The organism is Paraclostridium dentum, from assembly GCF_012922555.1.
In the GTDB taxonomy this organism is placed as follows: Bacteria; Bacillota; Clostridia; order Peptostreptococcales; family Peptostreptococcaceae; genus Paraclostridium; species Paraclostridium dentum.
Genome location: NZ_WIPK01000008.1, coordinates 57,672 through 115,342, shown reverse-complemented (window position 1 = coordinate 115,342; position 57,671 = coordinate 57,672). Strand labels below are relative to the sequence as shown.

47 protein-coding genes and 2 other annotated features (2 of these 49 cut by a window edge) are annotated in these 57,671 nt (G+C 29.8%); of the genes, 3 read left to right on the top strand and 44 right to left on the bottom strand.

Annotated elements, in window-relative coordinates; all coding sequences use genetic code 11:
• The 19 genes from lipS1 to GFJ41_RS12630 form a co-directional block, all read right to left on the bottom strand.
• Nucleotides 1-254, bottom strand: partial view of a LipS1 family lipoyl synthase gene (gene lipS1 / locus GFJ41_RS12720; protein ID WP_021428456.1) — the start only. The gene continues 613 nt to the left of window position 1, outside the view; only the first 254 of its 867 coding nucleotides appear in the window; it begins with the start codon at nucleotides 252-254; its stop codon lies off the left edge, out of view.
• A 4-nt stretch (nucleotides 255-258) separates the two neighbouring features.
• Nucleotides 259-2,187, bottom strand: a complete 1,929-nt coding sequence (gene acsV / locus GFJ41_RS12715) for a corrinoid activation/regeneration protein AcsV (protein WP_170075487.1) — start codon at nucleotides 2,185-2,187, stop codon at nucleotides 259-261.
• 171 nt (nucleotides 2,188-2,358) lie between these two features.
• Nucleotides 2,359-2,736, bottom strand: coding sequence for a glycine cleavage system protein GcvH (gcvH, locus tag GFJ41_RS12710; protein ID WP_035116896.1), 378 nt, complete (start codon nucleotides 2,734-2,736; stop codon nucleotides 2,359-2,361).
• A 31-nt stretch (nucleotides 2,737-2,767) separates the two neighbouring features.
• The gene (gene acsB / locus GFJ41_RS12705) at nucleotides 2,768-4,903 is read right to left on the bottom strand and encodes an acetyl-CoA decarbonylase/synthase complex subunit alpha/beta (RefSeq protein ID WP_035116903.1); all 2,136 of its coding nucleotides are present in this window, start codon (nucleotides 4,901-4,903) and stop codon (nucleotides 2,768-2,770) included.
• Between the two features lie 47 nt (nucleotides 4,904-4,950).
• Nucleotides 4,951-5,763, bottom strand: coding sequence for a carbon monoxide dehydrogenase/acetyl-CoA synthase methytransferase subunit (acsE, locus tag GFJ41_RS12700; RefSeq protein ID WP_021428390.1), 813 nt, complete (start codon nucleotides 5,761-5,763; stop codon nucleotides 4,951-4,953).
• A 37-nt stretch (nucleotides 5,764-5,800) separates the two neighbouring features.
• Nucleotides 5,801-7,171, bottom strand: coding sequence for an acetyl-CoA decarbonylase/synthase complex subunit gamma (acsC, locus tag GFJ41_RS12695; RefSeq protein ID WP_021428449.1), 1,371 nt, complete (start codon nucleotides 7,169-7,171; stop codon nucleotides 5,801-5,803).
• Between the two features lie 28 nt (nucleotides 7,172-7,199).
• Nucleotides 7,200-8,144: an acetyl-CoA decarbonylase/synthase complex subunit delta gene (acsD, locus tag GFJ41_RS12690; protein WP_035116905.1), complete on the bottom strand. Its 945-nt coding sequence runs from the start codon at nucleotides 8,142-8,144 to the stop codon at nucleotides 7,200-7,202.
• 18 nt (nucleotides 8,145-8,162) lie between these two features.
• Nucleotides 8,163-8,933 carry an ATP-binding protein gene (locus GFJ41_RS12685; RefSeq protein ID WP_021431739.1) on the bottom strand — a complete coding sequence of 257 codons (771 nt, stop codon included), beginning with the start codon at nucleotides 8,931-8,933 and terminating at the stop codon, nucleotides 8,163-8,165.
• 45 nt (nucleotides 8,934-8,978) lie between these two features.
• Entirely contained in the window at nucleotides 8,979-10,373 is a 1,395-nt protein-coding gene (gene lpdA / locus GFJ41_RS12680) for a dihydrolipoyl dehydrogenase (protein WP_035116906.1), read from the bottom strand.
• Between the two features lie 21 nt (nucleotides 10,374-10,394).
• Entirely contained in the window at nucleotides 10,395-11,276 is an 882-nt protein-coding gene (locus tag GFJ41_RS12675; RefSeq protein WP_021431737.1) for a methylenetetrahydrofolate reductase, read from the bottom strand.
• A gap of 33 nt (nucleotides 11,277-11,309) precedes the next feature.
• Complete coding sequence (locus GFJ41_RS12670) at nucleotides 11,310-11,981, bottom strand: methylenetetrahydrofolate reductase C-terminal domain-containing protein (RefSeq protein WP_021428516.1); 672 nt, start codon at nucleotides 11,979-11,981, stop codon at nucleotides 11,310-11,312.
• Nucleotides 11,982-12,007: 26 nt separating this feature from the next.
• The gene (locus GFJ41_RS12665) at nucleotides 12,008-12,880 is read right to left on the bottom strand and encodes a bifunctional 5,10-methylenetetrahydrofolate dehydrogenase/5,10-methenyltetrahydrofolate cyclohydrolase (RefSeq protein ID WP_025162301.1); all 873 of its coding nucleotides are present in this window, start codon (nucleotides 12,878-12,880) and stop codon (nucleotides 12,008-12,010) included.
• A 59-nt stretch (nucleotides 12,881-12,939) separates the two neighbouring features.
• Nucleotides 12,940-13,572 carry a cyclodeaminase/cyclohydrolase family protein gene (locus tag GFJ41_RS12660; protein WP_021428493.1) on the bottom strand — a complete coding sequence of 211 codons (633 nt, stop codon included), beginning with the start codon at nucleotides 13,570-13,572 and terminating at the stop codon, nucleotides 12,940-12,942.
• Between the two features lie 241 nt (nucleotides 13,573-13,813).
• The gene (locus tag GFJ41_RS12655) at nucleotides 13,814-15,493 is read right to left on the bottom strand and encodes a formate--tetrahydrofolate ligase (protein WP_035116908.1); all 1,680 of its coding nucleotides are present in this window, start codon (nucleotides 15,491-15,493) and stop codon (nucleotides 13,814-13,816) included.
• Nucleotides 15,494-15,542: 49 nt separating this feature from the next.
• Nucleotides 15,543-16,316 carry an ATP-binding protein gene (locus GFJ41_RS12650; RefSeq protein ID WP_035116909.1) on the bottom strand — a complete coding sequence of 258 codons (774 nt, stop codon included), beginning with the start codon at nucleotides 16,314-16,316 and terminating at the stop codon, nucleotides 15,543-15,545.
• Between the two features lie 37 nt (nucleotides 16,317-16,353).
• On the bottom strand, nucleotides 16,354-18,276 hold the full coding sequence (cooS, locus tag GFJ41_RS12645; RefSeq protein ID WP_035116910.1) for an anaerobic carbon-monoxide dehydrogenase catalytic subunit: 1,923 nt from the start codon (nucleotides 18,274-18,276) through the stop codon (nucleotides 16,354-16,356).
• Nucleotides 18,277-18,435: 159 nt separating this feature from the next.
• Nucleotides 18,436-19,347 (bottom strand): bifunctional enoyl-CoA hydratase/phosphate acetyltransferase, encoded by a 912-nt coding sequence (locus GFJ41_RS12640; RefSeq protein WP_170075486.1) that lies wholly within the window; start codon nucleotides 19,345-19,347, stop codon nucleotides 18,436-18,438.
• Nucleotides 19,348-19,502: 155 nt separating this feature from the next.
• Complete coding sequence (locus GFJ41_RS12635; RefSeq protein ID WP_053832184.1) at nucleotides 19,503-20,648, bottom strand: tetratricopeptide repeat protein; 1,146 nt, start codon at nucleotides 20,646-20,648, stop codon at nucleotides 19,503-19,505.
• 9 nt (nucleotides 20,649-20,657) lie between these two features.
• Complete coding sequence (locus tag GFJ41_RS12630) at nucleotides 20,658-22,418, bottom strand: B12-binding domain-containing radical SAM protein (RefSeq protein ID WP_170075485.1); 1,761 nt, start codon at nucleotides 22,416-22,418, stop codon at nucleotides 20,658-20,660.
• A 177-nt stretch (nucleotides 22,419-22,595) separates the two neighbouring features.
• Between GFJ41_RS12630 and GFJ41_RS12625 the strand changes: the two genes are divergently transcribed.
• Nucleotides 22,596-22,796, top strand: a complete 201-nt coding sequence (locus GFJ41_RS12625; protein ID WP_021428472.1) for a hypothetical protein — start codon at nucleotides 22,596-22,598, stop codon at nucleotides 22,794-22,796.
• Here GFJ41_RS12625 and GFJ41_RS12620 read toward each other — a convergent pair.
• From GFJ41_RS12620 to GFJ41_RS12605, 4 genes are all read right to left on the bottom strand, one after another.
• On the bottom strand, nucleotides 22,793-23,716 hold the full coding sequence (locus tag GFJ41_RS12620; RefSeq protein WP_035116915.1) for a hypothetical protein: 924 nt from the start codon (nucleotides 23,714-23,716) through the stop codon (nucleotides 22,793-22,795). The two genes, GFJ41_RS12625 and GFJ41_RS12620, sit on opposite strands and share 4 nt — an antisense overlap.
• A gap of 275 nt (nucleotides 23,717-23,991) precedes the next feature.
• Nucleotides 23,992-25,692 carry an arginine--tRNA ligase gene (gene argS, locus GFJ41_RS12615; RefSeq protein WP_035116916.1) on the bottom strand — a complete coding sequence of 567 codons (1,701 nt, stop codon included), beginning with the start codon at nucleotides 25,690-25,692 and terminating at the stop codon, nucleotides 23,992-23,994.
• Nucleotides 25,693-25,762: 70 nt separating this feature from the next.
• Nucleotides 25,763-26,212: a 2-thiouracil desulfurase family protein gene (locus tag GFJ41_RS12610; protein ID WP_035116917.1), complete on the bottom strand. Its 450-nt coding sequence runs from the start codon at nucleotides 26,210-26,212 to the stop codon at nucleotides 25,763-25,765.
• An 11-nt stretch (nucleotides 26,213-26,223) separates the two neighbouring features.
• Nucleotides 26,224-28,602: an endonuclease MutS2 gene (locus tag GFJ41_RS12605; protein ID WP_170075484.1), complete on the bottom strand. Its 2,379-nt coding sequence runs from the start codon at nucleotides 28,600-28,602 to the stop codon at nucleotides 26,224-26,226.
• A gap of 142 nt (nucleotides 28,603-28,744) precedes the next feature.
• Here GFJ41_RS12605 and GFJ41_RS12600 point away from each other — a divergent pair, with 142 nt between their 5' ends.
• Entirely contained in the window at nucleotides 28,745-30,193 is a 1,449-nt protein-coding gene (locus GFJ41_RS12600; RefSeq protein ID WP_053832188.1) for an aminoacyl-histidine dipeptidase, read from the top strand.
• 36 nt (nucleotides 30,194-30,229) lie between these two features.
• Here GFJ41_RS12600 and mprF read toward each other — a convergent pair whose 3' ends face one another.
• From mprF to infC, 11 genes are all read right to left on the bottom strand, one after another.
• Complete coding sequence (gene mprF / locus GFJ41_RS12595; protein ID WP_170075483.1) at nucleotides 30,230-32,764, bottom strand: bifunctional lysylphosphatidylglycerol flippase/synthetase MprF; 2,535 nt, start codon at nucleotides 32,762-32,764, stop codon at nucleotides 30,230-30,232.
• Nucleotides 32,765-33,085: 321 nt separating this feature from the next.
• On the bottom strand, nucleotides 33,086-35,485 hold the full coding sequence (locus GFJ41_RS12590; protein ID WP_170075482.1) for a U32 family peptidase: 2,400 nt from the start codon (nucleotides 35,483-35,485) through the stop codon (nucleotides 33,086-33,088).
• A gap of 73 nt (nucleotides 35,486-35,558) precedes the next feature.
• A complete protein-coding gene (locus tag GFJ41_RS12585) occupies nucleotides 35,559-36,137 on the bottom strand; it encodes a cell division protein ZapA (protein WP_021428492.1) in 579 nt (192 codons plus the stop codon).
• Between the two features lie 28 nt (nucleotides 36,138-36,165).
• Nucleotides 36,166-38,556 (bottom strand): phenylalanine--tRNA ligase subunit beta, encoded by a 2,391-nt coding sequence (pheT, locus tag GFJ41_RS12580; protein WP_170075481.1) that lies wholly within the window; start codon nucleotides 38,554-38,556, stop codon nucleotides 36,166-36,168.
• A 15-nt stretch (nucleotides 38,557-38,571) separates the two neighbouring features.
• On the bottom strand, nucleotides 38,572-39,591 hold the full coding sequence (pheS, locus tag GFJ41_RS12575) for a phenylalanine--tRNA ligase subunit alpha (RefSeq protein WP_021428375.1): 1,020 nt from the start codon (nucleotides 39,589-39,591) through the stop codon (nucleotides 38,572-38,574).
• Nucleotides 39,592-39,646: 55 nt separating this feature from the next.
• Nucleotides 39,647-39,878, bottom strand: a binding site (T-box leader).
• 60 nt (nucleotides 39,879-39,938) lie between these two features.
• Nucleotides 39,939-40,736, bottom strand: coding sequence for a TrmH family RNA methyltransferase (locus GFJ41_RS12570; protein ID WP_035116931.1), 798 nt, complete (start codon nucleotides 40,734-40,736; stop codon nucleotides 39,939-39,941).
• A gap of 3 nt (nucleotides 40,737-40,739) precedes the next feature.
• Nucleotides 40,740-41,411, bottom strand: coding sequence for a potassium channel family protein (locus GFJ41_RS12565; RefSeq protein WP_021428431.1), 672 nt, complete (start codon nucleotides 41,409-41,411; stop codon nucleotides 40,740-40,742).
• Nucleotides 41,412-41,431: 20 nt separating this feature from the next.
• Entirely contained in the window at nucleotides 41,432-42,808 is a 1,377-nt protein-coding gene (locus tag GFJ41_RS12560) for a TrkH family potassium uptake protein (RefSeq protein ID WP_021428477.1), read from the bottom strand.
• A 312-nt stretch (nucleotides 42,809-43,120) separates the two neighbouring features.
• Nucleotides 43,121-43,477 (bottom strand): 50S ribosomal protein L20, encoded by a 357-nt coding sequence (gene rplT / locus GFJ41_RS12555; RefSeq protein ID WP_021428465.1) that lies wholly within the window; start codon nucleotides 43,475-43,477, stop codon nucleotides 43,121-43,123.
• A 58-nt stretch (nucleotides 43,478-43,535) separates the two neighbouring features.
• A complete protein-coding gene (gene rpmI, locus GFJ41_RS12550) occupies nucleotides 43,536-43,733 on the bottom strand; it encodes a 50S ribosomal protein L35 (RefSeq protein ID WP_021428430.1) in 198 nt (65 codons plus the stop codon).
• Between the two features lie 27 nt (nucleotides 43,734-43,760).
• Nucleotides 43,761-44,252 (bottom strand): translation initiation factor IF-3, encoded by a 492-nt coding sequence (gene infC, locus GFJ41_RS12545; protein ID WP_332840782.1) that lies wholly within the window; start codon nucleotides 44,250-44,252, stop codon nucleotides 43,761-43,763.
• A 372-nt stretch (nucleotides 44,253-44,624) separates the two neighbouring features.
• Between infC and GFJ41_RS12540 the strand changes: the two genes are divergently transcribed.
• Nucleotides 44,625-46,025 carry an ATP-dependent metallopeptidase FtsH/Yme1/Tma family protein gene (locus GFJ41_RS12540; protein ID WP_021428474.1) on the top strand — a complete coding sequence of 467 codons (1,401 nt, stop codon included), beginning with the start codon at nucleotides 44,625-44,627 and terminating at the stop codon, nucleotides 46,023-46,025.
• A gap of 38 nt (nucleotides 46,026-46,063) precedes the next feature.
• On the opposite strand, the gene thrS is transcribed toward GFJ41_RS12540, so the two are convergent.
• The 10 genes from thrS to GFJ41_RS12490 all read right to left on the bottom strand — a co-directional run.
• Nucleotides 46,064-47,983, bottom strand: a complete 1,920-nt coding sequence (thrS, locus tag GFJ41_RS12535; protein ID WP_170075480.1) for a threonine--tRNA ligase — start codon at nucleotides 47,981-47,983, stop codon at nucleotides 46,064-46,066.
• A gap of 55 nt (nucleotides 47,984-48,038) precedes the next feature.
• Nucleotides 48,039-48,269: a binding site (T-box leader), on the bottom strand.
• Nucleotides 48,270-48,359: 90 nt separating this feature from the next.
• Entirely contained in the window at nucleotides 48,360-48,962 is a 603-nt protein-coding gene (locus tag GFJ41_RS12530) for a DUF445 domain-containing protein (RefSeq protein WP_035116936.1), read from the bottom strand.
• A gap of 81 nt (nucleotides 48,963-49,043) precedes the next feature.
• On the bottom strand, nucleotides 49,044-49,844 hold the full coding sequence (locus GFJ41_RS12525; protein ID WP_035116938.1) for a putative sporulation protein YtxC: 801 nt from the start codon (nucleotides 49,842-49,844) through the stop codon (nucleotides 49,044-49,046).
• A gap of 5 nt (nucleotides 49,845-49,849) precedes the next feature.
• A complete protein-coding gene (locus tag GFJ41_RS12520; RefSeq protein ID WP_035116941.1) occupies nucleotides 49,850-50,614 on the bottom strand; it encodes a DUF6873 family GME fold protein in 765 nt (254 codons plus the stop codon).
• Nucleotides 50,615-50,757: 143 nt separating this feature from the next.
• Nucleotides 50,758-51,693, bottom strand: coding sequence for an ABC transporter permease (locus GFJ41_RS12515; protein WP_035116942.1), 936 nt, complete (start codon nucleotides 51,691-51,693; stop codon nucleotides 50,758-50,760).
• Complete coding sequence (locus GFJ41_RS12510; protein ID WP_021428498.1) at nucleotides 51,693-52,787, bottom strand: ABC transporter permease; 1,095 nt, start codon at nucleotides 52,785-52,787, stop codon at nucleotides 51,693-51,695. The genes GFJ41_RS12515 and GFJ41_RS12510 overlap by 1 nt, the downstream gene beginning before the upstream one ends.
• A complete protein-coding gene (locus tag GFJ41_RS12505; RefSeq protein ID WP_035116943.1) occupies nucleotides 52,780-54,348 on the bottom strand; it encodes an ABC transporter ATP-binding protein in 1,569 nt (522 codons plus the stop codon). Before GFJ41_RS12505 ends, GFJ41_RS12510 begins: the two co-directional genes overlap by 8 nt.
• A 454-nt stretch (nucleotides 54,349-54,802) precedes the next feature.
• Nucleotides 54,803-55,831, bottom strand: coding sequence for a BMP family lipoprotein (locus GFJ41_RS12500; protein ID WP_035116944.1), 1,029 nt, complete (start codon nucleotides 55,829-55,831; stop codon nucleotides 54,803-54,805).
• Between the two features lie 215 nt (nucleotides 55,832-56,046).
• A complete protein-coding gene (gene trmL, locus GFJ41_RS12495) occupies nucleotides 56,047-56,517 on the bottom strand; it encodes a tRNA (uridine(34)/cytosine(34)/5-carboxymethylaminomethyluridine(34)-2'-O)-methyltransferase TrmL (RefSeq protein WP_021431704.1) in 471 nt (156 codons plus the stop codon).
• A 105-nt stretch (nucleotides 56,518-56,622) separates the two neighbouring features.
• Nucleotides 56,623-57,671: the 3' portion of a VanW family protein gene (locus GFJ41_RS12490; RefSeq protein ID WP_170075479.1), read on the bottom strand. The gene runs 241 nt beyond the window's last position; 1,049 of the gene's 1,290 nt are visible here — the last part of the coding sequence; its start codon lies beyond the right edge, outside the window; the stop codon is at nucleotides 56,623-56,625.

The following is a 57,671-nucleotide window of genomic DNA, read 5'->3' as shown; positions in this document are numbered from 1 at the left end:
ACATCTCCATCTTGGCTGCATCCACCACTTAATAATATACTAGTTATATTTCTCTTTTTTATATCTTTTTCATATTCAGCTATAGGTGTCATGTTTTTTAAATAATGACCATTGCAATGAGCACATCCTAGACTACAGTTTGTATCTGTTATACTCACTGCTAAGGTTTGGGTTGGATATGCAAACTCAATATCATTTCCAAAGTTTTTAACTTTTGTATCATATGCTAAATTAATTTTTCGATTTAAATTCATAGATTTATTCTCCTAATATATTTTTAACTGAAGGAAATTGTTCTATATTTGTATGAGGTAAAAAACAAGCAGATATAAATTCATCCATATATGTAGGATATACGCTTAATTCTACATATGTTAATTGATCTCCTATTTCTTCTAACTTATCTTTCGCATCATTACTTATTAATGTTAAGTAAGAACCTATAAGAGAGCTATTACCTATATAGTCAAATTTATCTCTATCTATATCTGGTAATAAACCTATCATAATAGAATTTTCTATATCTAAGCTATTTCCAATACCTCCTGCAATTAAAACTTTATCTATTACACTAAAATCCATGCCCAAGCTTTCTATAAGTATAGATGCCCCTGAATATATAGCCCCTTTTGCTCTTATAAAATTATCTATATCTACTTCATTTACCGATATATCATTTTCTATATTGTACTCTTCCTTAAATGCAAGCACATACTCTCCTATATCATGTTCATTAAATCTTATACGTTTATTTTTTAATTCTTTATTAATCTTACCTCTTCTATCAACAATTCCGCTTATCATCATTTTACATATAATATCTATTATTCCTGAACCACAAACTCCAACTGGATTGCAATCTCCAATAATTTTTAATTTAGGATTTAAAGTATTTTTATCTATATCTACTTTCTCTATAGCTCCATTTGAAGCTCTCATACCACAACTTATTCCTCCACCTTCAAATGCGGGCCCTGCTGAGCATGCACAAGTCATCATATAGTCTTTGTTTCCAAACACAATCTCTCCATTAGTTCCTAAGTCTATAAACAATACATTTTCTTCACTAGCCCATATTCCAGCAGATAATACACCTGCTGTTATATCTCCACCAACATAACTAGCTACAGATGGTGCTAGATATACAGTAGCATCTTTATTTATATTTAATCCTATATCATGAGCACTTAAATTTGGAGATTTTACAAATGGAGGTATATAAGGTTCTTGTCTTAAAAAATCCGCATGTACTCCTAAAAATAAGCTACTCATTGTCGTATTCCCTGCAACTACAAAATAACTTATATACTCTTTATCAATTTCATTTTTATTACATACCTTTTCTATTAGTGGGTTTATAGTTTCTTCTACTATTGCATGTTGTAGAAGTTTAATTCCATCCTTTTTAGTTGAATATATTATCCTATTTATTACATCTGCTCCATATTTAATTTGCGCATTTCCTGATGACTCTTTTCCTATAATCTCATTATTTTTTAAATTAACTAAGCAAACTACAACTGATGTAGTTCCTATATCAACAGCTATTCCATAAAATTCATCTTCTGTATTTCCAGTATTAATATCAATCAAATAAACAATGTTATTTTTAAGTTCATAAGTTATAGTTACCTTAAAATTATTATCTCTAATTACTAAAGGTATCGTTCTAAGTAAATTCAAACTAAACTCTATATTTTCATATCCAAAATTATTTCTAATATGTCTTTGAATTCTATCTATATCGCTTATATTATCATCTAAATTTGGCTCATCTAACTCTATATATTTTTTAAATATTTTTTTATTGAAATCTAATGAATTGTCCTTTAATATGTTGATTGATTTATCAAATATTTTTTTATCTTTATTATTATCACTGCCTTCAATTTTCATTTCATTCATAGATGTTGAAAGTTTTGAAGGAACTTCTATTTCTATATCTTCAATAACCTTACTTGCACACGAAAGAATATATCCTTGCTTTTTTTCTTCTTCATTTATATGTATATTCATTTTAGAATCTACTTTACCATTTTTTAGTTTTACTTTACACTTTCCACATACCATACTTCCATTGCAAGGAGCATCGATAAATATATCATTTTCTCTAAGAACCTCTAGTAAATTATCCTCTTTGTTACATTCAATCTCTTTTTTATGAGACAATATTTTTACTTTAACCATGCTAATCCCCCTTATTTAAAGTCACTAAGTTACAAAGTTATCCCCTAAATATATATTCTATGTAAACAATCATATTACCTTGATTTTTGTTTTATTTTTATCAAATTTTAAAATCAAAAAAGCTGTTCCAAGATCAATTGATTTTACAATTTCACTTGAAACAGCTTTTTGTTATTCCTCTATGCTAGCTTCATATCCATCAGAGTTTATTAAACTATCTAACTCTTCTGGATCTGACATTTTTATTTTTATTATCCATGCCTCATAAGCATCTTCATTTATAGCTTCTGGCTCATCTTCTAAATCTTCATTTATTTGTACAACTTCTCCAGATATAGGAGCTATTAAATCAGAAGCAACTTTTGATGATTCTACAACTCCAAAGTCACTACCTTTAGTTAATTCATCTTCTACTTCAGGCATCTCAACAAATAATATTTCACCTAATTGATCTTGAGCGTAATCTGTTATTCCTATATAAGCATATTCTCCATCTACTTTTACCCATGTGTGCTCTTTACAGTATTTTAAACTTGGTATAACTTTCATTGTTTCACTCCTCAAATTTTATAAGATAATATTACATCACACATTCCATGCTTAAAGCTGGATGACCTTTTTCTTCTAGGTATGCTAATACACCTTCAGAATCTGTAGATATAGTTTCATCACAAATCATATCTGTGAAGTTTTCTATTCCATGTAATTCCATCATTGCAGCATTTAACTTATCTGCAACATAGTCTTTTAATTCTTTAGGCATCCATACTATTCTAGATGGTCCGCCTTCTGCATAAGCAAATTTCTTAGACGATATAAATTGTCTTCCGTGACCCATAAATCCTGGAGTTTGAACTCCTCCACCTGTCATTGAAGCAAGTTCTCCAAATGTCATACCAACAGGAGTCATTCCTGCAAATTCTCTATTTACTATAACAAATCCGTTAGCTTCCGGCATTATACCACATATACATTCAAAACATCCACATGAAGTCATTGGATCTTCTAATATAGAGTATAATGTAACACTTTCAACCGCACCTTGAGATATAGCACTTACTTCATCATTTACTGATTGCCATACACCTTTTAAGTCATCTAAGCATTCACCTTTTATTATAGGTTGGCATGGTCCTGTTTTATCAAGCTCTTTTGTTGCTTTTGCATCTAGCCAACTAACAGCTCCACAAAGACCTAGCCTTTCAGGTGTTACAACACAAACATGTGCAGGTGCAAATGACTGACATAAATTACAAGTATAGAATTCATCAACACTTTCATCTACTAAAGAAGCTAATCTTTCATCTCTAGCAGTATATCTAGGAGTTGCATACTCTGATTTTAATTTAGCTACTTCTTCTGCATCTGTTATTAAAGTAACTTGACACTTATCAACTACTGATTCAAACTCATCTAGCATCTTAGCATATATAACTTCTCCTATATGGTTTAGTCTGAATCCTTTTTCAACAGCATCTTTAGAGATTCTTACCCAAGTTATATCTCTTTGCCCAACATGCATTACACCTTCTATATAGTTTAAGAAGTAGTGTAATCTTCTTTCTAAAACTGGTTCAAAGTCTTCTTGCATATTCTTACCAGCTATATCAACTATAACTGCAAGAGGCAATCTTACAACTCCATTTACAGCTTCAACTTGATCTATATCACTACCTATAATTTCTATCTTGTGATCCTCAACTTCAGATAGCTCTTTCTTTCTAACTAACTCCCAAGCTTCTGTTCTGTTTCCACCAAACTCAGCAAGCATATCATTTTTTCTTATTCTTTCACCTTCAAATGCTGCTGCAAAAGAAACTGGTATTGGTATTTCAGTTATTTTTATTTTTATTCCTCTAGCTTCTAGAGATGTTGCTACAAACTTATCGTAATCTTTTTGAGTTAATAAGTTCATTGGAACTTCTAACACATCTTGATCTGTTATAACTGGGAATCCTAAAGCTATTGCTCCTGCTCCACAAGACACAACTAAATCAGTCAATGGTCCAAATGCATTTACAAATGCTGGAACTCTCTTAGCTGTATATTCTAGTAATCCAGTTAAATCGCCAGGAGCTAATCCTCCAAATATTAGTGCTGCTCTTATAGCAACTGACACAACATGTATTACGCTTGTTACATCATATCCTAGAGGTATAACTCTAAGCTCTAGACCCATTTTCACTCCAGCCTCAATAGCCTGATCTATAACTTTACCAACTAAGAATGTCAATAATCCTTTAGATTGATAGTCTTTTATTATCTTAGCTGCAGTTTCTGCATCTGGACATTCTCCAAGTACAACCGCAACCCCTGGTATATCTCCTGTAACTAATGGTACTCCAAGAGATCTTATTATAGGGTCTGTTATATGCCCTGCACATGGCTCACTATATGGAGCATCACTCATTGAGTATTTTATAGCTTCTATTACTTCTGCTGCTAAAGCTGTTGCTAATCCTGAATTAAATACATGTTCTAATAAATGAGTTTTATTTATTAAACTTTCAATAATTTCTAGTGCAGCTTCTAAATCCCCTAAATTATTAATTTTCTTTCCTGTTGCAGCATATATGCAAGGAAGCGAATATGCCGTATCTGGGAATTCAACTTTATGGTCTTTACCATGTTTTTCTATAGCTTCATTAAGCAATCCTTTTGCAGCTTCTAATGCCTGCTCGGATCCATTAAAAACAGTACTGTACAAATTTTTCACTCTATTTCCCCCTTTTATATCTATACTATATATAAAATAAATACTTACTATACGTTATATGCAAATCCACCTTCATTTAATTCTAAATATGAGTCTGCATAAAGACTAGAATTTCTTATTATGTCACAAGATTTTATAGTTCTCATTAATTCTTCATCACATGGGTTTACTATAGCAGAGCTAAATCCATTTGCCATAGCCATAGCTGCGAATGCACTATCTAATATAGGTCTTACATGTTTAGGACATCCATTTGAAACATTTGATAACCCTCCAGTTGTTAAAAGTCCCATTTCAGTCATCATTTTTATAGCTTCTAAAACTTCCATTTGTTTGTCTTGCATTCCTTTTATAACTAAGCATAGTGGGTCAAATAACATATCTTCTGGTTCTAATCCTGCCATTAATCCTCTTTCTAATAATTCTTGGCAGTATGCCATACGCTCATCATTATCTCTAGGTATACCTTCTTTAGCACATAAAGCTATAACTTTAGCTTGGTATTCTCCTGCTAAATCTATTAACTCTATTCTTCCACCCGCATCAGCTGAATTTATTATAGGTTTACCATTCTCTCTGTTATAAACTTTAAGTCCGGCTTCTATAGCGTTTCTATTTGCAGTATCTAAAGCTAATGGTACATTGTTAAATTCTGATTGAAGTAGTTGAACACCCCAAGTCATTATATCTGCTCCATCTCTTTCAGCTGGCCCTATGTTGAAGTCTATGTAATGAGCTCCAGCGTCTAATTGTTCTTTAGCTCTTTTTAGTATCGGAGCTGGGTCTCTCTCTTCTAAAGCTTTTCTTATTGATGGCGATATACAGTGTATTCTTTCTCCTATTATCATAAATTTTTCCATGTGATTTGTTCCCCCTATTAAATATAGTTTATTGAATTTAAGCCATAGCAGTTTCTTTATTGGCTTTATATTCTCTTAAGAATTTTGGTAATTCCATTGATTCCTCTGTTCCAATTACTACATTCCATCCTGGTAAGTTATCTTCTATGTCTCCTTTTAATACTGCTACTTTACCCGGTATTATTAAATCTCTATTCTTAGTTTTTTCAGCTACTCCTATTTCTTTTATAAAGTTAGCTATAGAACTTCCTCCAAACTTACCTGCCGCCCATGCAGTTAAAACTGAATATCCTCCTGCATCTGGTATTGCTAACCATACAGGTACTTTAGATCTTTCTATCTCTCCTGCGATTATGAAGTAAGTTAGTGCAAAGTCAACTGTAACTAAAACTGGTGAATTTTCATCTGGATTATTTATAGGATATAATTTAGTTTCTACTCTCATTGGTCTTTGTGGATCTGTGTATATATTTTGTCTAAGTGCAAATAAAGGTAAAGCTTTTGCATAATTTATATCATCTAATACTATTATAGATCCATATTTAACCGTGAATATTGAAGATATAGCAACTTCCATATTAGGATCATTTTTAGCTAATTTATTTGCAAATACTAATGATGGGTATCCAAATGTTCTATCTTGTTCTTTTAAAGATATTCTTCTTATTTGAACTACATTTGTAAATGTGTCTTTCATTGTTTCTCCAGTTGCATCTAATAACAGTTCTTTATACCCTAAAGCTTGTATAGCTTCTGTTGTAGAATATAATTCTTCTAAATTAGATGCATTGACACCTAATACTAACTTATCATTTTTAACTAATTCAACCATCTCTTTGTAGTTATCTTTATTTGCTCCATAAACTACTGGATTTTCGCCTTTTAATAATTCTACAGCTTCCTTAGCTACTTGAGCATCTTCACATATTATCATGTATGCTAAAGTTAAATTACTTTGTTTAACTTTGTTTATTAAATTTAAATATGATTCTTTATTTGAAGTATATCTTAAAGCCGCTATCTCTACTTTCATTTCTTCGCCTATTCTTATGTAGTTTACAGCTTTTATATTTTCTAATTTAGAATTTATTTCATCTTCTGTCATGCAGTCACAAAATTCTACTGCAAATCTATTTTTATTTAAGAAAGTTTTTTCATGTCTAAATAATACAGTTTCTCCACCTAAATCATATTGAGCTTCTCCTGCTCCAATTTTTAAACTTTTCATAAGTGGAGCAGTAGCTTCTGATAATTTATCTAAAGCTTCCTGAGCCATATGAGGGCATTTTCCTATTTCACACGCCCCTGATGCAACCTTCATGCAAAACGCCATACAAGTTGGAAAACCACAATCCTTACAATTTTTCTTTGGTGTTAATTTAAATATATCTAAAGCTTTTAAAGCCATATTATTCTCCCCCTAACCTTTTAACTTATTATGCTAATTCGCTAATTAAAGTTTTTATAGTTTCTACAGATTTTGGATGACGAAGCACTACTGCATTTGATCCTCCAGCTAAAGCACTTGATGCTGTTGAAATTTCCATAGATATTCCTCTTGCTTCTGGGCAACCCCATGCTGGTTCATCTTCTATACTTGCAACAGACTCTTTTACATTCCAACTTTCAAAGCAAACCGGTGTTATTATTGGCATTTGCAATGTTTTATCATTTTGACCAAGTGCCGCAAGTCTAATTCTATCCATTGTAGATGCAACATATTCATATCCATATCCAGCTGCTGAACATCCAACGTTCATAACTATATTTTCTTGCTTAACTCCTAATTGAGTTAGTAAAACATTTAATTGTTTAGCTAAGTTTATATCAACTGAAGATTCAGCTCCTACTTTATGACCATAAGCCATTCCAGCTGCAGCCCCTACTCCTTTATAATTTTCTTCTGTAGCTGACATAAATAAGCAGTTATATCCATCTACAGCTTGAGCTACTTTTTCAAATACCTTTGCATCTTTTTCATGATTTCCACATCCTGCTATTACTATTGGCAATGATACATTTTCTAAAACTTTCTTAGCAACTTCTGCACATTCTTCAGGAGTTTTATCTAATCCATTAGGATCTGCACCCTCTAATCTTAAGCATATAAAATCAGGTTCTATTTTTTCTTCTATATACTTAGCCCATTTAACACTATCATTAGCTACATCTTCATATAAGTTTTTAATTTCACTAGTCCAGTTTTCTGGATATACATCTAGCATTTCTACACCAATTTTTTGTGTATTTGCTTGATCTCCATCAAAGTTATAAAAAGGAAGTATATTTTCTCCTCCTATTTTTATAGCTCTTTCCCCTGAACCTATTTCAACCTCTGATATTTTCCCAGAGTATTTTTGAACAGACATCTTAAATGCCATATTTTTTTCCCCCTTAGTCTAATTTAATTCTAATTTAGATATAATATCTTTAATAGCGATTTTTGACTTAGCATCTTCAGGTAAATTTATTAAAGGTATACCTGAAGAATCATATTCATATATCATATCATCTAAAGGTACAACACCTAAAAGATCTAATTTATGTTTCTCTATTTCCTCTTTTACACCATCATTTAAAATTCCATTTGGAACCTTATTTACTACTAACTGCATATCTCCTACATTTAAGTTTAACTCTCTAGCTAAATCTCTTATTCTTGCAACTGCTTGAATACTACGTCTTGAACAGTCACTAACTAAAAGTAATTTATCTATATGTTTAGTAGTTTTTCTACTTAAATGTTCCATCCCAGCTTCATTATCTATAACTAGGTAATCATAACTATCTGAAAGTTTATCTGTTTGCTCTCTTAAAATTCCATTTACATAACAGTAGCAACCTTCGCCTTCAGACCTTCCCATAACTATCAAATCATATCCTGGTCCTTCTGCTACAGAAGTGTTCAGTCTATATTGTAAGTATTGAGCTTTAGTCATGCCTCCTGGAAATGCATTACCTTGTTTTTCTCTTTGGTTTATTTCTTCTCTTATTTGACCTAATGTTACATCTATATCTAATCCTAGTACTTCATTTATATTAGCATTTGCATCTGCATCAACTACTAATATTGGCCCCTTATTTTCTTTTACTAAGCAGTTTATTAGAAGACCTGTAAGACTCGTCTTTCCAGTTCCACCTTTACCTGCTACTGCAATATTAAATCCCATAAGATTTCCCCCTTTGTTTGTCTAAATAGAACTTATTTATTCTACTTATGCTTTTGCTAATTTAGGAGCTGCATGCACACATTCACCATGAACATCATGAAGTGCTTCCATTATTCCTTCTGATAATGTAGGATGTGCATGTATAACATCCCCTACTTCTTCAACTGTTAATCCTAAGTGAACTGCTAAAGATAGTTCTGTTAATAAATCAGTTGCATGAGGTCCTACTATAGACGCTCCTATTATTTTGTCATTTTTATCTGCTAATATTTTAATGAAACCTTGGAAATGTCCTATTGCCTGAGCTTTTCCTAGTGCTCTAAAATCGAATTGTCCTGTATTATACTCTATACCATTTTCTTGAAGCTCTTTTTCAGTTTTCCCTACTCCTGCAACTTCTGGTTCAGTATATACACATCTTGGAACTGCTGCATAATTTACAGTCTTTGAATTGCCACAAACAGCATTTTGTGCTGCTACTAATCCTTCCTTTGATGCTACATGCGCTAAAAATGGTGTGTTTATTATATCACCAATTGCATATATACCTTTAACATTAGTTTCTAAATTTTCATTCACTATAACCTTGCCTCTCTCTAGTTCTATTCCTATATCTTCTATTCCCGAATTATCAAGATAAGGTTTTCTTCCTATAGATAGTAAGGCTTTTTCAGCTTTAACTTCTTTACCATTAGACAGAGTTGCTACGACCTCATTGTCAACTATTTCACATTTTTCGATCTTAACCCCTGTCATCACCTTAATTTTATCTTTTTTAAATTGTCTTTGCAACTGTTTAGCAACATCTTTATCTTCAAGTGGAAGTAATTGATCAAACATTTCTACAATAGTTACTTCCGTCCCTAAAGCTCTAAAAAATTGACCAAATTCACACCCTATAACTCCTCCGCCAACGATTAACAATGACTTAGGAACATCCTTTAGATTTAACGCTTCATCACTAGTTATAATCTTATCTCCATCATAAGGAAACATCGGTAGTATAACTGGCTGAGATCCATTTGCAAGTATTATTTTATCAGCCTCTACTAATTCTTTACTTCCATCTTCTTTATTAACTTCTATTTTATTTGTATCTACTAATTTTCCAAATCCATTAACTAGTTTAATTCCTCTTTTTTCAAATAAAAATTCTATTCCGCTAATTAATTGACTTACTACTTTATTTTTTCTATTCATTATGTCATCAAAATTGGACTCTACTTCTCCATTTATATGTATTCCAAAATCTTTAGCTTCTTTTATAGATGATATCAATGATGATGATGCTAATAATGCTTTTGTCGGTATACATCCTACGTTTAAGCAAGTTCCTCCAACTTTTCTTTTTTCTATAACTGTAACTTCAGCCCCAAGCATAGCAGCTTTTATAGCAGCTACATAACCACCTGGTCCTCCTCCGATTACTGCTACTTTCATTTCTCAATCCCCCTATGAAATTTATAATTTTGCTGCGTCTAAAATTGCTGGAACATTTTCTTCTGCTCCAATTGCCATTATATGCACTCCATCACATAAATCTTCATCTCTTAATTGTTGAATTAATTCTCCTGCTATTTTTATTCCTTCACTTGCCCAGTTTTCTTTTCCTACCGATCTTAATCTGTCTATAAGCTCATCTGGAACATATATACCTGGAACATTTTCATTCATAAACTTAGCCATTCCTGGAGATTTTAATGGAATTATACCTGCCAAAATCTTAGTATTCATTTCCTTTGTATGCTCTTTAAATTCTCTCATTGTATCTATATCATATACAGCTTGAGTTTGAAAAAACTTAGCTCCTGCATTTATTTTCTTCTTCATTTTTAATAATTGTATTTCAATAGGTGTGTATCGAGGTGTCACGGATGCTCCCAAATAAAATTCTGGTGATCCTTTTAATTGATTGCCTACCATATCTGTTCCTTGCGAAAGTTTCTGTGCCGTTTGTAAAATTCCAACACAATCTAAGTCAAATACAGGTTTAGCTTGAGGATGATCTCCTACTATGGTGTGGTCGCCTGTTAATGCTAGCATGTTTTCTATTCCAAACACACCAGCTGATAATAATTCTCCTTGAATTGCAATTCTATTTCTATCTCTTCCAGTTACTTGTAGAACTGGTTCTAATCCTTCATCTTTCAACAATTTACATGTAGTAAGTGAAGTTGTTCTCATTACTGCAGATTGAAAATCTGTTACATTAACAGCATGTACTCTTCCTTTAACAGCTTTTGCACACTCTACTAAGTGTGATAAGTCTATTCCCTTTGGAGGAGCCATCTCAGCAGTTATTGCAAACTTACCGCTTTCTAAAGCTTCTCTTAATAAGCTCATTGTTTATCCCCCTTCAACCTTTTAAAAAACTATTTAAGCATTTGCCATAGCTTCTTTTTTCTTTAAACTTAAGCTACGTGGGTTACACGCTTTTGAATAATCTTTTGGTTCTTTTACCTCTAATAGGTTATCCAGTTGATTTATTGCTTTTAATCTATTGTATATAAGAACCCAAGCACAATCATTTTCAGGATTTACTTCGCATTTTCCATCTCGTGCTCCACCGCAAGCTCCATTTAATAATCCTTTAGCACACATAGTAACCGGGCATATTCCTCCAGTCCATGCAAGTTCACAAGAACCACATGCTTTACATGCTTCCTCAAACTCTCCAACTCTTTTAACTTCACCTATAAATAAAGTGTCATTTGCTGGATATACTGGTTTATCTTTTATATTTTTAACCACTGTTTGAGTTCCATCTCCACATGCTAGGGACAATATAGCATCAGCTTCTTTTATCTCAGATTTCAACTCTTTCAAGTCTTTCTTTGATTTTAAAAGATTACATGCAGGGTCTAATACTTTATATCCTAAAACTTCTTTTCCTTCAGCCTCTAATAAGTCTTTCATCTTTAAAATTTCTGTTTCTCCACCACTTTTACAAGTAGATGCACATAGATTACATCCTACTAAAACTAATTTTTTAGCATCTTTGACATAACCTAAAATCTCTTCAAATGGCTTATTTTCAGAAATTATCATCTCTATTCCCCCTTGAAAATCCCCATTTATTTTTTGTTTTGTAACTTACAAGCTTTAACGATATTAGTAGCTAATATAGAAGTTGTTACAGCTCCTACTCCTCCTGGTACTGGTGTTATCATAGAAACTTTATCTAATACATCTTCCATATCAACATCTCCACATAAATTACCTTGATCGTCTACATTTACACCTACATCTATTACTATTGCTCCATCTTTTACATAGTCCTTTTTAACCATCTTAGCTCTTCCAACTGCTGCTACTAATATATCAGCTTGAGATGCTATTTCTGGTAAATTCCTAGTTTTAGAATGGCATATGTTTACAGTTGCATTCTCGTTTAATAAAAGCATTGATAGTGGCTTTCCAACTACCATAGATCTTCCTAAAACAACAATGTTTGCACCAGTTAAATTTATACCATAGTGTTTTAATATTTCTATAACTGCCGTTGGTGTACATGGTGGATATCCAGTTTTGTCATTTTCTACTATTTTAGCTGTGTTTATAGGATTAAAACAGTCTATATCTTTTTTAGGACTTATCTCATATTTTATTTCATCCTCACTTAAATGCTTTGGAAGTGGTCTAAATGTTAAAATCCCATTAACTTTATCATCTTCATTCAATTTATGTATAGCCTTTATAAATTCATCTTGGCTTATATTCTCATCTAATTCTACTACTTCTGTTTCAATTCCTATGTTTTGGCATCTTTTAAGTGCTCCTCTTTCATAGGCTAAATCATCAGCTCTTTCACCGACTCTAACTATTGCTAACTTAGGTTTTATACCCATTTCATTTAAGCTTTTAACTTCTTTTTTTAAATCTTCACTTATCTTATCTGCCACAGGCTTACCTTTTATTATTTGTGATTTTAAATTAGTTTCGTTCATCTTTTTGTTGCCCCCTATATCTTATTTCATAAAAATTTCAAATTAAAAATACATAAAGTTTATTTGTTTAAAGCTAATTCAACCTTTTTATAAACTTCATCACAAATTCTAACTCCATCTTCAACAAGTTTATTGACTTCATTTCTTACCGTCTCAACATATTGTCCATCTTTTATAGAATTTATATTTATAAAAACATTTAATTGTCCACTAAGAATTGCAGCTCTTAGACATTGTACTCCAACACCAACATCACTTATTGCTAGCCTTGATCCTTTGTCTACCAAATCTTCGTGTAGTTTTATAGCTTCATAACATACCTTTACTATCTTTATTGGTACTTCACATGCTGTCTTAAGGGCACTTTCCATAGTGTCATTTTTTACCTTTTTCTCTTCTTCTGTAGAACTAGGTAACCCGTAAGCTTTTGATAAAGGAAGAAAACACTCTGCATCTTCATCTATCATATCTAGTAATTCTTTTTCTAAAATTCTAGCTTTTTCTAATATACATTTTACACTTTCTTCATATTCAGCATATTTTTTCTTTCCTATAGTTAAATTGCATACCATACTACCTAATGCAATACCTATAGATCCAGTTAAAGCTGCTGCTCCACCTCCACCTGGAACTGCTGATTTTGAAGCTAGTACATCTACAAACTCTATACAACTTTTTTGTGCTATCTTCATACTTATCTCCCTATAAAAATTAATTTATTAAAAAATTATACTAGGTAGCTAAATAAGAAATATAGTTTCTGCCGTAGCACTTTAAAGCATATCTTTTCAGTGCTTTATTCGTAGGAATTAACTATATTTCCTACAAGCCCCTTCATAAATTTTAAGCTAATCAAAAATATTTCATATAGTAGGGAAGTAGTAAATATAGTTTTTTGTATAAAAATCAACTATATTTACTACACCTATCTACCTAGAATAATCCTGATATTACTCCATTTTCATCAACATCTATTCTTTCTGCTGCTGGAACTTTTGGAAGTCCTGGCATCTTCATTATTTCACCAGTAAGAGCAACTATAAATCCAGCACCTGCAGATACTGTTAATTGTCTAACTGTTATTCTAAATCCAGTAGGTCTTCCTAATTTTGTTTGATCATCTGTTAAAGAATATTGAGTTTTAGCCATGCATATTGGTAATTTACTAAAACCTAGCTTTTCTAAATTTGCTATCTCTTTTTCTGCTGCTGGCGCAAAATCTACTCCATCAGCTCCATATATTTTAGTAGCTATTGCTTCTATTTTTTCTTTTATAGATAAATCATCTTCATAACAGAATTTAAAGTTATTTTCTTCTTCATCTAATAATCTTAAAACTTCTTTAGCTACCTCAATTCCACCTTCTCCACCTTTTGCCCAAACTTCAGAAAGTGCAACATTAACACCTAACTCTTTACACTTATCTTCTACTAATTTAAGCTCTGCTTCAGTATCAAGTGGGAATCTATTTATAGCTACAACTGCAGGAAGACCATAAACTTTTGTTATATTCTCAACATGTTTTAATAAGTTTGGTAAACCTGCTTCTAAAGCTTCTAAGTTTTCTTCATTTAATTTATCTTTTGCTACACCGCCATTGTATTTCAATGCTCTGACTGTAGCAACGATGATAACTGCATCTGGTTTTAAGTCTGCCATTCTACATTTTATATCTAAGAATTTTTCAGCTCCTAAATCAGCTCCAAATCCAGCCTCTGTTACAACATAATCTGCAAAATGCATAGCCATTTTAGTTGCTATTACAGAGTTACATCCATGAGCTATATTTGCAAATGGACCTCCATGAACAAATGAAGGAGTTCCTTCTAATGTTTGAACTAAATTTGGTTTTAATGCATCTTTTAGTAATGCTGCCATTGCACCATTTGCATTTAATTGTCTAGCTGTTACTGGCTCATTATTGTATGTGTATCCAACTATAATATTTCCTAATCTTTCTTTTAAATCTATTATGTCGTTTGCTAAACAAAATGCTGCCATTATTTCAGATGCAACAGTTATATCAAATCCATCTTCTCTAGGAACACCATGTGCTTTTCCGCCTAATCCATCAGTTATATTTCTTAACTGTCTGTCATTCATATCAACACATCTTCTCCAAGTTATTCTTCTTGGATCTATACCTAGAACATTTCCTTGATGTATATGGTTATCTAACATAGCTGCTAATAAATTGTTTGCAGCTCCTATAGCATGGAAATCTCCAGTAAAGTGTAGATTTATATCTTCCATAGGTATAACTTGAGCATACCCACCCCCAGCAGCCCCACCTTTAACTCCAAATACTGGACCTAAAGAAGGTTCTCTTAAAGCAACTAAAACATTTTTATCTAATTTAGCAAATGCGTCTGCTACTCCTATAGTAGTTGTAGTTTTTCCTTCTCCAGCTGGAGTAGGGTTTATAGCAGTAGTTAATATTAACTTAGATTTTTTACTTTTGCTATCTTTCTTTAATAAGTTATAATCAACCTTTGCTTTGTATTTTCCATAAAGCTCTACTTCATCATCAGTTAAACCTAATTTTTTAGCTATTTCCCTTATATCTTGAGGTTTTGCCTCTTGAGCAATTTCTATATCTGACTTAAATCCCATAACTAAATCTCCTCTCACTTTACTTCATTATATTTATTATACTAATATCTTAAGAATTCGTCATTAATCTATTTTTTATTTTGACGATTTGATCTTTAGTATCTAAGCTAACATCGTATGGAGATTTGCTTGCTCTATCAGAGTCTATAACATCTTGATTGTAGTAAATAAAGCCTAGCAATTCGCCATCCTGTAAATTACTAGTCACAAAGTCTTCATCTGACTTATTTCTAATTTTATTCCCTACTACAAAAACTTTTTTTACACCTATATCTTTACCTAGTTTTTTTACTTTTCTATAAGTTTGTAAACTTCTTTCTCCTGGTTCAACAACAACTATAAAGGCATCCACTCCTTGTGCTGTTCCTCTTCCTAAATGTTCTATGCCCGCTTCCATATCCATTATTACTACATCTTTATTTTGTAATATCAAATGAGAACATAATCTTTTTAATAAAACATGTTCTGGGCATACACATCCCGATCCTCCAGAATCAACAGTTCCTAGAGTAAGTAACCTTACATTGTTGTATTCCTTACAGTATAAGTCTGGAATATCATCTACTTTAGGATTCATTTTAAACATTTTTCCAAAGCTTTGAGCTTCAGCTCCTGTTCTTTCAGAAACTAATTTTTTCATTTCTGAAATAGGAGTTATCGATTCTGAAATTTCAGTTGGAAAACCTAATGCTAAACCTAAGTTTGCATCTGGATCTGCATCAACTGCTACAACTCTATATCCTTCATCAGCAAATGTTCTTGATAACATTGAAGAAAAAGTTGTTTTTCCTACTCCACCTTTACCTGTTATTGCTATTTTCATATCTCTCTCCCTCTGTCATTAGTTTATTTTTTATTTTTTAAGCTTCTGCTGTAACTTTTTTATTATTTTTCTCGTATACTACCTCTTCAAAATGAGGACGTTTAGATTCTATATTGTTTACTATGGCACTTGCTAACTCTTGTGGATTTTCATGTACTGCAAACTTAGCTCCTACATGCTCAGTAATTGTATTAGTTAATTTCTCTACCATATTAGCAGAACCACCAACAGGAGGCATAACACCTAAGAATGTATCTATTCCTGAAGATACAACGTAGCATGCTATTGCAACAGCTTTTTCTGACATCCACTCTGGTGCAACCCCAGCTACTGGAAGATCATTCATATCTAAATCTAAATAGCTAGCACAAGCTGCTACAACTTCTAATATACGACTTATATCAACACATGAACCCATGTGAAGTACTGGCGGTATATCTGCTAATTCACAAACTGTAGCTAATCCTTTACCTGCTAATTTTCTAGCATCTTTGCTTAATAAGCCATGTTTAGCTGCTGCTTGAGCTGCACACCCTGTTGCAACTACTATTATGTCATTTTTTATTAATTCCTTCATTACAGTTATGTGACCTTCATCACCTACTGTTTTAGGGTTATTACATCCTACTATACCAACTGCCCCTCTTAAAACTCCAGATTTTAGACAGTCTACTAATGGTTTTATAGTTCCTGGTTCATCTATTTGTGAGTTCACAACTCTATCTAATTGAGATAATATAGCTTCTATACTATATCCAACTGTAGCAAACGATTTCCCCTCTGGTATAAATACTTTTTCTGCTTTTCTATTTTTATAGTTTAATATAGCTTCTTTTACTATACCTTTTGCTGATTCTAATGCTTTTTCTTCGTTGAATTCTATGTGAGTTGCTCCTGTGATTTTTGCTTTTGGTGATGTAGTTATGAATTTAGTGTGATAGCAATCTGATAATGATGCTAGTGCTGGGAATATACATTGAACGTCTACTATAACAGCTTCAACTGCTCCAGTTAAAATTGCCAATTCTTGTTGATGGAAGTTTCCAGCCATCTTAACTCCATGTCTCATAGTAACCTCATTAGCTGTACAGCACATTCCTGCTAAGTTAATACCTTCAGCTCCAACCTCTTTTGCTAAAGCTATCATTTCTGGATCCTCTGCAGCTAATACTACCATCTCTGATAGTGAAGGTTCATGACCATGTAATATTATATTTACTTTATTATTTTCTAATACGCCTAAGTTTGCTTCTGTTTCTCTTGGTATAGGTGTTCCAAATAAGATATCACTAAAACGTGTTCCTATCATAGATCCACCCCAACCATCTGCTAAAGATGTTCTCATACTCATATGTATTAAACTATCTAAGTCTGATGTACAGCCTATATGAGTAGAGTGCATTATTGTTACAATCTCTCTATCTATAGCTCTTGGTTTAATTTTATATTTTTCCCAAACTTCTTGTCTTTGTTTAGGTGCTCTTTCTAAGAATCTTAATGTTCCATGAGGTTTACCAAATTCCATTAAAGCTACATCTGCTACCTCATGAGCTATATCATATATATCTCTATCTTCTGTAGCAACTCCCCATTCTGTTGCTAAATCTAATAGTTTTTTTTCATCTCTTATTTTATAATTTCCATCTGGACTAGCAAGTGCCATTGTGTGTGCTATATCTCTTGCATGGTCAGAGTGAGCTGCTGCCCCTCCAGCTACCATTCTTGCAAAGTTTCTTCCAACTATAGTGTCTGCATCTGCTCCACATATACCTCTTGGTGTTTTTGGAGTTATTCTACAAGGTCCCATTGCACATATTCTACAACAATTTCCTTGTAATCCAAATCCACAGGCAGCTTTCATAGCAGCCTTTCTATCAAACGCTGTTTCTACCCCATCTTTTTTAGCCTTCTCCAACATAAGCTGAGTATTCAAATCAATTGACCATATTTTTTCACTCATATATCTATCCCCTTTTTATAAATTTAATTAAGAGAAGTATTTTGTTTTGTATAAGCTACATTCATTGCCGCATTTTATATTTATTAATTACCTAAATTATAGCAATTATATAGCATACTTTCACTATAATTTAGGTAATTTTTTAACAAAATTTACATATTATCTAGCTTTCATAGCTATTAATGCTCCATATGCTATAGAGTATAGCTTTGATTCATAGCTGTCAGCCCTTGAAACAAGTACAATTGGGCTTTTAGCCCCCATTATAACTCCTGCAGATTTTGCATTCGAAAAATATGTTAACGATTTCCCTATTCCATTTCCAACTTCTATCGTAGGTACTAAAATTACATCTACATCTCCTGAAATTTTACTTTTAAAACCTTTTACTTTAGATGCTTCTTTTGATACAGCTAAATCAAATGCCAAAGGCCCTTCTAGTGTAACATTTGATCCAAAGATTCCAGCTTCACTTGCATCTTGTAACTTTTTAGCATCTATAGTTGCCTGCATCTTTTCATTTACTTTTTCCTTAGCAGCTAATGCTGCAATTTTTATATTATCAATATTAAGCGACTCACAAGCTTTTATTGCATTTAAAACTATTTTTTCTTTTTGCTCATAATTAGGACTTATGTTCATACCTCCGTCAGTTAGTATTAACAATTTGTGATAATTTGGTACTTCATATATCATTACATGACTTAGTAAACTATCAGTTCTTAGTCCATACTCTTTATTTAAAACCTGTTTTAATAGTATAGATGTATCTAATAATCCTTTCATTAAAAAATCTGCTTTTTTGCTACTTACTAATTTAACTGCAATTTCGGCGCACTCTTCGTAGCTTTCAGCTTCAATCATTTCAGTTTTTTCCAAGTTTAAATCTAGATCTTTAGCTATTAACTTTATCTTTTCTAAATTTCCTATTAAAATCGGATCTATTATATTCATATTCATTGCATCCAAAACAGCATGTAAAACTTCTTCATCTTGGGCTGCTGCTACTGCTAATTTAACTTTTTTGTTTACCTTTAATTCCTTTATTATGTCTTCTAAGCTGTTGATCATTGTAACTCCTCCTTATATCTTTACTTTTGCCCTATTCTAAATATGTGTATAAATTTTTAAAGCTACCATTAATCTATTTGACATAGCTTTATTTACTCCTTTTAATAATAAAAAAAAGCTATAAAGATTTAATCTTTATAGCTTTTTTTATTATATTATCTAAAGTTATTTAACTCTCTTAAACAAGCAAGTGTAACTTCGTCTTGTGGGTCTATTTCATATGCTCTTTCTATATAGTAAGTAGCATTATCTAAATCTCCATCATTTAGATATGCCATACCTAAATTGCAAAGTATTTCTGGATCTTCTTTCTTTAATTTTGCTGCCTTTTCAAAGTATTCTATAGCACCTTTCATATTATAACTAGATGCTTCGCAAAGCCCTAATTCAACTAAAGTATCTACTTGATTTGGTCTTATTATAAGTATTTTTTCAAAATACTTCTTAGCTTGGCCTACATCATTCATATTTCTATAAGCTAATCCTATCATAAATAATAAGTTCCACCAATCACCATGCTCATCAGCTAATGGTAATAATTTTTCTAAGGCCTCTTCATTTTTACCTTGAAATACTAAATTATATCCTTCTTCATACTGAACTTTAAAATCCATCTTTCCTAAAATTTCTTGTATCTCAGCCATAAAGTCTTCAGGCAACCCTAATTTTATAGCTTCTTCCCAAGTAACCTTAGTTTTTATATATTGATTTTGGTTGTAATAATGATAACCTAAATGATAATGAGCAAGTGCAAATGATTCATCTAAATCTCTAACTTTCTCTAAAGCTTCTATTGCATCTAATAGGAATGCTTCCATCGGCTTCTCATCGCCATTTTTTTGATGCTGCTTAGCTAACTCTTGGCATACTATTGCATAATGGTACAGTGAATTAATATCATCTGGATATAAAGCTACACTACACTTTAGATATATTAGAGAATCTGTATAATCTCCAACTTCAAAGTACTTTCTAGACATATAACCCATATATGATTTTAAATCTAGATCTAAATTCTCTTCAATAGCTTTAAGAAACTTTTTATATTCATCATTATATTTAAAATTGCTATCAATTCCCATTATGTATATCATTGCATCTGCAATAGACATAGAACTTAACCCATCTTGAGCTGTGTTAGTTTTTATTCCTTTAACTAATACATCATTTTTTATAGGCACATCTAACCCCTCTTTCGGGAATGTGTATCCTTTTAAATTAAAATCTGCCCCATTTTTAATTTTTAAAAATGCTAATTCTTCAGCTTTTTTTAATATATATTTTTCAACTCTAAACTTCATATTGACCTCCTATATCTCTACTGTGTATGATTTAGATTTCTCAAACACCTTTTTATCATCATAAACAAATAACACTATACTCTCTTTTTTATCTAAGTCAGCCTTTATGTTTTCTTTTAGTTTTAATATATCATACTTAAAAGGCTCAAAATGTACATGCTTTATTATTTGCTTAGCAGGAGTATTTTCAAATCTAGGTATATATTTTAATATATTTTCTTCGTTTTGTAAAAATAAATGACATCTATTTTTAAAATCTTCAACTTCTATCTTACTCATAAACCCTGGTACGTTCGATGTTTTTCCTAAAGATATATAGTCATATTTTATAATTTCAGTAAATAGTTCTATATTCTTATTGATTTTTTCAGTGTAAAAATCTAATAGTATTTTGTATAATTGATTTTTACCTTGAGACATATTAAAGTATCCATTTTTATCAAAGTAAGTTGCAAAATCTTCAAAGAACTTAAATGGACTTTCTTTGTAGTAATTATGAATTATATATCTCATCGAAAGAACAAAGTTCTTTGAGTTAAAATATCTTTCCAGTATTTCTTCTATATCTTTTAACTTTAAAATCTCATTATATGTTATATATTTGTTATATAAAACTTCATAAGGTGGATAATCTTTATATCTAAATTCATGTTCATCTGCATTGTTTCTTATTCCCGTTCCTTTTATCATCTTTAAAAAACCTAATTGCAGATGCTCTATACCTAAGTTAAAAACATCATTAAATGAGTTTTCAAAACTATTATAATCCTCATACGGTAAGCCAGCTATTAAATCTAAGTGCTGATGTATATTTCTATATGAAGCTATTTTTTGAACTACGTATGAAAGTTTACTGAAGTCATCTCTTCTTCCTACCGCTTCTAATACTTTTTCATTCGTAGTTTGTACTCCAATCTCAAATTGGAATAGCCCTTCTTTACATCCCTTTAAAAACTCTAGCATGTCTTCAGTTAATAAATGAGCTGTAACTTCAAAATGATATGTTGTATAGTCATTATCATTTTCCATTAAAAACTGCATTATTTCCATTGCAAATTTTTTATTTGCATTGAAAGTTCTATCTATAAATTTTATTTGAGATACTCTAGCGTCTATAAGTGCCTTTAAATCGCTTTTTACTCTATCTATACTAAAATATCTAAGCCCTTGTAATGTAGAAGATAAGCAATATTGACAATTAAAAGGACATCCTCTAGATGTTTCATAATACACTATTCTATTTTCATATTCTGCTTTATTTAAATCTACATAAGGGCTAGGTATTATGTCTAAGTTTTCTATATCTTTCATAGGTTTGTTTTTTACTATATCTCCATTATTTCTATAAACAATCCCATTTACATCTTTTATATCAATATCTCCTTTTAGAGATTTTACAAAGTCTCTAAATACAAGTTCTCCTTCTCCATAAAGTATGTAGTCTACAAAATCATATTTTTTCATAGACTCTTCGCTATCATAAGTTACTTCAGGTCCACCTAATGCAATTTTAACGTTTTTATTAACCTTTTTTAAGTTATTACATATTTTTACTATATCATTTACATTCCATATATAAGTTGAGAATAATATTACATCATAATTATTAGCATATATATCTTTTAATATGAAATCTAATTCGTTATTTATTGTATATTCTCTTATATCTACATCTATATCTTCAATATCTTTAACCATTTGGTTTAAATATCTTATCGCTAAGTTTGTATGTATAAATTTTGAATTTAATGTTGTTAAAAGTATTTTCAACTAAATCACCTCTTTTTTAATTTTATTAGCTATAATTACCTATTTTTTGTTAAAATATTACATGTACTATTTTTTCTAACATTATGTATAAAAAGAAGGTTTTTTTATATTATTGTAGAATTATATCATATTATAAATTTCTTAAATCACTAAATTATATATGAAAGGAAGTATTGTATGAAATTGTTTGACAAAGTATCCATTGATGCACTATCTAAAAGAGATTTATTGCTTGTTATTAAAGCATTAGAATATACTTATGAAAATACCAATTTAGAAGATTTCATCGACCTTAGAAATAGTCTTATAAAAGAACTTTGCTTTTTAACAAATACTGATGAACAAGTTTTTGTTGATTATTTAGAAACTAATGACTAAGCTCTTTTAAATTTAAAATTATAATCACCCGTTTTAGAAACTAATCCTATGTTTAAAACATTATTGGAAAAGTTTCTAGATATAACTTTAATATTGTTTAATATTGGATCTGATTTTATATCTCCAATTTCTAAATTTATTAAATATCTCGGGTCAGATTTTATATTATATTCTTTTTTATTTATTTTATATTTTCTAAGTTTAATAATATATTCTGCCATAGAGTTTATAAAATCTATGTTATCTATCTTCTCATTTATATCAAAGCCTAAAATAGATAATATAGATTTTTTTATGCTCTTTATTCCTTGTATTTGAGTATCTCTATCATTTATGTATACATCATATATTACATTTAATAGGTTGTTTATTATGTCACTATCTTCATAGTCTTTTATCTTTAAATCTATATATCTATCTATACTTTGAATTACTTGTATTCTCTTCATTTCAAATTTAATAACTTCTACTTTTTCCATCTCATATGTAAATTCAATTATTGTTGATTTAATTTTTTGCATCAATTCTTCGTACTCTATGTCTTTATTTTCTATAATAGAGTGAATTAATGTATTGTAAATTAAACTAGAAATTAAAAAATCATTCATATATTCATTTTTCTTATTATACAATACATAATATTTTATAACTTTTACAACTTCTTCTTCACTTTTTTTCATGTTTGTATTGGATATTATAACTGGTAATAAAATGTTTACTATATTTATATCATCTAGCTTTTCACCATAAAATCTATAATAAAGTAATTCATCTCTTAATCTATTTTTATCTATTTTTACATATCTCTGAGCTAAATCATCAATTAAAGACTTAGTATTCAAGATAATCATATTTTTTATATATTTATCCTCAATGCTAAATGCATTTATATATGCTTTTTTTAATAACTCTTCTTTCATAGATACTACCTTCCTAACCCTCAAACTATTTTATAGTTTTATCAATTAATTAACTTGATATACTTTTATAATATAATAGCTTTGATTTTTAAAAAAAATAGGCAGCTATTAGCTGCCGTAAATGTAGGGGGGGAGTAGAATAGTGTTTATATACTCTACTTCCATATATATCTTTTGATTCTAATAAACTCATATTTCAGAGCCATTTCTTAATTTAATTATACAATACCCCAAATTTAGATGTAAAGTATTATTTTTCGACAAACGCGTATTTACTACATTCTTTCAGGCGCACCCATACCTAATATAGAAAGAGCATTTTCTATAGTTTGTTTTGTAGCTGCAACTAATGCTACTCTAGCTTTTTTAACTTCTATATCATCTACTAATATAGGATTATCATGATAGAACTTATTAAATGCTTGTGCTAAATCTAATACAAATCTTGTTACTATATGTGGTTCATTTTTTCTCATCGCTGCTAATATACTATCATTGAATGATGCTATTAATTTTAAAACTTCCGAACTGTCAGCATCACTTAATACACTATAGTCTACATCTGCAGTTACATCCATGTTAGCTTTTCTTAAAACAGAACAACATCTAGCATGAGTATATTGTACATATGGACCTGTCTCACCTTCAAAGCTTAATGTTCTTTCCCATGAGAAAGTATAGTCTTTTATTCTACTATTAGATAGTTCTTGGAATACTACAGCTCCAACTCCAACTTGTTTAGCTATTTCATCTACATTTTCAGCATTTGGGTTTTTAGCTAACATAGTTTCCTTTGTTTTCTCTATAGCTTGTCTTAATACAGACTCTAAAAATACTACTCTTCCTTTTCTAGTTGACATTGTACCTTCTTCTAATGCTACCATTCCAAATGGAACGTGAACCATATCTTTAGCCCATTCAAATCCTATTAACTCTAAGACTTTAAATAGTTGTTGGAAGTGTAAACTTTGTTGAGATCCAACTACGTATATACACTTTTCAAAATCATAATTTTCTTTTCTGTAAAGTGCAGCAGCTAAGTCTCTAGTCATGTATAATGTTGACCCATCTTTTTTAGTTATAAGCGCTGGTGTCATATTATATTCTTCTAGGTTTACTATGTTTGTTCCCTCAGATTCTTCTAATAATCCTTTATCTTTTATTATATCTATTACTCTATCCATTTTATCTGAATAGAAACTTTCGCCTGCATATGAGTCAAATTCTATATCTAATAAGTCATATACTCTTGAGAATTCTTTTAAACTTTCATCTCTAAACCATTGCCATAAATCTTTAGCTTCTTTATCGTCATTTTCTAATTTCGTAAACCAAGCTCTAGCTTCATCTTCCATTTCTGGATGTTTTTCAGCCTCATCATGGAATTGTATGTACAGTTTTAATAGTTCTGGTATTGGGTTAGATTCAACTGCTTCCTTATTTCCCCATTTTTTGAAAGCTACTATAAGCTTACCAAATTGAGTTCCATAATCTCCAAGGTGATTTACTCTTACTGTGTTGTATCCTTGAGAATCATATATTTTATATAAAGCATTTCCTATAACTGTTGTTCTTATATGTCCTATATGGAAAGGCTTAGCTATATTAGGAGATGAGAAGTCTATAACTACTGTCTTATCTTTTCCTAATTCACTATGTCCATATTTTTTTCCTTGAGTTAATACATCATTTATAACATTTTTAGCTAATTGAGATTTATTAACGAAAAAGTTAACATATCCTCCCGCTGGTTCAACTTTTGATATAGCATCTTTTGCTTCTATACTTTCAGCTAAATCTGCAGCTATCATATTTGGAGCTTTTCTAAATACCTTTGCTAATCTAAAGCATGGAAATGCGTAATCTCCCATCTCACTATTAGGTGGTGTTTCTATTAACCCAACTATTTCTTCTAAAGATAAATCTTCTATTTTTTCTTTTAACGATTTGGCTACTTCTATTTTAAAATCTTGCATATCAGTACTCCTTCCTTATTCTTATAACACTTTATGATAAAACAAATTATACTTTTTTTCAAGTATCTGTCTACTTTTCCAAATCTTTCTCATTGATAATGTGTATTCCTTGATTTTTTAGGATTGCAGCTGTAACACCTTGCCCATTAATTTTTTTTCCTGTAAATGTTCCATCATATATTTTATTACTTCCACAAGACGGACTTCCTTCCTTTAAAATCGCTTCACTACAATTATATAATTGTGCTATTTTTAAAGCTTCTTTAGCACCCTTTATAAAATTTTCTGTTGTGTCTATTCCATCTTTATTTTTAACTTTACATTTACCTGATAAAACACCAAATCCATTTCCATTTTCAATTTCACATGGAATTCTTGGTGTACTTAATCCACCTAATTGTTCAGGGCAAACTAAAACAAATTGTTTGCCCTTTAAATATTTCTTAACTATTTCATGGTTGTTATTATCGCCATCATATTTACAGTTTATTCCTAATAAACACGCTGATACTAATATCATTTTTTATCTCCTTATTTTAAAGTTACTATTGTAACTCCCATACCACCTTCGCCATATTGACCTGGTCTTTGAGATTTTACATGTTTATGTTTTTTTAACATTTCAGTTATTCCACTTTTTAATACTCCTGTTCCTATCCCATGTATAACTGTTACTTTTTCAAGACCTGCTAAACATGCATCATCAAGATATTTATCTACCTCTTCTCTAGCTTCTTCTAAAGTCATACCTCTTAAATCCACATCATTTTTAACTCTTCCAGATTTAGATTTTATAACATTTCTAGTAGCCTTTGTAACTGTAGACTTTGGATCTTTTTTAGCTTTTTCTAAAGATTTAAATGGCAAGTTCATCTTCATTATTCCGATTTGAACTACAGCTTCTTTTTTATTGTTATCTGCTGTAACTACAGATCCTTGTTGATTTAAAGTTATTACCTTTACTTCATCTCCAGGCTTTAATTCTTTTATTTCTTTTGATGATGTTTTTGGAACTATCATACTTTTTACACTTGGTTGTAATGCACCCATAGAATTTGAGATTTCTTTTCTTAATTCTTCTATTTTTCTATTTTTATCTTTAGACATACTTTCTTGTTCTAATCTTCTAAGCTCTTTTATAACAGCCTCTGTCTCTTCTTTCGCTTGTCTCGTAATTCTAAAGGCTTCTTGCCTAGCTTCTTCTAATAATCGCTCTCTTTGAGCTGCTATTTTATCTAACTTAGATTCATATTCTTCTTTTAACTCTTGAATTTCTTTTCTTAATCTAGATGCTTCTTCTCTTTCTTCAACAGCTTCTACTCTTGATTTTTCTAAGCTATGAATTACATCTTCAACAGCTATAGTATCTGTATCTATAAACTCTTTAGCTCTATCTATTACATAATCACTTAACCCTAATCTTTTAGATATTGCAAATGCATTAGATTTTCCTGGAACTCCAATAAATAATCTATATGTTGGCCTTAAGTTTTCTAGGTCAAATTCTACTGCTGCATTTTCTACACCCTCTTTAGTAAGTGCATAGTGTTTTATCTCACTATAGTGAGTAGTCGCTATACATTTAGCTCCTGCCATATTTACATCTTCAAGTATCGCTATTGCAAGTCCTGCACCTTCTACAGGATCTGTTCCAGCTCCTAACTCATCAAATATTACCAATGAGTTTTCAGTTACTTCATTTAATATAGATACTATATTAGTCATATGAGATGAAAATGTAGATAAACTTTGTTCTATACTTTGCTCATCTCCTATATCTGCAAATACATTGTCATAAACGCACATACTCGTTCCATAGTCTGCAGGTATGTGTAACCCACTTTGTACCATAAGCGCAAATAGTCCTACAGTTTTAATCGTAACAGTTTTACCTCCTGTATTAGGCCCTGTTATAACTAATGTATGGAACTCCTCACCTAGTCTTATGTCGTTTCCTACCACGCTTTTTCTATCTAATAAAGGATGTCTTCCATTTTTTATATTTATATAATTTTCTTTATTTAGCTTTGGTTCTATACCTTTTAATGCTAATGATAATTTACCTTTTGCAAATGCGAAATCTATCTTTCCTAGAATTTCTTGATTACTTAATATATCATCACTTATCTCTCCAACCATAGCTGATAATTCACTTAGTATTCTTTCTATCTCTTCTTTTTCTTTTAATCTAAATTGTCTAAGTTCATTATTCATCTCAACTATGCTCATAGGCTCTATAAATAAAGTTGCTCCTGATGACGATTGATCGTGAACTATACCTGATACTTGGCCTCTATATTCAGCCTTTACAGGTACTACAAATCTATCTCCTCTTATTGATATAATTGCATCTTGTAAGTATTTTTGGTAAGTTGATGAACTGATTATTCCATTTAATTTAGAACGTATAGATTGATTTTTTTGTATTATTTTTCTTCTTAAAGATCTTAACTCGCTCGAAGCACTATCTGAAATTTCCACTTCACTAACTATAGCATTGTATATCTTGTCTTCTACTTCCCTATAAGTATATAGCCCACTTGATAATGCTTGTATTATTGGGTAGTTGAAATCTTCTTCTTCACTTGAAGATAAGTTGTTGTTTAAAAGTCTCGCTACCCTCAAAGTATCTGCTATCATTAATAAACTTCCAGGATCTATAGACGCTCCAACTTTTGCTCTTTTAACTTTATCTTCTACATCATGTAGCCCTTGTAGGTTTATTCCACCTTTTTTTATAAGTATCGATTGAGCTTCGCTAGTTTCTTCTAGCATATATTTGACTTCTTCATAGTCTGAACTAGGTGCTAATTCATTGATGTATTTTAACCCTAAAGAAGACGAAGCTTTTTCTTTTAATAATGATGTTATCTTATCAAACTCTAAAATTTTCAACGATTTTTTATTCATGCTTCCTCCTAAAGAAATTTTTATGTAAATTTTAAGTGTATTTTATGTAATTTTGTACTATACTATTTATATATTATACATAATCAAATCTATTTTGTGATATATATAATTTAATTTAATTTTTAGCAAGGAGATGTTTTTTATGAACAGTGTTTTAAAAGATTTACAACCTAGTTTAGTTTTTAAGTATTTTGAAGAGATATCTCAAATACCAAGAGGATCAAAAAATGAAAAAGCTATAAGTGACTACTTACGTAATTTTGGTGAAAGCTTAGGGTTAGAAACTATTCAAGATGAGAGTCTAAATATAATAATAAGAAAGCCAGCAACTCCTGGATATGAAAATGCGCCTGGCGTAGTACTTCAAGGTCATATGGATATGGTTTGTGAGAAGAATAAAAGTACTAATCACGATTTTATGAAAGACCCAATCAAATTAAGAATAGATGGAGATTATATATATGCAACTGATACAACTTTAGGTGCTGATAACGGTATAGCTGTTGCTATGGGACTTGCTATACTTGCTTCTAATGATATAGCTCACCCAGCTTTAGAGGTTCTTGTAACTGTTGATGAAGAAGCTGGTATGACTGGTGCAATGGCATTAGATGGTAGTTTAGTAAAAGGAAAATACATATTAAACTTAGACTCAGAAGAAGAGGGTTATCTTTTAGTAAGTTGTGCAGGTGGAGTAACTGCTTTATCAACTTTACCAGTTAACTTTGTAAAACCAGAAACTCCTAGAAAAGCTTATTTATTAGAAATAAAAGGATTACTTGGTGGACACTCTGGTATGGATATAATAAAACAAAGAGGAAATGCTAATAAATTATTAGGAAGACTTTTAAATTCTTTACATGTTGATTTTGATATTGCAAAGGTTGAAGGCGGTTCTAAAAATAACGCTATCCCTCGTGAAGCTGATTGTGTAATAATGGTTAACAACGATCAAATAGATGAGTTTTTAACTCACGTAAAAGATATAACTAATACATTTAAACATGAATTAAGCACTTCTGATCCAGGGCTTGAAATAGTATGTTCTGAAACTAATACACCTGAATCAATACTTGACTCTACTTCTAAAAATAGAGTTATAAAAATGCTTAACTTAATACCAAATGCTATCCAAACTATGAGTATGGATATAGAAAACCTAGTTGAAAGTTCTACTAACTTAGGTGTTGTTAGAACTACAGATTCTTCAGTTACATTTGAGTGTGCTGTTAGAAGTTCTGTTAAATCACTTAAAGAAGACATAACAAATAGAATGGATCTTTTAATATCTGAGTTTGGTGGAAGTCTTCAATTAATTAGTGACTATCCAGCTTGGGAATATACTAAAGGTTCTGAATTAGAAAAAATATGCGTTGAAGCATTTAAAAATCTTACAGGTAAAGATCCTATAATAATGGCTTTACATGCTGGTCTTGAGTGTGGTTTATTACTTGATAAGATGCCTCATGCTGAAGCTATATCATTTGGACCTAATATGTACGATGTACATACTCCAAATGAGCACTTAAGCATATCTTCAACTGAAAATACATGGAACTACTTAGTAGCAATATTAAAATCTATGAAGTAGTAAAATAAAAAACTCCTCTAAATTAGAGGAGTTTTTTTATTTTAATTTATCTATTGGTTTTTCAGCCACAATTATTATTTGTAATGCAGTTGTAAGTAATGAAGTTTTCTTTCTATACGCCATATATTTACTTTCCCATATATCACAATACTTTTCTTTAAATCTTTTCAATCCTTTAAATGAATAGAAGTTTTGTCCATGAGAATATATTTGTGCCGCTATTTTTTCTGATAAAAATGAGTATTTTGATCTACCTACGTTAGATAAAGGAGCCATACCCATATTAAATCTTTCATAACCTTGCTCTTTTCCCCATTTAAATAAGTTTACAAATATGAAATCCATTATTCCATTACATGTCTCATGTGAAAAACGCATTAAATCTATTGATAATGTTTTATTGTTATCATACATAGGCATTAAATTACTAAAGCCTTTTATCTCATATTCACTATTTCTAACTATAGCTATAGGTTGCTTATTTAAATAGTCCTTATCAAAGAATCCTATATAGAATCCCTTCTCTTGTCTTCCTCCTAACCATTCATCCGAAACCTCTTTTAATTGATCAAACATTTCATCTGAAAATGGTGGATGTATAATCTCAAATGTATAATCTTCTTTTTCTACTCTAGAAAGTGCATTTCTTACACTTTTCATTTTTCTACCTTCTAGTGTAAAGTTTTTTAAGTCAACTAATCCATCTTCACCTAATTTCATAAACTCATAACCAGTTTCATGTAGATCAGGCATCATAGTTTTATCTATAGCGCAGAATACTGGTGAGTATCCATATAAATCAGCTAGATTGTAAAAATTCTCAATAGTATCAAGTACTTTTTCTTTGTTTCCTACTGGATTTCCAAGTATTACTATTTTATCAGCTGATATTTGATATTGAAGTAAAACATCTTTAGTTTCATTTATATATACAAATTTATCTTTTAAATAAATATAGTGTATTAATGGAGATCCTCCAAACTTCTCAATTATATTTTTAACATCGTCTTCACATTCATCTATATGTCTGCGAGGAAAATCATTATCTTTATTTATCTTATAAATCATCCATAATAAAAATATAGCAATTATAAGTCCGCTTATACTTAATCCTAGTAAAGATAATCCATAATGTTTGATAGATTGTATCTTATAGTTTGCAATAGGTAATTTCCCTATTTTCCCATTTAAGTTTGCATAAACTGTGTAAATATATAAACCTTGGAAAGATAATAGCAAGATTATATCTTGTATAAATACTCCCCATCTCATTACGAAGCTTTCTCTATAAAATTGTTTTTTACCAACCCATAATAAGATTGCAACTATTGCTAGATAAGCACTTCTATAATACCATGGATCTCTTATTAGAGTGATTACAATTGCTCCAATTATTAATGTCAGTGTTAGTTTATAAATTCCTTTAGATTTATAAATCATTACTCTAGACATTGCAATTAATAAGAATCCTATAACTATAGATATTCTTTGTGGTATATGAACTATCGAAAAACTAGATACTTTATTTAATATAAAAAATTTCCGAGCTAAATCAGGAGTAGCTTCAGTTATTAGCAAACTAACACCTGATAATAATACAAGCAATACTAGCCCTATATGTGCAATTTTTGATAAAGTTGTCATTATTATATCTTTTACATCGTCATTTAAGTTTTTAAAGTAATCTTGAGCATATAATAAAAGTCCTATAAGTAAAGGAATTATATAATATGAAACACGATATAAAAACATTGCTAATAATACCTTTTCTGATGGCACATTTAAAGTTTCTAGACCAAGTATCATCGTTATATCAAATGATCCTATTCCACCTGGAGCCATACTTACAATTGCTGCAACAATTGCAACTACAAATATTGGTAAGAATTTTGCAGCAGGAACTGGTTCTCCTAAAATTCTTATAGTGCTGTATATTAAGAATATTGTAGTAATCCACTCTAAAGCGGATATAATCATTATAATAACAGCATCCTTTATATCTGTTTTTTGATCTGTTGTTGACTTTAAAAATTTAAATATTAAATATATTGATAATATAGGAAAGTAAGTACTTATTAATACTGTCATTATACTTACAAATTGATTTAGTTTTATTTCTCCAAAGTTTGTTATCACATAAACAAAACAAACCATCGAAAATCCAGTAAGGTTTAAGGCAACTATTTTGGATATTTCTTTTACTAATAATTTTGTATCTTTAACATGATCTTTATAGAAATTAGTTTTTAGCGCTATTGCTGTACTCCCTCCAAATCCAGCTATACTAGCAATAGAACTTGCTATCCATGAATACTTATATAATTTAAGATTATTTAACTTTATTCCAACTCTTTTTTTAAGTATAAAATCATATAAACTTAATGGTAAATACGATATTATTCCTAAGAAAACTATTATTAACATGTTTGACACGGTTAACTTATCTGCATATCTTTTAAATACATCCATATTAAAGGATTCAAATACATTTTTAAATTCTTTAATTACTACAATGAAAATTGCCAATGCAAAAATTATTTTTAGCCATTTAAACAATTTGTGCTTGTTCATTTATCAAATCCCTCCCTTAGTTTGTATATCAACAGTAATAAACTTGTACATATTTATATATTTTTTTACAAAATCCGCACAAGCAATACACTATATTATAACTTATCTGACTAGTTGCATAAATTAAATTTATAAAATATACTTACACAATTTTAAATTATACCCTAATTTACATAATTTAACAAAAAACTCTCCAAATTTCAATATTTGTGTACATTTTGTGACTTCATTTTATATATTTTTACACAAAAAATTTTTTATGTGTTTAGTTGCATAAAAAAGGATAATATGTAATATTAGTATACATATTATCCTTTTTTATTATTCAACACCTTTATAGTAATGACCGGATGTTAATCCAGTATTTTCAAGCTCTTTATATAATTTTTTAGATTTCATACCTATATTAAAATCATTTTCTATACACTCTTCAAAAGCTTCAATTATAGACTTTATTTCTTCATTTGATTCAAATGTTAAATCTATTCTAAATACATTTATGCCAGCTTTATTTAATTCACTTAAATCTTCTAATACACATAGTAGTTTAGAATTGTATATACTAGTTCTACAGAAAGTATCTTGAGATAATCTATAAGTCCCATCTTTAGCATCTTTTAGTGCATATAAACTCTTGTTGCAAATAGAACTTCTTTTATCTTTTTTACAGTTTCTAACTAAAACTCCCATTGGACAGTATTCACTAATCATAAGAGGTGTATATCCATAAACTATGCTTTCTACTTCACTATCAGTATACTTTAACATATCTTTTATCTCTGTTAAATTTAACTCTTGAGATAAACAAATTGTATTTGCTCCTTCTGATTTATAGTGATTTATAGTTTCACTATTAAAAGAATTTAAGTAGCTATCTATATATATCTCTTTTCCCTTATATAAATTTACACAACCTAAATTTCCAGCTTGTACAGGTACTTTTTCAGCCTTATTTAAAATAGCATAATCTTTATTTCTAAGAATTCTAGGAGGAGAGTAGATAAGCTTTGTATCATTGTAACAAGCTTCTTTAGCTTCTTCTAATGTGTTTATGTCTTCATAATATACCGCATCTATATCATATAATAATACAGTTTTTAATTGTTCTATATTCTTAACTTTAACTCTTAGTTTTATATCCTTATCCTCTTTTATAACTTTTGGTGAGTACTTTATAAAAGAATCTTTGAAGTTTCTATTTTTTATAACGACTCTTTCATTACTTAATTTATCTATAGCATCTCTTCTAAGTTGATTTAGTATACTTATTGGTAAACTTATGTCTTCATCTATATCAACATCTATATTTCTCAATACATATGCGGTATTTCCTAGTTTCTTTATTTGAGATACTATTTTTTCCTCACCTAGAGCAACCTTCATAGCTTTCTCTACAAGCTTTTCATTTGTAACAGTTATATCATTTTCATATCCATCTTTTAGTCTAAGTTTTGGAGGTTGTCCAAGCTTTAATTCAATAGTCGCATCTATAGGAATTTTTATATTTTCAACATCTTCTTCAAATGATTTCTTAATAGTATTTAATAAATCACTATCTGATGTTTTATATACTATTTGTCCTTTTTTAGCTTCTCCTATAAAATCTAATTCTATAAGTTCTCCAGCTTCTCCTATCTCACTTATTGTATTATTTTGCTTAATAATTCTTCCTATAGTTCCTCCACCTAAGTTAATTCCATCACCTTTTTTAAGTGTATTCTCTAATTTAATTTTTAAGCGTTTAGCTTTTTTATTGTAATCAATTACTTTTCCAATATAAAGTCCTACATTATTAGGTCGATTTGAGTTCATAACATCTTCTCCAACCTCTCCTAATAAATATCCTTTTGTGAACTTTCTATTGAATATAGTATATAAATTATTCATAGTTTCATCTGATACATTTACTTGATTTTTTTCTAAATATGCATCTATAGTTTTTCTATAACTGCTTATTACAGTTGCTACATATTCTGGACGTTTCATTCTTCCTTCAATCTTTAAAGAGTGTACTCCAGCTTCTATAACTCTATCTATTTTCTCTATTGTATTTAAATCCCTAGGGCTTAATAAATAATCGCCTTCTGTATCTATAACTTTACCTGAATTTATATCTATTAACTCATACTTCTGTCTACATGGTTGAGCACATCTACCTCTATTTCCAGATCTGTTCCCTATCATACTGCTCATTAAGCACTGACCTGAGTAGCATACACATAATGCTCCATGTACAAATATTTCAATATCAACATCAGTATTTTTACATATATGTTCAATTTCATCTATATTAAGTTCTCTAGCTAAAACTACTCTATCGAATCCAATGTTTTGTAAGTACAAAGTATCTTCTAGAGAGTGAGCAACCATTTGTGTACTTGCATGTAATTCAAAGTCTGGTAGTAAACTTTTTATTAGTTTAGCCATTCCTATATCTTGAAGTATAACTGCATCAACATCTATATCATATAAATATTTTATATAATTAAGAAAATCATCTATTTCATATTGTTTTATAAGCGTATTTGCCGTTACAAATACTTTTACATTTCTTATATGCGCATACTTTACAGCTTCTTTTAATTCTTCTCTATCAAAGTTATTTGCTGAGGCTCTAGCACTAAATTCTTTTCCACCTAAATAAACTGCATTTGCTCCATTTTGTACAGCTGCTTTTAACGCATCAAAACTACCTACAGGTGCTAGTAATTCTGTATTCATAACTACCTCCTTATTGTCATTAAAAACTAAAACCTTCAGGTTATTTTTCCTGAAGGTTTATAAAAGTATTCTATTATTTTAAAAGTTTTCCAGATGCTTTTATATAATTTAGCTCTTGTTCTAACTCTATGTTTTTCAACTGTAAATCATATAATTTGTTTTGGAAATCTGAAGCTAACTTTTCAGCTATTTCAGTTTTCTCATTAGCTTCATCTAAGTTCTTTTTAAGTTCTTCAATTTCTTCTTTAAGAGGATTCATTCCCTCTAATACATTAACTTTATTTTTTAGTTCTTCATTTAGAGAATCTATTTCATCTTGTTTTTTACCAAGCTCTTCAACTTTATTATTAAGTTCTAACTTTATTTTTTTCATCTCTAGTTGAACTTCTTGGTTAGGTTTTTCTGCTTTTTTAACTAATTCTTTATTCTCTTTAGTTAACTTATCATTTTCTTCTGAACATTCAAATAGCAAATCAGTAATCGTTAATGCTGATAATATAGCTACTTGAGATGTACTAAGCATTGAATTAGCTTCTGCTATTCTGCTCATTTCTTCATCAACATAATGAGCTATTTTTATCATATAATCTTTAGATTTTTCAGATACCATAGGATATTCAGATCCATGTATCTTTACTGTAACTTTGTTCATCCTAACCCCCCCTACATTTGTTTCTTAATTAATTTGATCTTAAATTCGCATTTAGTTTTTCACTTAGCTCACTTACTATCTTATCATGAACTTTTGCTACGTCTTCATCAGTTAAAGTCTTATCTTTACTTCTGTAAGTTATTGAGTATGCTATAGATTTGTGCCCTTCTTCTATTTGAGCTCCCTTGTAAACATCAAATAATTGATAGCTTTCTAATATATCTGATCCATTAGCTTTTATTATATCTTCTATTTGTTTTACAAACACTTCATCCTTAACTAATAAAGCTATATCTCTAGTAGTTGCTGGATATTTAGGTAATGGATTATAAACTTTAGAATTATTTAAGTTCTCAAATACTAAGTCAATATCTATCTCTGCAACATATACTCTTTGATTTAAATCATAGTTTTCTAGTACATCTGGATGTAGCTCTCCGAATGTCCCTATACATATATTATTATACACTAATTTAGCACATCTTCCAGGGTGGAATGTTAAATTTTTAGTTTCTGGTTCAACTTCGTATCCATCAAATCCAACATTTGTTAATATAGTTTCTACTGCACCTTTTATAGAGAAGAAATCTACTTCTTTTCCGTACATTCCTATAGATAATTTCTTCGTTTCTACAGGTAATCCTTCTTGTGGTCTAAATGTATTTCCACATTCAAAAGCATAAACTTCTTCAACTTTATGAGATAAGTTTGTTGATATTACATCTAACATGTTAGGTATTAAAGTAGTTCTCATAACAGAAGTTTCTTCACCTAAAGGATTTATAATTTTAACAAATTCTCTTCTCTCATCATCTTCAGCTAAGTTTAGCTTATCTACTCCTCTTGGACTTACAAATGAATATGTTAAAATTTCATTTAATCCAACAGCTATAGAATTAGATTTTACATTATCCATAAATTTTTGTTTATTTGTTTTTACTCCTGCTGTAGCATTACCTTCTAAAGTTGCAGATGGTATATTTTCATATCCATATATTCTAGCAACCTCTTCTAATATATCAGCATCTTCACATATATCTAATCTAAAACTTGGTACTTCTAATTCTAACTTATCAGATGAAATTAAATTACACTTAAACTCTAATCTTTCAAGTATATTTATAAATTGATCCATAGGTACATTAACACCTAATAGTTTATTTATTCTTTCTGGATTAGCAGTTATTTTTTGTACTTCTTCCTTTTTAGGGTAATAATCAAGCATACCATTAAGAACTGTACCACAACCTAATTCTTCTATTAATTGACAAGCTCTATTTACAGCGGCTTCTGTTAGATTTACATCTATTCCTTTTTCAAATCTTGATGAAGCTTCTGTTCTTAATCCTAATTTTTTAGATGTTGCTCTTATATTTTCCTTTGCAAAACTTGCTCCTTCAAGGAATATAGATGTAGTGTTATCTTTTACTTCAGAGTTTTCTCCTCCCATGATACCAGCTAAATCTAAAGTCTTATCTTGGTTTCCTATAACTAACATATCTGATGTTAATGTTCTTTGGGCACCATCTAATGTAGTAAATTTCTCACCTTCTTGTGCAAGTTTTACTATCATCTTATTATATTTTATATCTTCTAAGTCAAATGCATGAAGTGGTTGACCAAGTTCTAACATAACATAATTAGTTATATCTACTATATTATTTATAGGTCTCATACCTGCCTCTATAAGTCTTCTTTGCATCCAATATGGAGAAGGCCCTACTTTAACATCTTTAATAACCTTACCACAGTATCTTTTACATAGTTCTGTTTGAACATCTATTTCAAACTTCATTTCTTCATCAGATCCATTTACAGTTATTTGTGGGTATTTTAATTCTTTCCCTAAAGTTACTGCAGCCTCTCTAGCTATTCCTATTATTGATCTACAGTCAGGTCTATTTGATGTTATTTCAAATTCTATTAAAGCATCATTTATTCCTAATGCTTCTCTTACGTCCATACCTAGTTCAAATGAATCTTGGTGGTCTAATATATATATTCCATCTTTTTTGTGTTCTTCTACATATTGAGAAGGTATAGTTAATTCTTCTGCTCCACAGAACATTCCCTCTGAAAGAACTCCTCTTAATTTACCTTTTTTTATTTTAAAATCACCTGGTAGAACAGCTCCTATTCTTGCAACTGGAACATAATCTCCAACATTTATATTTGTAGCATTAGTTACTATTTGAAGTATTTGACCATCAGCCACTTCAACTTTTGTAACCTTTAATCTATCTGCATCTGGATGTTGTTCTATTTCAAGTATTTTACATACTTCAACTCCATTAGTTTCTTTTCCGAAGAACTCTACTTTTTCAACCTTTGAACCAGTCATAGTCATCATATCAGCGAATTCTTGAGTTTCTCTATCTATATCAACGTAGTCTCTAAGCCATTTTAAAGGTACTAACATATCAAATCCTCCTAATTAAAATTGATTTAAAAATCTCATATCATTTTCGAATAATAGTCTTATGTCATCTATTTCATACTTAAGCATTGTTATTCTATCAAGACCCATACCAAAAGCAAATCCACTATAAACTTCAGGGTCTATTCCACAATTTCTTAATACATTTGGATGTACCATACCAGCTCCTAATATTTCTATCCAACCTTCACCTTTACACATCTGACATCCTGCGCCTTGGCACTTAAAGCAAGTAACATCTACTTCTGCACTTGGCTCTGTAAATGGGAAGTTGTGTGGTCTAAATTTAGTTTTAGTATGTTCTCCAAATAACTTCTTAACAAACATATCTAATGTTCCTTTTAATTGAGCCATAGTAACATCTTTTCCAACTACAAGCCCTTCTATTTGATGGAACATTGGTGAATGTGTTGCATCTGGAGCATCAAATCTAAAACATCTACCTGGAGATATTATTTTTATTGGTAACTCTTCATTTTTCATTGTTCTCACTTGAACTGGAGATGTTTGAGTTCTAAGTAATAATTCATCATTTATATAGAATGTATCACTCATATCTCTAGATGGATGGTCTTTTGGTGCATTTAATGCATCAAAGTTATTTTCAACTGTTTCAACTTCTGGTCCTTCTGCTATCGAGAATCCCATTCCTATAAATATTTCATTTACTTCATCTATAATTTGAGATATAGGATGTTTTTTACCTACTTTAAATTCTTTAGCTGGCATAGTTACATCTAAAACTTCTTCAGCTAATTTTCTTTGCTTTTCAATATTTTTTAATTCATCTTTTTTAGTACTTATAGCAGTATCTATCGCTTCTCTAACTTCGTTAGCAACCTTTCCTATTACAGGTCTTTCTTCAGCTGATAATTTACCCATTTCTTTTAATATAGATGTTATTTCACCTTTTTTTCCTAAGTACTTAACTCTTAAAGACTCTATTTGCTCTATATCTTGCATGTCTTTTATTTCACTTAATGCTGCTTGTTGTAAATTAAGTAGTTTTTCTTGCACTATATTCACCCTTTCACTTTAATTTTTATACATCAAAAAAAGCCCTTCATCCCTATCTAGGGACGAAAGGCTATTGTTTCGCGGTACCACCCTAGTAGCTTGATTTATTAAAAATAATTCAAACCACTCGAAAAACGTAACGTGTTTTTAACGTCATAACCTACTTAAATTTCAGCCATGATACTCCAGAGGGAACTTCTTTTAATAACTTAGAAAGTACTTTCAGCCTAGGTACTTATCTCTGAGCTAAGGACTATTAAAATACTTTTCTCTTTCATAGTATTTTAAATATTAAACTTTGATTGTAAATTATATCATATATAGTGTGAATTTTCAATACAACTCTATTATATCATATATTTTTTGATTTCATACATAAGTATAGCTGAGCTTATAGCTGCATTTAAAGATTCAGCTTTTCCGTATATAGGTATTTTGACTAGTATATCTGATTCTTCTATAAGTTCATCATTAACACCATTAGCTTCATTACCTATAACAAGAGCTGTTTTATAGTTATATTCTACTCCATCATAAAAGTTATTTGTATTTAAATAACTTGATACAATATCAAATTTCCTATCTTTTAGTTCTTTTAATGCTTCCTCCTGAGTCATATTTATTATTTTCATATCAAATATTGACCCCATTGTAGATCTCGTAACTTTACTATTATATATATCTACACAACCTTTTAAGTTTATTATAGCATCTACACCTGCTGCATCTGCTGTTCTTATTATAGTCCCCATATTCCCTGGGTCTTGTATTCTATCTAAAATTAATACAAATCTGCAATTTTCATCTAAAATATCTTGAATATTATTTTTTTGTATACCAACAACTCCAACTATACCTTGAGTGCTTTCTGTATCTATAAACTCATTAAATATCTTATTTGTAGTTTTGTATACTTTTATATTTTTACTTTCTAAAACTTTTAAGAATTCAATATGTTCTTCTTTAGTCTCAAAATTTTCATTTATAAATACATATTGTAAATCTGCACTACAATCTATAGCTTGAGTTAAAATTCTAAATCCTTCTATTAAAAATTTAGACTCTTTTAATCTATTTTTGCTTTTTAAAAGAGATTTAGTTAATTTAACTTTTTCATTATCCTTACTACTTATCGATACTATCATTTTTTATTTTCTCCTAAATGAAAAGTCACTATCTGCTGTTATTGTACTTATTTTACTGTTTTGGCCTATAACAACTAATATACTTCCTGCATTTAATTTTTCTTCTGGAGATGGTGTAACATTTATAGTTTTATCACACTTTATAGCTAATACTGTTATTTCATATTTAGCTCTTAAATCTAATTCTATTAATGTCTTACCTTCCCATTCTCTTGGTGTAACAATTTCAACTATAGAATAGTCTGGATCTAACTCTATATGGTCTAATATATTATTTGAAACTAAATTGTGTGCTACTCTAACTCCCATATCTCTTTCAGGGAATACAACTCTATCAGCACCTATTTTATATAAAACTTTAGCTTGTAGTTCATCTTTTGCCTTACATACAATTTGCTCTACACCCATTTCCTTAGCTATTAACGTAGCCATTATAGAAGCTCTTATATCTGAACCTATCGCAATTATTGCTACATCAAAATTTCCCATACCTAAGGCTCTTAGTGCTTGTTCATCCGTAACATCTACAATCGCTGCATGTGTAACTTTTTCAGATATAGCTTGTACTGCATCATCACTTTTATCTATTGCCATTACTTGATGTCCTAGTAAATGCATTGTAGTTGCTACTGACGATCCAAATCTTCCACAACCTATAACTATATATTGTTTCATACCTGTTCTCTCCTAACTTTCTATCCTACTATAATTTTACCTTCAGGGAATCTTATAACTTGTTTTTTAACAGAATTTTTAGCGACTAAGGCTATAAATATAGTTAAGAATCCTACTCTTCCCATAAACATATACATCATTATTACTATTTTACCAAATACATTTAAATTAGGACTTCCTCCTATACTTGAACCTACTGTTGCAAATGCTGATGCAACCTCAAATGCTGATTCTATTAAATCAAAAGATTCTTGTGTTAAGTTTATAATTAAAATCCCTACGAATACAACTAATATTCCTATAAAGAATATTGCTATAGACTTTCTTACTGCATTAATCCCGACTCTTCTTTCAAATACTTCTATATCTTCTCTTTCAAATATAAAGCTTCTTACAGCAAGTACTATAGTTGCAATAGTTGTAGTTTTTATACCTCCACCTGTAGAACAAGGTGAGGCTCCTATAAACATTAAAATAATCATTATAAATAAACTGCCCTGATGCATAGATGCTAAGTCTATAGTATTAAATCCAGCAGTTCTCGGTGTAATTGATTGGAATAATGATCCTAATAATTTACCTTTTAATGAAAGATCTCCTAGTGTTTTAGGATTTGAATATTCTATAAATAATATAAATACCATACCAGTAATTATTAATGTTGCCGTTGTTATTAATACTACTTTTGAATGTATATTTAATTTAGATGGTTTTTTATTTTTTACTACATCTAAAATTACCGGGAACCCTATACCTCCAAGCACTATAAGCGCTGAGATAGTAAGACTTACCGTTATATTATTTACATATTTTGTAATTGAAGTAAATGGTCCGCTTATATTCCCCATAAGGTCAAATCCAGCATTACAGAATGCTGAAATAGCATGGAAAATACTAAACCATATCCCTTTAACTAAACCAAATTCCGGTATAAATACTGTTGATAATATTAACGCTCCAAATCCTTCTATAACAAAAGTCATCAATAATACATATCTAGTTAGTTTAACTAATCCAGATAGGTCAATTTGATTTAATGCCTCTTGTATAAGAAGTCTTTCTTTCAGATTTATCCTTTTTTTAGTTATTAATGCAAATAAAGTTGTTATTGTCATAAATCCTAAACCACCGACTTGAATTAATGCAATTATTACAATTTGTCCAAATAAGTTCCAATGTGTAGCTGTATCTACTACTACTAAACCTGTTACACAGACCGCAGACGTAGACGTAAATAAAGCATCTACAAATGGAGTAGATTCTCCCGTGTTTGTAGCAATAGGAAGTGTAAGTAGTATCGCTCCTATTAATATAACAGTAGCAAAACCAATTACCATTATTTGAGGTGGATTTAATTTATTAATCGGCTTTTTAATCTTTAAAATAAACTCTTTCACCTACTTTATCTCCTCCTGTATATATTATAATTAAATCTTCATTTTGTATAACTATATTATTGTGCTTATAACAATAATAAAATACATTATATACTTAGTTTTTAAATATATCTATACTTAAATGGAAATTTGTAATTTTAAAAATATTTATTATATCTTTACATAAATTTAACATATGTAACTTTTCTCATTTGATAAAAATTTCACTTTATTTTATATGCAAGTTAAATTGATTTTCCAGCAATTTTTTGTTTAATCTAATGTTTAAATGCATAAAAAAAACTCTGAGTCAAAACCCAGAGTTTTATATAATTAAGCTAATTTTGATTTAGCAACTTCTACTAATTTAGCGAATCCTTGAGGATCGTTTATAGCCATTTCAGATAACATTTTTCTGTTAACTTCAACACCTGCTAATTTTAATCCGTTCATAAATCTTGAATAAGACATTCCGTTAGCTCTAGTAGCTGCATTTATTCTTTGTATCCAAAGTTTTCTGAAATCTCTCTTCTTTAATTTTCTACCAACATAAGCATGCTTTAATGCTTTCATTACAAACTCGTTAGCTGGTCTGTATAATTTACTTCTTGATCCTCTGTAACCTTTTGCAAGTTTTAATACTTTCTTATGCTTCTTACGAGCGTTCATAGCTTTTTTAACTCTTGCCATCGTCGTAACCTCCTTCGTTTCTCTGTTCTAAATAATTTTTATCTATTTGTATTCGATCTTATAAGTATGGTAATAATTGTGCTATTCTTCTAGCATCACCTTCACTAACTACTCCAGACTTTCTTAATTGCATTTTAGTCTTAGCATCTTTCTTAGTTAGTATATGTCTTCTGAAAGCTTTACCTCTCTTTAATTTTCCACTAGCAGTCTTTTTGAATCTCTTAGCTGCTCCTCTATGAGTTTTCATTTTAGGCATATTAATATCCTCCTCTCAAATGTATATCTATTTTTTTGGATCTATCATTACAACCATGTTATTACCCTCAAATGCAGGGGCTTTTGTTGGTTCTCCAAACTCTTTTACTAGGTCTATAAACTTAAGCATTACTTGTTTTCCTAAATCCTTATGCCCTAGTTCTCTACCTCTAAATCTAAGTTCAACCTTAACTTTGTCTCCTTTTTTAAGAAACTTAATAGCATTATTTGCTTTTGTATTTATGTCGTTTTCTTCTATACCTGGTCTTAATCTAACTTCTTTTACAGTTACGACCTTTTGCTTCTTCTTAGATTCTTTTTCTTTTCTAGATTGTTCATATTTATATTTACCATAATCCATTAACTTGCATACTGGTGGGTTCGCATTAGGTGATATTTTTACTAAATCTAAATTCTTCTCATTTGCCATTAATTGTGCATCTCTAGAAGTCATTATTCCAAGTTGCTCACCAGTTTCTGAAAGAACTCTTATTTCCTTATCTCTTATCTCATCATTGATTGCTAATTCCTTACTAATAGTAGGACACCTCCAATTTTATATTAAAAAAGGCGAATGATATCATCATCCGCCATATAAGTTACTACAATTAATAAAACTCTTAAATCTTAACTTATATTTACCTTACTAACTTTATTGTTGTAAGGTGAGAAGCGGACTTCTTCTTGTTTTTTATTACTCTATATACTATACCATCAGTTTAAATAAGTGTCAATTATTTTTTTAATTTTATAATTAATTATTAAATTTATGGACATACTTTTAATGAATTAAATATTTTTAATTTGAAAAATATAAAAATTTAATAATATTAATTTGAAAATCGGCAAATATATGTAATAACAACAATTTTTATAACTGAGGTGTTTGACTATGAAAATGTTAAATAATTTTTTTAAGAAAATCAACAACCCTGCGCCTGCGTTTAATCAGACAAAAATGGAAAAGGAAACTTCTAATGACAACTCTGATTCAACTAAGCCTAAAACAACATTCAATGATGTTGCTGGATTAGAAGAGGTTAAAGAAGAACTATTTGAAATAGTTGATTTTATGAAAAACCCAACAAAGTATCAAAAAATGGGTGCTAAAATTCCTAAAGGTGTTTTATTCTATGGACCTCCTGGTACAGGTAAAACATTGCTTGCATCAGCTATGGCTGGTGAAACGAACGCATCATTTTTCAATGTAACAGGATCTGAATTCGTTGAAAAATATGTTGGTGTAGGGGCAAAAAGAGTTAGAACATTGTTTGAAAAGGCTAGAAAAGAAGCCCCTAGTATAATATTTATAGATGAAATTGACGCAATAGGAGCCAAAAGACATCTAGAAAGTAATAATGAAAAGGATCAAACATTAAACCAACTTCTTGTTGAGATGGATGGATTTAATAAAGATTCTAACATACTTATAGTAGGTTCAACTAATAGACTAGACTTATTAGATGATGCATTACTTAGACCAGGTAGATTTGACAGACATGTCCATATAGGAGAACCTAATTATCACACTAGATTAGAAATTCTAAAAGTTCATACTAAAAACAAACCAATTGATAACTCCGTAGACTTAAACTTATTAGCTAAAAAAACTCACGGATTCAATGGTGCTCACTTAGCAAATATAGCAAATGAAGCTGCTATATTTGCAGTAAGAGAAAGCAGCGAAAATATCAATAGTATTCATTTTGACAAAGCTATTGAAAGAGTTATCGCTGGACTTGAATCAAAAAATTCAAAACTTATTGAAAAAGAAAAACGTATAGTGTCTTACCACGAAGCTGGTCATGCTCTAGTTAGTAATACATTAGGTATAAACCCTATACAAAAAATATCTATAATACCTAGAGGCCAAGCACTAGGATATGTACTTCAACTTCCAGATGAAGATAGATATATTTATACTAAAGATGAACTTTTAGGAAAAATTAAAATATTACTTGCAGGTAAAGCTGCTGAAGAAATAATATTTGGTCATAAATCTACAGGAGCTAAGGATGACTTGAAAAAAGTAACTGATATAGCAACTCAAATGGTTTGTGACTATGGTATGAGTAATCTTGGAGCTATGACTATAGATCAAAATCAAAAAAGCTTTTTATCAAAACAAATCCAAGAAGAAACTACTAGTATAATAGATTCTTGTTATGAAGAAACTCTTAATCTTCTAAATTCAAGTTTAAATGACCTTCATTTAGTTTCTCAACATCTATTTGACAAAGAAACTATGACTCACGAAGAGTTAAAAAATATAATAAGAAAAGAATGTGTATAAAAAAAGTTAGCCTTAAAGGCTAACTTTTTTATTGTTTATTATGCTTGAATTACATTAGTTCTTTCTTCTACTTCTTTTAATACATTTGCAATAAATGCATCTACATCCATTGCACCCATTTCTCCATTATCTCTTGATCTTACAGAAACTTTCTTTTCATTAACTTCTTTTTCTCCAACTACTAACATGTAAGGAACTTTTTGAAGTTGAGCCTCTCTTATTTTATATCCGATTTTTTCAGCTCTATCATCAAGCTCGACTCTTATACCTTTATCAAATAATGCATTTTTAACTTCTTCTGCATATTCTTTAAATCTATCAGATACTAGTAATATTTTAGCTTGAACTGGAGATATCCAAGTTGGGAATTTACCAGCATAATGTTCTATTAATATACCTATAAATCTTTCTATACTTCCTAATGCAACTCTATGGATCATAACAGGTCTATGTTTTTCCCCATCTTCACCTACATAACTAATATCAAATCTTTGTGGTAATTGCATATCTAATTGTATAGTTCCACATTGCCAAGTTCTTCCTAAACAATCTTTTAAGTGGAAGTCTATCTTAGGACCATAGAATGCTCCATCTCCTTCATTTATTACATAAGGTAGATTTAATTCTTCTAAAGCTTCTCTTAATCCATTTTCAGCTGCTTCCCACTCTTCATCTGTTCCCATTGAATCTTCTGGTCTAGTTGATAACTCTAAGTGATATTCAAATCCAAATGCAGAATACACCTTATCTATTAATGAAACAACACCTTTTATTTCATCTTTTATTTGCTCTGGTAGCATGAATATATGTGCATCATCTTGAGTAAATGCTCTAACTCTCTTAAGACCATTTAAAGCTCCAGATAATTCATGTCTATGAACTCTTCCTAACTCAGCCACTCTCATAGGGAAATCTTTGTATGAATGTTGCTTAAAGTTATAGTATAACATCCCACCTGGGCAGTTCATTGGTTTTATAGCAAATTGCATATCATCTATATCTACAGTGTACATGTTTTCTTTATAGTGATACCAGTGTCCTGAAGTTTCCCATAATTTTTGGTTTAATATTATAGGAGTTTCTATTTCTACATATCCGTCTTTTCTGTGTAATTCTCTCCAGAATTTTAATAATTCATTTTTAAGTTCCATACCTTTTGGTAAGAATAATGGGAATCCTGGCCCTTCTTCTGGTATGAAGAATAATTCTAATTCTCTACCTAATTTTCTATGGTCTCTTTTCTTAGCTTCTTCTACTAAGTGTAAGTATGCTTCTAAATCTTTGTTCTTTTCAAAAGATGTTCCATATATTCTTTGTAACATCTTATTTTTTTCATCTCCACGCCAGTAAGCCCCTGTTACGTTTTGAAGTCTTATAGCTTTAACCTTTTTAGTAGAAGATAAATGTGGCCCTCTACATAAATCTGTAAAATCTCCTTGTTTATAGAAAGATATAATTTCTCCTTCAGGTAGTTCTGATATAAGTTCTACCTTATAGTTTTCCCCTTGTTCTTCCATTAACTTTATAGCATCTTCTCTACCTAATTCAAATCTCTCTATAGCTAAATCTTCTTTAGCTATTTTTTTCATTTCAGCTTCTATCTTTTCTAAATCCTCTGGAGTTAATCTGTACTCTAAGTCTATATCATAGTAGAATCCATTTTCAATACTTGGCCCTATAGCTAATTTAGCTTCAGGGTATAGTCTTTTTATAGCTTGTGCTAGCATGTGAGCAGATGTATGTCTGAACACATCTTTTCCTTCTTCATCATCAAATTTAAATAAATTTAATTCGCAATCTTCATTAACTTCGAAATCTAACCCAACAACCTCTTCATTAACAGATGCAGCTACTATACTTCTAGCTAATCCTTCACTTATCGATTTAGCAATATCCATAACTGTAGTACCTTTAGAATACTCCTTTACAGATCCGTCTTTTAAAGTAACTTTTATCATGACCTTACCTCCTTAATTTTTTTTGTATAAAATAAAAAAACTCGGCCCATGAAAATCATGGGACGAGTAACATTCGCGGTTCCACCCAAGTTGGCATGTTATAAACATTGCCCTCTTGATGACTATAAGGTTGTCAACCGAGTACTTTTACTTATAAGCGCTTATAAGCTACTAAACTCTGCTCCAAGGTAGTTTTCAAATAGTCATTTTTAGATATACTTTCAGCCTATGATATATCCTCTCTGAAAATTGTTTCTATTTTACTCTTCCTTTTCATAGCAACTATATTAATATTAATACAAATTATATCAAATCAAGCGATATATATCAACTCTAAATATTATATAAATTTAAATATTTTTTTGTTACATAAAATTTATATAAAAATTGTTATTATACCTTGTATTATTCCTATAACAAAACCTAGTATTAATCCCAATAATTCTATATGCTTTAACTCATTGCTCGCTATACTAAGTATTATATCTTCTAATTCAAGTAAATCTAAGCTATCAACTTTTTCCTCTACTATCTGTTGTATATTTACTCTTTCATGCGCTTTTGATACAACTTCACTTCCTAGTTCATCAATAGAAGCACTAACTTCTTTTTCTATTATATCCTCTATATAGTTTTTTATAACAGATTTTATATAACTAGGTATAAGAGTCGCTTTTTCCTCTACTATAGAATTAACTTTAGACTTTATATATTCAGTAGCTTTTACTTTATCTTCTTCTGTTATTAAATTTTCTAATATATCATCTAAAGATACAAACTCATCTTGGATAACTTCTCCTATTTTTATAGCTATTTCTTTTCTTCGCTTTGGGATAAGCCCTATTATTTCAAAATTTGTAAGAGGTATTTTTATAGGATTTATAGGCCTAAATATAAGCTTTATAGCTAATTTATTCGTTACATATCCGATAATACCTCCAATAATTGCCATTATCAAAATTATATATATATTGTTCATCTCAAATCTCCTTATTATTTTAATTAGAAACAATATATATTTTATACTTTAATGATTTTTTTTCAATACATTTTTTAAATTTTAAGATTTATTTTTTTCTTCTACCTTTTCTTCAAATATCGCTTTTATAGTATCTATAATTTCTCTAGATGAGTTAGTTTGTAAAGAATCGTATATAATTATATGATTTGGGCACAAAGAAAGCAATGTACTAATTAAGAAATCTTCATAGTTTAAATTTTCTTTTATAAACATATTTATTAACTCTTCATCATTTTCATTTTCTATTATGTTGTCATTTTTATCATATAATATAAACGAGTTATCTTTCCTTATGTATACTTTCAATGTGTCAATTTTAGTTTCTTGTACATTTATAAAATATCTTAATACACTAATAAATTCGTCATAGTCTTTCTCTATTAAATATTCTTCTAGTGCATCTTCACAGATATTAGCTATATATCCCATTAGTTCTTTCATTCTAAACTTTACAAAACCATCCACATCTATATGGTCATTATTTAATATGTAATTATTCATTCTACAAAATATTATTTCTCTTAATAATAAGTCTTTACTTTTAAATACTTCTAATGATTTTAAATATATTTTTTCTATTGCCTGATTATACTTATCTCCATATGATTTTTGTATATATTCCTTCAATATAACCTCTTTTATTACTTGCATCAAAATATCGGTTATCTCTCTTGATATCTCTAGAACTGTTTCATCCGTTCTATCCTTCGTGCTTATTTTTATTTCTATAACATCATCATTGTAATTTATAATATTGCTAAACTTAGTTTGTTTTACAAATTGATTTACAGCTAATTCATATTTAGGCAATAAGCTCAGATAAATCTCTTTGTTGTCCATAGTCATCACTCCTTTCTAGTCATCAAAGGAATTATAGAACCTAAATCTAATAATTGTTCTTTGCTTAAACTTACTATTTCCTTATTTTTTGATTTTATAAATTTTTTTATAAGTTCATAATCTGGATGTTTTTTTACATCTCCTAAAAAAGCTATTTCATTTTTACTTATAAACCCTGTACATCCACCTATAAATCCATAATCTAATTGAAATAAATTTATATTTCCAGGCCTTATAAGAAGGCAATCTATACCATATTGTTTTACAGATTTATATATACCTTTATCAGAAGTTATAATTGAATTTTCATCAACTATACAAATTGAGCATTTAGAATATCCCTGTTTTACATTTATCTTTATAAGATTTTTTTTGTTTATGTAGTCTAAAATTTTTTCATCTGTATAATTAAAATTATGTATTGCAAATCTTCCCATCATAGTTACATTATATTGAATATTGTTAGGATATTTTTTTTCTATATAGCGACTTCCTTTAATTACATTAAATCCTAATGGGATTAATATTTCTGAATAAAACTCATATACATTTGGCGCTACAACTATATTTCCTTCACCTAAATTGCATACACATATATCTGGATGATATTTTATAGCCTCATAACATTCTTTACATTCTATAGTTTTTATTATTTGTATTTTTCTTCTTTTTAATTCTAGTTCTATATCGCAAGTAATTCTTTTATCTACCAACGCTAGACATAAATCCCCATCAATTACAAAAGATTGTCTACTATGTACTGCTTTCATTTCACCGTTCCTTCTATATCGATTTTACTTTTATAATGCAACTAATATTTTATATACTTATTTTCATTTTTAATAGACTAATAATAATTTTTTTATATTTATTTTAGACATAAAAAAAGATGATAGCAATGCTATCATCTTTTTTATCTTTCACCTTTTTTATATGGATTTCCTAATGCTGCCGGAGCTTTAGAAGATTTTATAAATAACACTAACACCACTAATGTTATTACATATGGTATCATAGATAATAAATTCTCATTTATTCTAAATGGAAGTTCTGGGTTCCCAAAGAATACAGATAGAGCAGTTGAGAAACCAAATAGTAAACAAGCTGCCATAGCTCCTTGTGGCTTCCACTTACCGAATATAACAGCCGCCATAGCTATATATCCTTGTCCAGAGATCAATGTTGGTCTAAACGAAGAAACAATAGCTAAGCTCATAGATGCTCCTCCCAAACCAGCTAATATACCAGATGAAATTACCGCAATATATCTAACGCGATTTACATTAATACCTAAAGTATCTGCTGCTCCTGGATGTTCTCCAACAGATCTTATTCTAAGTCCTAACTTTGTTTTATATAAAACATACCACACTACAGCTACAAGTATAAATGCTATAAATACTGTTGCATAAGTGTTAAAAACTGTGTTTAATATACTACCTTCTGCAAATAAACCATTTAAAGGTCTTGGTATTTTATCTTCCATAGCTATAGTTGGAGTCATAGTTGCTCCATCAAATAATATTTTCGAAGAAAATAATGCTACTCCAGGTGCAAGTAAATTTATAGCAACACCTGATATAGTATGATCTGCATTAAAGCTTACAGTTGCAATAGCATGTATTAATGCAAATAAACCACCTGCTAATCCACCTATTAAAAATGCTATCCATGGATTACCTACTAAATAACCTGCTGCTGCCCCTGCGAAAGCACCTATAGTCATCATACCTTCTAATCCTATATTAACTATACCTGAATTCTCTGATAATACTCCACCTAATGCTGTAAATATAAGGGGCGTAGAGTACATTAAAGTCGTACTTAAAATTAAAGCTAAATCTTCCATTATTCAAGTCCCCCTTGTTTCTTTTTATTCTTATATTTGATAAATAACATTCTTATTACACTACTTAGTGCTATAAAGTACACAATAGACCCTATAACAATGTTTATTACTTCTGATGGAGCTTGTATAGTTTGCATTTTTGTTCCACCATACTTAAGAGCTCCAAATAATAATCCTGAGAAAATTACACCTATAGGATTACTGTTAGCAATAAGTGCGACAGCTATCCCATCAAATCCATTTCCTTCTGGTGCTGCAAGTACTGTTATATTTTGTGCTACACCCATAACTTGAACTGCTCCTGCTAATGCTGCAAGCATACCTGCTATAGCCATAGATTTAAATATAGATGAATTTATATTTATTCCTCCATATTCAGCTCCAAATTTATTGTATCCAACACCTCTAAGTTCGTATCCTAAAGTTGTTTTAGATAATATAAAAGCTATTATTAAAACTAATATAATGGCTATTATTATACCCCAGTTAGCCTTTGTAGCTGGTCCTACTAGTCCCGTTAACCAATCTATACTTATGCTTGCACTCTCATTTATCATATGAGATGCTTCACTATTACCTTCTCTTAACCATGGTTGCATTATCATATAATTATTCAGATAAAACGCAATCCAGTTTAACATTATGGTAGATATAACTTCATTAACTCCAAATTTTGATTTTAAAAACCCTGCAAATCCTCCCCAACAGGCTCCCGCTAGTGCAGCTACAGCTAAAGTAAGAGGTATATGTATTATTGCTGGTAAATGAACTGTATATCCTACTATAGTTGCTGCTAAAGCACCTATAATAAACTGACCTTCTGCACCTATATTGAATAATCCTGTTTTAAACGCAAAAGCTATTGATAAACCTGTTAAAATTAACGGAGTAGCCTTTATAATAGTCCATGCTATATACTTAGGTTTACCGATTATTCCTTCAATCATTACTGAATAAGCTTCTATTGGATTAAATCCCGCTATAGTTAAAGCTATTGCTCCTACTAATAATCCTAAAAATATAGATATAATAGAAAATACTATCGTATTATTAGCAAAAGAAATTTTCTTTTTTGCCTTAACATCATTACTCATTATCTACACCTCCTGCCATCATAAATCCTAAAGTATTTTCATCTGCATTCTTAGCATCAACAATTCCAACTATTTTTCCTTCATAAATTACAGCTATTCTATCTGATAGATTCATAACTTCATCAAGTTCTAAAGATACTAATAAAACTGCATTGCCTGCATCTCTTTGTTCAACTATCGCCTTATGAACAAATTCAATTGCCCCAACATCTAACCCTCTAGTAGGTTGTGTTGCTATTAATACCTGAGGTTGTCCTGTAGCAGCTCTATCTACTCTTATGTTGTCAACCTCTCTACCAATTATGACCTTTTGTTGATTTCCTCCAGATAAAGATCTAGCCTTTAATGTAAAATCAGTTGGTCTAACATCAAATTCTTCTATTATTTCGTTTGCATGTTTTTCAATTTCTTTATTATTTAAAACTCCATTTTCAGAGAATCTTTTTTCTTTATATCTTTGTAAAACTGTATTTTCAGCAACTGTAAAATCTAGTATAAGCCCTCTTTTATGTCTATCCTCTGGTATATTTTTTATACCTTTTTTGAATATGTTAATCGGCTTTTCATTTATAAGTTCAGATCCATTAACCTTTACACTTCCTGAATCTGCTTTTTTCAACCCAGTTAATATTTCAACAAGTTCAGATTGACCATTTCCATCTACACCTGCTATTCCTAAAATTTCTCCCGCTCTTACCTCTAAAGATAAATCATTTAATACTTGTACTTTTCTATTATCTTTAGCACTTATATTTTTAACTTCAAGTATTATATCTCCTACTTTAGAATCTTCTTTATCAACTTTAAAGCTTACTTCTCTACCTACCATCATAGCCGCCAATTCATCTTCTGTTGTATCACATACCTTTACCGTTCCTATATCTTTACCTCTTCTTATGATAGTACAGTAATCTGCTGCTGCCTTTATTTCTTTTAATTTATGAGTTATTATTATTACTGATTTCCCTTGCTTAGTTAAGTTCTTTATAATATTCATAAGCTCATTTATTTCTTGTGGAGTTAAAACTGCAGTAGGTTCATCTAATATTAGTATATCTGCACCTCTGTATAAAGCTTTCAGTATCTCAACTCTTTGTTGCATCCCCACACTTATATCTTCTACTTTTGAATTAGGATCTACATGTAATCCATATTTTTTTGATAGATCACTAACATCTTCTATCGCTTTTTTCATGTCTATTGCTCCGATACCTTTTGTAGGTTCTGTACCTAGTATTATATTCTGAGCAACTGTAAATGGCTGTACTAACATGAAATGTTGGTGAACCATACCTATTCCATGAGATATCGCTACATTAGGGTTTTCCATTCTAACGTTTTCCCCTTTTATAAATATCTCACCTGAAGTCGGATGGTATAGCCCATAAAGAATATTCATTAATGTTGACTTTCCTGCTCCATTTTCACCTAATAAAGCATGTACCTCACCTTTATGTACAGTCAAATTTATATTATCGTTAGCTGTGAAATTTCCAAACTTTTTAGTTATACTTTTCATTTCTACAACTTTTAGACTGTGGTCTACATTGCTATTAATCATAGTTTATAATAACCCTCCTTATTTACTTATCGCCAATTTTATTATACTAAAAAATAAGTATTATAACAATTTAATTTCAACAAATAGTAGGTAATATTTTATTTATTATGCATACTTTTTGTTATTTTTTGTCATTTTTATAATTTAATTTTACATTTTTTAAAATTTCAATTTAAATTATCACTTATAATACATTAGATTTCTTACAAATAGCCATATTATTTATTTTTTATGTTATTCTAAATATTTATGTTATTTTTTGATAAATCCTCTTTATTCATAAAATTTTTTAATATTTTTTTTAATCATTTAATTTAACCTACTTCATAAAAAAATCATTTTAAATCTAATTTATATTTATTTACCTCAAACAATTTATTTAAATTTTTATCATAGTTAATTTGGATGAAAAAAAAGACTAGCCTCGCTAGTCTTTTTTATTAAATTAATTTAATTATTTTACATCTTTCATTGTAGATGGAACTTTTATTTCTCCACTCTTAATTTTATCCCCTTGTTGGTTAACAAATTCTAATACATCTGGAGATACATCTTCTTTTGTAGTATCTGCTACTCCAACTCCATTTTCATTTAATCCATAAACAGTTACTTTTCCACCATTAAACTTGCCATCAACTAAGTTTTTAACAGTATCGTAAACTCCAACATCAACTCTCTTTATAGCTGAAGTTATAACAGTTTCTGGAGCAACACTATTTTGGTCTCTATCAACACCTATAGCTTTTTTACCAGCTTCTTTAGCTGCTTCTATAACCCCATTACCAGTATCTCCTGATGCATGGAATATTATATCTACACCATTAGATATCATTTGATTAGTTATAGATTTACCTTTTGCTGGATCAGCAAAACTGTTTGCATATTGAGATATTACTTCAGCATCTGGTTTTGCAGCTTTAACTCCTGCTGTAAATCCAGCTTGGAAAGTTTCAATTACTGGACCTTCCATTCCTCCAACAAATCCTACTTTATTAGTTTCTGTAAGTTTACCTGCTACTAATCCTACTAAGTATGATGATTCTTCTGCTTTAAACATTATACTTTCTACATTTTTAGGTGGTTTGCCACCGAAATCAGCATCTATTAATGCAAATTTTTGGTCTGGATAAGACTTTGAAGCATCACCTATAGCCTTTTCCATCTTAAATCCAACACCTATTACTAAGTTAGCTCCATCATCTATTGCTGTTTCTATATTGTTAGCGTAATCTGATTCTTGCTTAGACTCTATGTACTTAACATCTACTCCTAAGTCCTTCTTAGCTTTTTCTAAACCTTCCCATGCACTTTGGTTAAAAGATTGGTCATTTACTCCACCAACGTCAGTTATCATAGTTACTTTTACTTTGTCATCCCCACCTGAATTGCTGTCTTTTGAATCTTTAGAAGGACTGCATCCTACTAACATCGATCCTGCTAAAACAGTAACAAGACCTATAGACAATAACTTTTTAAGTTTCATAATTACCTCCTATGAACATCTTTCTTATAATTTCTTACCATAAATTTTACACTATATGAAAAATATTTTCTACATTTAATTTCAATTTTATTCACTTTTTTTAATATTTAGTGTATACAATTTAAAAAAATAAGAAGATAGGAAATCTTTATCATAATCATAATAAGATTTCTTACCTTCTTTTTGAGCTTATTTTTTAGTATATAGTATACACTTTATCTTAAATTAGGATACCCTATTTGTCTTAACGCTTCAAATAATACTATAGCCACAGAATTTGATAAATTTAAAGATCTAGCTTTTTCTATATCAACCATAGGTATTCTTATTGCAGTTTCTAAATTATCCATTATTAAGCTTTCAGGCAATCCTTTAGTTTCTTTTCCAAATACTATAAATGAATTTTCTTCATATTTTACATCTGAATGTGTTTGTTTAGCTTTAGTTGTTGAATAAAAGAATTTAGCATCTGGATTTTGTTCTCTTACCTCATCGAAACTGTCATAATATTTTATCTCAACTAAATCCCAATAATCTAAACCTGCTCTTTTTAGGTATTTATCATCCATGCAAAATCCTAAAGGTCTAACTAAGTGCAGAGTTGTCCCAGTTGCAGCACAACTTCTTATTATATTTCCTGTGTTTTGTGGTATTTCAGGTTCTACCAGTACGATATTTAAAGACATACTTAATCCTCCTTAACATTTTATAAGTCTAATTATATCAAAAGTTTTCATTTCTAAAAACTTATAAAAAAATAAAATAATATAAATCCCCTTATATTAGGAGATTTATATTATTTCAGAGTTTAAATTTTTGGTTGTATCAACCTTTTTCTTTGTTCCCTTTATTAAGACCTTATTTTTAGGAGGATAATAGCTTTCATTAATTAATTCTTCATTTATAGAAGAGCCCTCTTCATTCTTATAAACCCTGTATGTTTTTACTTTATATCCATTTCTGCCTTTGATTTCTATTTTAGTTTCTCCTTCATATAAAGATTTACTTTCTTTTTCTATAATTTTAGGCTTTATAATTCCTGATATATCAGTTCTTATATCTACTATTTTTTTATCATTTTCATTTCCATATATTGTAGTTATTATTTTGTTATCTTTTACTTCATTTTTTATTAGAATAGGACTTTTATAATTATTTTTAAATACTAAATCAATATTTCCATAAGATACAGTAGCATCTCTTCCTTTTTCTATATAACCACTAGGTATACTATGATTTCTAGCTTGTACGATTTCAAGTCCTGAGTATAGTGCTGCATTATATACAGTACTAGATACCTGACATATTCCTCCACCCATTCCTAATTGCATTTCTCCATTTACTATTATAGGTGCGCTCTTAAATCCTTGTTCTGTGCTTCTTTTACCTATAATATTATTAAATGAAAACTCTTCATTATAGTCTATTAATACATTATTTATTTTATTTATAGCTAATTTTATATTACTAACTCTATTTTGATTTTTCGAGTTAAATTTTGTTTCATATTGACCTAATAATGTATTTATATTTGCTAACTTTTCATAGGTATATTTTGGATTTATCGTTTCTGTATATATATTAATATTTTCAAATTTTTTATTTTTTATATTTTTATCAATTTCACTAAATAAAGCTTCCTTATTTAAATTAACTCCATATACCTCTTTACTAATATTAAAATTGTTATTTTCTACGGTTATAGTAGAATCAACTGGCGTAATATCTATTTCTTTGGACAAATTGTTGATATATTCATTTAATTTTTCTTTATCATATTCAGTATCAACATTTAACTTTACGCTTTTACCTATGCTTAAATTAAATTTTGTTTTTATAT

Bases quoted from the DNA above. Each gene is read 5' to 3' on its own strand.
- acsV (WP_170075487.1), bottom strand. From the start codon at position 2,187: ATGGTTAAAGTAAAAATATTGTCTCATAAAAAAGAGATTGAATGTAAC.
- gcvH (WP_035116896.1), bottom strand. From the start codon at position 2,736: ATGAAAGTTATACCAAGTTTAAAATACTGTAAAGAGCACACATGGGTA.
- acsE (WP_021428390.1), bottom strand. From the start codon at position 5,763: ATGGAAAAATTTATGATAATAGGAGAAAGAATACACTGTATATCGCCA.
- acsC (WP_021428449.1), bottom strand. From the start codon at position 7,171: ATGGCTTTAAAAGCTTTAGATATATTTAAATTAACACCAAAGAAAAAT.
- acsD (WP_035116905.1), bottom strand. From the start codon at position 8,144: ATGGCATTTAAGATGTCTGTTCAAAAATACTCTGGGAAAATATCAGAG.
- GFJ41_RS12685 (WP_021431739.1), bottom strand. From the start codon at position 8,933: ATGGGATTTAATATTGCAGTAGCAGGTAAAGGTGGAACTGGAAAGACG.
- lpdA (WP_035116906.1), bottom strand. From the start codon at position 10,373: ATGAAAGTAGCAGTAATCGGAGGAGGACCAGGTGGTTATGTAGCTGCT.
- GFJ41_RS12675 (WP_021431737.1), bottom strand. From the start codon at position 11,276: ATGAGCTTATTAAGAGAAGCTTTAGAAAGCGGTAAGTTTGCAATAACT.
- GFJ41_RS12670 (WP_021428516.1), bottom strand. From the start codon at position 11,981: ATGATAATTTCTGAAAATAAGCCATTTGAAGAGATTTTAGGTTATGTC.
- GFJ41_RS12665 (WP_025162301.1), bottom strand. From the start codon at position 12,880: ATGAACGAAACTAATTTAAAATCACAAATAATAAAAGGTAAGCCTGTG.
- GFJ41_RS12660 (WP_021428493.1), bottom strand. From the start codon at position 13,572: ATGAAGATAGCACAAAAAAGTTGTATAGAGTTTGTAGATGTACTAGCT.
- GFJ41_RS12655 (WP_035116908.1), bottom strand. From the start codon at position 15,493: ATGGGATTTAAGTCAGATATAGAAATTGCTCAAGAGGCAAAACCTCAA.
- GFJ41_RS12650 (WP_035116909.1), bottom strand. From the start codon at position 16,316: ATGAAAATAGCAATAACAGGTAAAGGTGGAGTAGGAAAAACAACTTTT.
- cooS (WP_035116910.1), bottom strand. From the start codon at position 18,276: ATGAGTGAAAAAATATGGTCAATTGATTTGAATACTCAGCTTATGTTG.
- GFJ41_RS12640 (WP_170075486.1), bottom strand. From the start codon at position 19,347: ATGATCAACAGCTTAGAAGACATAATAAAGGAATTAAAGGTAAACAAA.
- GFJ41_RS12635 (WP_053832184.1), bottom strand. From the start codon at position 20,648: ATGAAGTTTAGAGTTGAAAAATATATATTAAAAAAAGCTGAAGAATTA.
- GFJ41_RS12625 (WP_021428472.1), top strand. From the start codon at position 22,596: ATGAAATTGTTTGACAAAGTATCCATTGATGCACTATCTAAAAGAGAT.
- GFJ41_RS12620 (WP_035116915.1), bottom strand. From the start codon at position 23,716: ATGAAAGAAGAGTTATTAAAAAAAGCATATATAAATGCATTTAGCATT.
- argS (WP_035116916.1), bottom strand. From the start codon at position 25,692: ATGCAAGATTTTAAAATAGAAGTAGCCAAATCGTTAAAAGAAAAAATA.
- GFJ41_RS12610 (WP_035116917.1), bottom strand. From the start codon at position 26,212: ATGATATTAGTATCAGCGTGTTTATTAGGAATAAACTGTAAATATGAT.
- GFJ41_RS12605 (WP_170075484.1), bottom strand. From the start codon at position 28,602: ATGAATAAAAAATCGTTGAAAATTTTAGAGTTTGATAAGATAACATCA.
- GFJ41_RS12600 (WP_053832188.1), top strand. From the start codon at position 28,745: ATGAACAGTGTTTTAAAAGATTTACAACCTAGTTTAGTTTTTAAGTAT.
- mprF (WP_170075483.1), bottom strand. From the start codon at position 32,764: ATGAACAAGCACAAATTGTTTAAATGGCTAAAAATAATTTTTGCATTG.
- GFJ41_RS12590 (WP_170075482.1), bottom strand. From the start codon at position 35,485: ATGAATACAGAATTACTAGCACCTGTAGGTAGTTTTGATGCGTTAAAA.
- GFJ41_RS12585 (WP_021428492.1), bottom strand. From the start codon at position 36,137: ATGAACAAAGTTACAGTAAAGATACATGGATCTGAATATCCTATGGTA.
- pheT (WP_170075481.1), bottom strand. From the start codon at position 38,556: ATGTTAGTACCTTTAAAATGGCTTAGAGACTACGTTGATATAGATAGA.
- GFJ41_RS12570 (WP_035116931.1), bottom strand. From the start codon at position 40,736: ATGATAGTATCGATAAGTAGTAAGGATAATGAAAAAGTTAAATTAACT.
- GFJ41_RS12565 (WP_021428431.1), bottom strand. From the start codon at position 41,411: ATGAAACAATATATAGTTATAGGTTGTGGAAGATTTGGATCGTCAGTA.
- rplT (WP_021428465.1), bottom strand. From the start codon at position 43,477: ATGGCAAGAGTTAAAAAAGCTATGAACGCTCGTAAGAAGCATAAGAAA.
- rpmI (WP_021428430.1), bottom strand. From the start codon at position 43,733: ATGCCTAAAATGAAAACTCATAGAGGAGCAGCTAAGAGATTCAAAAAG.
- GFJ41_RS12540 (WP_021428474.1), top strand. From the start codon at position 44,625: ATGAAAATGTTAAATAATTTTTTTAAGAAAATCAACAACCCTGCGCCT.
- thrS (WP_170075480.1), bottom strand. From the start codon at position 47,983: ATGATAAAAGTTACTTTAAAAGACGGATCTGTAAAGGAGTATTCTAAA.
- GFJ41_RS12530 (WP_035116936.1), bottom strand. From the start codon at position 48,962: ATGAACAATATATATATAATTTTGATAATGGCAATTATTGGAGGTATT.
- GFJ41_RS12525 (WP_035116938.1), bottom strand. From the start codon at position 49,844: ATGGACAACAAAGAGATTTATCTGAGCTTATTGCCTAAATATGAATTA.
- GFJ41_RS12520 (WP_035116941.1), bottom strand. From the start codon at position 50,614: ATGAAAGCAGTACATAGTAGACAATCTTTTGTAATTGATGGGGATTTA.
- GFJ41_RS12515 (WP_035116942.1), bottom strand. From the start codon at position 51,693: ATGGAAGATTTAGCTTTAATTTTAAGTACGACTTTAATGTACTCTACG.
- GFJ41_RS12510 (WP_021428498.1), bottom strand. From the start codon at position 52,787: ATGAGTAATGATGTTAAGGCAAAAAAGAAAATTTCTTTTGCTAATAAT.
- GFJ41_RS12505 (WP_035116943.1), bottom strand. From the start codon at position 54,348: ATGATTAATAGCAATGTAGACCACAGTCTAAAAGTTGTAGAAATGAAA.
- GFJ41_RS12500 (WP_035116944.1), bottom strand. From the start codon at position 55,831: ATGAAACTTAAAAAGTTATTGTCTATAGGTCTTGTTACTGTTTTAGCA.
- trmL (WP_021431704.1), bottom strand. From the start codon at position 56,517: ATGTCTTTAAATATCGTACTGGTAGAACCTGAAATACCACAAAACACA.